The 57,671-nt window shown below is 39.3% G+C and carries 53 protein-coding genes and 1 rRNA gene (2 of these 54 only partly in view); 17 read left to right on the forward strand and 37 right to left on the reverse strand.

Features of this window, described 5'->3' with window-relative positions:
* The 8 genes from M2R48_RS20005 to M2R48_RS20040 all read right to left on the reverse strand — a co-directional run.
* On the reverse strand, positions 1-83 hold the 5' portion of the coding sequence (locus M2R48_RS20005) for a long-chain-fatty-acid--CoA ligase (protein WP_004816532.1). 1,591 nt of this gene lie to the left of the window's left edge; the window shows 83 of its 1,674 coding nt (coding positions 1-83); the start codon lies at positions 81-83; its stop codon lies beyond the left edge, outside the window.
* Positions 84-232: 149 nt separating this feature from the next.
* Positions 233-2,452, reverse strand: coding sequence for a DNA topoisomerase IV subunit A (parC, locus tag M2R48_RS20010; protein ID WP_262087261.1), 2,220 nt, complete (start codon positions 2,450-2,452; stop codon positions 233-235).
* Between the two features lie 243 nt (positions 2,453-2,695).
* Positions 2,696-2,998: a hypothetical protein gene (locus M2R48_RS20015; protein ID WP_262087262.1), complete on the reverse strand. Its 303-nt coding sequence runs from the start codon at positions 2,996-2,998 to the stop codon at positions 2,696-2,698.
* Between the two features lie 184 nt (positions 2,999-3,182).
* Positions 3,183-4,502 (reverse strand): MFS transporter, encoded by a 1,320-nt coding sequence (locus M2R48_RS20020; protein WP_004816527.1) that lies wholly within the window; start codon positions 4,500-4,502, stop codon positions 3,183-3,185.
* Positions 4,503-4,556: 54 nt separating this feature from the next.
* A complete protein-coding gene (locus M2R48_RS20025) occupies positions 4,557-5,060 on the reverse strand; it encodes a GNAT family N-acetyltransferase (protein WP_262087263.1) in 504 nt (167 codons plus the stop codon).
* 61 nt (positions 5,061-5,121) lie between these two features.
* Positions 5,122-5,766: a trimeric intracellular cation channel family protein gene (locus M2R48_RS20030; protein ID WP_004816523.1), complete on the reverse strand. Its 645-nt coding sequence runs from the start codon at positions 5,764-5,766 to the stop codon at positions 5,122-5,124.
* A 61-nt stretch (positions 5,767-5,827) separates the two neighbouring features.
* Positions 5,828-6,295 (reverse strand): YchJ family protein, encoded by a 468-nt coding sequence (locus M2R48_RS20035; protein WP_262087265.1) that lies wholly within the window; start codon positions 6,293-6,295, stop codon positions 5,828-5,830.
* A gap of 182 nt (positions 6,296-6,477) precedes the next feature.
* Entirely contained in the window at positions 6,478-8,061 is a 1,584-nt protein-coding gene (locus tag M2R48_RS20040; protein ID WP_262087266.1) for a TerC family protein, read from the reverse strand.
* A 373-nt stretch (positions 8,062-8,434) separates the two neighbouring features.
* Here M2R48_RS20040 and M2R48_RS20045 point away from each other — a divergent pair, with 373 nt between their 5' ends.
* Positions 8,435-9,064 (forward strand): TIGR00730 family Rossman fold protein, encoded by a 630-nt coding sequence (locus M2R48_RS20045; RefSeq protein ID WP_262087268.1) that lies wholly within the window; start codon positions 8,435-8,437, stop codon positions 9,062-9,064.
* 111 nt (positions 9,065-9,175) lie between these two features.
* Here the strand turns inward: M2R48_RS20045 and M2R48_RS20050 are convergent, their stop codons facing one another.
* Positions 9,176-9,529 (reverse strand): GlpM family protein, encoded by a 354-nt coding sequence (locus tag M2R48_RS20050; protein ID WP_262087269.1) that lies wholly within the window; start codon positions 9,527-9,529, stop codon positions 9,176-9,178.
* 100 nt (positions 9,530-9,629) lie between these two features.
* Positions 9,630-10,394 (reverse strand): hypothetical protein, encoded by a 765-nt coding sequence (locus M2R48_RS20055; protein WP_262087270.1) that lies wholly within the window; start codon positions 10,392-10,394, stop codon positions 9,630-9,632.
* Between the two features lie 478 nt (positions 10,395-10,872).
* On the opposite strand from M2R48_RS20055, the gene uvrA reads away from it, so the two are divergent.
* Positions 10,873-13,704, forward strand: a complete 2,832-nt coding sequence (uvrA, locus tag M2R48_RS20060) for an excinuclease ABC subunit UvrA (protein WP_262087272.1) — start codon at positions 10,873-10,875, stop codon at positions 13,702-13,704.
* Positions 13,705-13,955: 251 nt separating this feature from the next.
* Positions 13,956-14,525, forward strand: coding sequence for a hypothetical protein (locus M2R48_RS20065; protein WP_262087273.1), 570 nt, complete (start codon positions 13,956-13,958; stop codon positions 14,523-14,525).
* Positions 14,526-14,604: 79 nt separating this feature from the next.
* On the opposite strand, the gene M2R48_RS20070 is transcribed toward M2R48_RS20065, so the two are convergent.
* Positions 14,605-16,317, reverse strand: coding sequence for a GGDEF domain-containing protein (locus M2R48_RS20070; protein ID WP_262087275.1), 1,713 nt, complete (start codon positions 16,315-16,317; stop codon positions 14,605-14,607).
* Between the two features lie 287 nt (positions 16,318-16,604).
* Positions 16,605-17,450, reverse strand: a complete 846-nt coding sequence (gene blaOXA / locus M2R48_RS20075) for an OXA-274 family carbapenem-hydrolyzing class D beta-lactamase (protein WP_262087276.1) — start codon at positions 17,448-17,450, stop codon at positions 16,605-16,607.
* An 879-nt stretch (positions 17,451-18,329) separates the two neighbouring features.
* Between blaOXA and omp33-36 the strand changes: the two genes are divergently transcribed.
* Positions 18,330-19,214, forward strand: coding sequence for a porin Omp33-36 (gene omp33-36, locus M2R48_RS20080; protein WP_262087277.1), 885 nt, complete (start codon positions 18,330-18,332; stop codon positions 19,212-19,214).
* Between the two features lie 74 nt (positions 19,215-19,288).
* Here omp33-36 and M2R48_RS20085 read toward each other — a convergent pair whose 3' ends face one another.
* The 4 genes from M2R48_RS20085 to M2R48_RS20100 all read right to left on the reverse strand — a co-directional run bounded on the left by M2R48_RS20085 (position 19,289) and on the right by M2R48_RS20100 (position 24,371).
* Positions 19,289-21,256: a BCCT family transporter gene (locus M2R48_RS20085; protein ID WP_262087278.1), complete on the reverse strand. Its 1,968-nt coding sequence runs from the start codon at positions 21,254-21,256 to the stop codon at positions 19,289-19,291.
* A gap of 167 nt (positions 21,257-21,423) precedes the next feature.
* The gene (locus M2R48_RS20090) at positions 21,424-22,104 is read right to left on the reverse strand and encodes an ion channel (protein ID WP_004725230.1); all 681 of its coding nucleotides are present in this window, start codon (positions 22,102-22,104) and stop codon (positions 21,424-21,426) included.
* Between the two features lie 217 nt (positions 22,105-22,321).
* The gene (locus M2R48_RS20095; RefSeq protein WP_004816490.1) at positions 22,322-24,037 is read right to left on the reverse strand and encodes a cation acetate symporter; all 1,716 of its coding nucleotides are present in this window, start codon (positions 24,035-24,037) and stop codon (positions 22,322-22,324) included.
* A 1-nt stretch (position 24,038) separates the two neighbouring features.
* On the reverse strand, positions 24,039-24,371 hold the full coding sequence (locus M2R48_RS20100; RefSeq protein ID WP_004725226.1) for a DUF485 domain-containing protein: 333 nt from the start codon (positions 24,369-24,371) through the stop codon (positions 24,039-24,041).
* Positions 24,372-24,556: 185 nt separating this feature from the next.
* On the opposite strand from M2R48_RS20100, the gene M2R48_RS20105 reads away from it, so the two are divergent.
* Together M2R48_RS20105 and M2R48_RS20110 are read left to right on the forward strand one after the other, a co-directional pair.
* Positions 24,557-28,048 carry a PAS domain-containing hybrid sensor histidine kinase/response regulator gene (locus M2R48_RS20105; RefSeq protein WP_105713782.1) on the forward strand — a complete coding sequence of 1,164 codons (3,492 nt, stop codon included), beginning with the start codon at positions 24,557-24,559 and terminating at the stop codon, positions 28,046-28,048.
* Between the two features lie 441 nt (positions 28,049-28,489).
* Complete coding sequence (locus tag M2R48_RS20110) at positions 28,490-29,257, forward strand: hypothetical protein (RefSeq protein ID WP_034612732.1); 768 nt, start codon at positions 28,490-28,492, stop codon at positions 29,255-29,257.
* A gap of 278 nt (positions 29,258-29,535) precedes the next feature.
* Here M2R48_RS20110 and M2R48_RS20115 read toward each other — a convergent pair whose 3' ends face one another.
* The 5 genes from M2R48_RS20115 to M2R48_RS20135 form a co-directional block, all read right to left on the reverse strand.
* The gene (locus M2R48_RS20115; protein ID WP_151803310.1) at positions 29,536-30,780 is read right to left on the reverse strand and encodes an esterase-like activity of phytase family protein; all 1,245 of its coding nucleotides are present in this window, start codon (positions 30,778-30,780) and stop codon (positions 29,536-29,538) included.
* A 229-nt stretch (positions 30,781-31,009) separates the two neighbouring features.
* Complete coding sequence (locus M2R48_RS20120) at positions 31,010-31,405, reverse strand: tautomerase family protein (protein WP_004725218.1); 396 nt, start codon at positions 31,403-31,405, stop codon at positions 31,010-31,012.
* 138 nt (positions 31,406-31,543) lie between these two features.
* Positions 31,544-32,686, reverse strand: a complete 1,143-nt coding sequence (locus tag M2R48_RS20125; RefSeq protein ID WP_262087279.1) for a PQQ-dependent sugar dehydrogenase — start codon at positions 32,684-32,686, stop codon at positions 31,544-31,546.
* A 449-nt stretch (positions 32,687-33,135) separates the two neighbouring features.
* Positions 33,136-33,251 (reverse strand): 5S ribosomal RNA (rrf, locus tag M2R48_RS20130).
* Between the two features lie 563 nt (positions 33,252-33,814).
* Positions 33,815-34,429 carry a TetR/AcrR family transcriptional regulator gene (locus M2R48_RS20135; protein WP_056518385.1) on the reverse strand — a complete coding sequence of 205 codons (615 nt, stop codon included), beginning with the start codon at positions 34,427-34,429 and terminating at the stop codon, positions 33,815-33,817.
* Between the two features lie 86 nt (positions 34,430-34,515).
* Between M2R48_RS20135 and M2R48_RS20140 the strand changes: the two genes are divergently transcribed.
* A complete protein-coding gene (locus tag M2R48_RS20140; RefSeq protein WP_262087281.1) occupies positions 34,516-35,724 on the forward strand; it encodes an oxygenase MpaB family protein in 1,209 nt (402 codons plus the stop codon).
* A gap of 116 nt (positions 35,725-35,840) precedes the next feature.
* Here M2R48_RS20140 and M2R48_RS20145 read toward each other — a convergent pair whose 3' ends face one another.
* The 4 genes from M2R48_RS20145 to def all read right to left on the reverse strand — a co-directional run bounded on the left by M2R48_RS20145 (position 35,841) and on the right by def (position 39,375).
* The gene (locus M2R48_RS20145) at positions 35,841-36,083 is read right to left on the reverse strand and encodes a DUF4199 domain-containing protein (protein WP_262087283.1); all 243 of its coding nucleotides are present in this window, start codon (positions 36,081-36,083) and stop codon (positions 35,841-35,843) included.
* 42 nt (positions 36,084-36,125) lie between these two features.
* Positions 36,126-38,198 (reverse strand): TonB-dependent copper receptor, encoded by a 2,073-nt coding sequence (locus M2R48_RS20150; RefSeq protein ID WP_262087296.1) that lies wholly within the window; start codon positions 38,196-38,198, stop codon positions 36,126-36,128.
* A gap of 70 nt (positions 38,199-38,268) precedes the next feature.
* Entirely contained in the window at positions 38,269-38,775 is a 507-nt protein-coding gene (locus M2R48_RS20155) for a DUF2946 family protein (RefSeq protein WP_410004170.1), read from the reverse strand.
* Between the two features lie 69 nt (positions 38,776-38,844).
* Positions 38,845-39,375 (reverse strand): peptide deformylase, encoded by a 531-nt coding sequence (gene def / locus M2R48_RS20160; RefSeq protein ID WP_004723400.1) that lies wholly within the window; start codon positions 39,373-39,375, stop codon positions 38,845-38,847.
* A 123-nt stretch (positions 39,376-39,498) separates the two neighbouring features.
* Between def and M2R48_RS20165 the strand changes: the two genes are divergently transcribed.
* The 3 genes from M2R48_RS20165 to M2R48_RS20175 are packed head-to-tail and all read left to right on the forward strand — an operon-like array spanning position 39,499 to position 42,417.
* Positions 39,499-40,650: a LysM peptidoglycan-binding domain-containing protein gene (locus tag M2R48_RS20165; protein WP_262087298.1), complete on the forward strand. Its 1,152-nt coding sequence runs from the start codon at positions 39,499-39,501 to the stop codon at positions 40,648-40,650.
* A 23-nt stretch (positions 40,651-40,673) separates the two neighbouring features.
* Positions 40,674-41,801 (forward strand): DNA-processing protein DprA, encoded by a 1,128-nt coding sequence (gene dprA / locus M2R48_RS20170; protein ID WP_262087299.1) that lies wholly within the window; start codon positions 40,674-40,676, stop codon positions 41,799-41,801.
* Between the two features lie 46 nt (positions 41,802-41,847).
* Positions 41,848-42,417 carry an L-threonylcarbamoyladenylate synthase gene (locus tag M2R48_RS20175; protein ID WP_096735350.1) on the forward strand — a complete coding sequence of 190 codons (570 nt, stop codon included), beginning with the start codon at positions 41,848-41,850 and terminating at the stop codon, positions 42,415-42,417.
* A gap of 630 nt (positions 42,418-43,047) precedes the next feature.
* Here M2R48_RS20175 and M2R48_RS20180 read toward each other — a convergent pair.
* Together M2R48_RS20180 and M2R48_RS20185 are read right to left on the reverse strand one after the other, a co-directional pair.
* Complete coding sequence (locus tag M2R48_RS20180) at positions 43,048-43,941, reverse strand: DMT family transporter (protein ID WP_004823721.1); 894 nt, start codon at positions 43,939-43,941, stop codon at positions 43,048-43,050.
* A 142-nt stretch (positions 43,942-44,083) separates the two neighbouring features.
* Entirely contained in the window at positions 44,084-44,728 is a 645-nt protein-coding gene (locus M2R48_RS20185; RefSeq protein WP_004823720.1) for a TetR/AcrR family transcriptional regulator, read from the reverse strand.
* A 149-nt stretch (positions 44,729-44,877) separates the two neighbouring features.
* On the opposite strand from M2R48_RS20185, the gene M2R48_RS20190 reads away from it, so the two are divergent.
* The 5 genes from M2R48_RS20190 to M2R48_RS20210 all read left to right on the forward strand — a co-directional run bounded on the left by M2R48_RS20190 (position 44,878) and on the right by M2R48_RS20210 (position 49,183).
* Positions 44,878-46,116: an MFS transporter gene (locus tag M2R48_RS20190; RefSeq protein ID WP_227515188.1), complete on the forward strand. Its 1,239-nt coding sequence runs from the start codon at positions 44,878-44,880 to the stop codon at positions 46,114-46,116.
* A 12-nt stretch (positions 46,117-46,128) separates the two neighbouring features.
* Positions 46,129-46,875: a helix-turn-helix transcriptional regulator gene (locus M2R48_RS20195; RefSeq protein WP_262087301.1), complete on the forward strand. Its 747-nt coding sequence runs from the start codon at positions 46,129-46,131 to the stop codon at positions 46,873-46,875.
* Between the two features lie 188 nt (positions 46,876-47,063).
* The gene (locus M2R48_RS20200; protein ID WP_004823717.1) at positions 47,064-47,588 is read left to right on the forward strand and encodes a hypothetical protein; all 525 of its coding nucleotides are present in this window, start codon (positions 47,064-47,066) and stop codon (positions 47,586-47,588) included.
* 154 nt (positions 47,589-47,742) lie between these two features.
* Positions 47,743-48,288, forward strand: coding sequence for a glutathione peroxidase (locus M2R48_RS20205; RefSeq protein ID WP_004723411.1), 546 nt, complete (start codon positions 47,743-47,745; stop codon positions 48,286-48,288).
* Between the two features lie 280 nt (positions 48,289-48,568).
* The gene (locus M2R48_RS20210; RefSeq protein ID WP_151956318.1) at positions 48,569-49,183 is read left to right on the forward strand and encodes a hypothetical protein; all 615 of its coding nucleotides are present in this window, start codon (positions 48,569-48,571) and stop codon (positions 49,181-49,183) included.
* A gap of 15 nt (positions 49,184-49,198) precedes the next feature.
* Here the strand turns inward: M2R48_RS20210 and M2R48_RS20215 are convergent, their stop codons facing one another.
* The gene (locus tag M2R48_RS20215; RefSeq protein ID WP_004723413.1) at positions 49,199-49,669 is read right to left on the reverse strand and encodes a hypothetical protein; all 471 of its coding nucleotides are present in this window, start codon (positions 49,667-49,669) and stop codon (positions 49,199-49,201) included.
* Positions 49,670-49,764: 95 nt separating this feature from the next.
* Here M2R48_RS20215 and M2R48_RS20220 point away from each other — a divergent pair, with 95 nt between their 5' ends.
* Positions 49,765-50,208 (forward strand): ATP-binding protein, encoded by a 444-nt coding sequence (locus tag M2R48_RS20220; RefSeq protein ID WP_234624188.1) that lies wholly within the window; start codon positions 49,765-49,767, stop codon positions 50,206-50,208.
* Positions 50,209-50,213: 5 nt separating this feature from the next.
* Here the strand turns inward: M2R48_RS20220 and M2R48_RS20225 are convergent, their stop codons facing one another.
* A complete protein-coding gene (locus tag M2R48_RS20225) occupies positions 50,214-50,513 on the reverse strand; it encodes a hypothetical protein (protein WP_262087302.1) in 300 nt (99 codons plus the stop codon).
* Positions 50,514-50,609: 96 nt separating this feature from the next.
* On the opposite strand from M2R48_RS20225, the gene M2R48_RS20230 reads away from it, so the two are divergent.
* Positions 50,610-51,383: a tRNA(His) guanylyltransferase Thg1 family protein gene (locus M2R48_RS20230; protein ID WP_262087303.1), complete on the forward strand. Its 774-nt coding sequence runs from the start codon at positions 50,610-50,612 to the stop codon at positions 51,381-51,383.
* A gap of 99 nt (positions 51,384-51,482) precedes the next feature.
* Here the strand turns inward: M2R48_RS20230 and M2R48_RS20235 are convergent, their stop codons facing one another.
* The 8 genes from M2R48_RS20235 to atpB all read right to left on the reverse strand — a co-directional run.
* Positions 51,483-51,902 carry a F0F1 ATP synthase subunit epsilon gene (locus M2R48_RS20235; RefSeq protein ID WP_004823705.1) on the reverse strand — a complete coding sequence of 140 codons (420 nt, stop codon included), beginning with the start codon at positions 51,900-51,902 and terminating at the stop codon, positions 51,483-51,485.
* A 27-nt stretch (positions 51,903-51,929) separates the two neighbouring features.
* Positions 51,930-53,324: a F0F1 ATP synthase subunit beta gene (gene atpD / locus M2R48_RS20240; protein ID WP_004723420.1), complete on the reverse strand. Its 1,395-nt coding sequence runs from the start codon at positions 53,322-53,324 to the stop codon at positions 51,930-51,932.
* A gap of 26 nt (positions 53,325-53,350) precedes the next feature.
* Positions 53,351-54,220: a F0F1 ATP synthase subunit gamma gene (gene atpG, locus M2R48_RS20245; protein ID WP_004723421.1), complete on the reverse strand. Its 870-nt coding sequence runs from the start codon at positions 54,218-54,220 to the stop codon at positions 53,351-53,353.
* A gap of 88 nt (positions 54,221-54,308) precedes the next feature.
* Positions 54,309-55,853 carry a F0F1 ATP synthase subunit alpha gene (gene atpA, locus M2R48_RS20250; RefSeq protein ID WP_004723422.1) on the reverse strand — a complete coding sequence of 515 codons (1,545 nt, stop codon included), beginning with the start codon at positions 55,851-55,853 and terminating at the stop codon, positions 54,309-54,311.
* 60 nt (positions 55,854-55,913) lie between these two features.
* Positions 55,914-56,450: a F0F1 ATP synthase subunit delta gene (locus M2R48_RS20255; protein WP_004823704.1), complete on the reverse strand. Its 537-nt coding sequence runs from the start codon at positions 56,448-56,450 to the stop codon at positions 55,914-55,916.
* Between the two features lie 11 nt (positions 56,451-56,461).
* Positions 56,462-56,932 (reverse strand): F0F1 ATP synthase subunit B, encoded by a 471-nt coding sequence (locus M2R48_RS20260; protein ID WP_004723424.1) that lies wholly within the window; start codon positions 56,930-56,932, stop codon positions 56,462-56,464.
* 39 nt (positions 56,933-56,971) lie between these two features.
* Positions 56,972-57,217, reverse strand: a complete 246-nt coding sequence (atpE, locus tag M2R48_RS20265; protein ID WP_000424060.1) for a F0F1 ATP synthase subunit C — start codon at positions 57,215-57,217, stop codon at positions 56,972-56,974.
* Positions 57,218-57,300: 83 nt separating this feature from the next.
* A protein-coding gene (atpB, locus tag M2R48_RS20270; RefSeq protein ID WP_004723427.1) for a F0F1 ATP synthase subunit A crosses the window boundary here: on the reverse strand, positions 57,301-57,671 show its 3' end. 505 nt of this gene lie beyond the right edge of the window; the window shows 371 of its 876 coding nt (coding positions 506-876); the start codon falls outside the window, past its right edge; its stop codon occupies positions 57,301-57,303.

Here is a 57,671-nt window from a genome sequence, read left to right on the forward strand (position 1 = left end):
ATAAGAGAGCTATTTTCCTGTGGCAATTCTACTGTTTCTGGAATTCCAGTTTTTTGATATTCAGCGAACCAAACTTTTTCCATAATGCCATAATCTCCAATCAGTAATCCTTAGTTTTAAACTGTTTTTCTCAATATTGAACATAATTTTTTGGCTTCTTTGTGCTCAATATTGCATCCATTTTCACGAACACTTTGCATATATAACGTATTTCAATCCAAGGATGCTAGTTTTATCTTTGAATCAACAGTTTATTTGCTTTTTGATATCCGCGCGGCAACAACTGACCTTTTGATGCGCGTTTACCGATATATTTCTGTAAATCTTCCCCTTTTAATTTTAATTGTTGCTGCCCTGCAAGCACTTGTATTACTTCATCTAAATTCAAAGTTAACATAAACTGAACAGACTCATTAGTTTCAAGTTGTATCAACTTATTTCCTTTACCTTTATTCAGCGTTGGCAAGTCAGATAATTCAATTAAAAGTAGGCGTCCTGCTGAGCTGAGTATAGCCAAATGAGTATGGTTTTCAACGACTTCAATTGGCATTGCTGTCGCATTTTCAGCAACAGTCAGGAATGTTTTACCTGCTTTGGCATTGGTATCCAATTGTTTAGCTTGCGATTTAAAGCCATAACCTTTTGAACTTACAGCAACTATTTCTTTTTCTTCATCTTCAATCAGGACTTGCATAAAGCCCACACCATTGGCTGGAGAAAGTTTTGAACTCAACGGTTCTCCTAAACCACGCGCCGATGGCAAACTATTTATGGCCAAAGCATAACTTCGTCCAGTTTCATCTAAAATATATACTTTCTGATTGGACTTGCCTTGTGCTGAACTCAAGTACTGATCACCAGCACGGAAATTTAATTTTTCAACATCAATATCATGACCTTTGGCTGCACGAACCCAGCCCGCTTCAGAAAGGATCACTGTTACCGCTTCAGCTGGCATTAAATCTTGTTCACTAATGGCTTGTGATTCTTCACGTTGCACAATCGGTGAACGACGATCATCACCAAACTTCTTCGCATCATCTTTAAGTTCTTCGATAATCAAAGATTTTAATGACTCTGGATTTGCAAGTTGTTCACGAATCACCGCTGCTCTGGCCTCAAGTTCTTCTTGCTCACGGCGCATTTCCATTTCTTCAAGTTTTGCCAAATGGCGTAACTTAAGCTCTAAAATTGCTTCTGCCTGAACTTCATCAATATTGAAACGCATCATCAACACTGCTTTAGGTTGATCTTCTTCACGAATAATTTTGATCACTTCATCAATGTTCAAATATGCAATGATCAAACCACCAAGAATATGTAGGCGCTTTTCAATTTTATTCAGATGATATTGCAGACGACGTGTGACAGTACTCTTACGAATTTCAATCCATTCTAATAAAATGCGACGAATTGATTTAACTTGTGGACGACCATCAGCACCGATCATGTTCATATTGACACGATAGCTCGACTCTAAATCGGTTGTCGCAAACAAATGACTCATGACTGCATCGGCATCAATACGGTTTGAACGTAATACAATCACCAAACGTGTTGGATTTTTATGGTCTGATTCATCACGTAAGTCACTGACCAATGGCAGTTTTTTGGCTTGCATTTGATCTGCAATTTGCGTGATGACTTTCGAGCCAGAAACTTGATATGGCAGTTCAGTGATGATAATTTCATTTTTTTCAATGGTATATACGGCACGGGTCCGATAGCTACCACGTCCAGTCATTTGAATTTTTAATAATTCATCACGTGGTGTAATAATTTCTGCTTTGGTCGGTAAGTCAGGCGCAGGAATATATTCTGCAATTTTTTCATCTGTTAAGTTTGGATTACGGATTAAAGCAATCGTACCTTTAACCACTTCACGTAAATTGTGTGGCGGAATATCCGTTGCCATTCCCACTGCAATACCAGTGGTACCATTGAGTAAAATATTTGGTACACGCGCTGGTAAATTGACCGGCTCTTTCATTGAACCATCAAAGTTATCTTGCCAATCACAGGTCCCTTGACCTAATTCAGAAAGTAACAAATCACTATAAGGTGAAAGTTTGGCTTCGGTATAACGCATAGCTGCAAATGATTTAGGATCATCAGGCGAACCCCAGTTCCCTTGCCCTTCAATAAATGGGTAACGGTAACTAAATGGCTGTGCCATCAACACCATGGCCTCATAACAGGCTGAGTCACCATGCGGATGGTATTTACCCAATACATCACCGACTGTACGTGCAGACTTTTTCGGCTTACCGCTTGGTTTTAATCCCAATTCGCTCATCGCATAAACGATACGGCGTTGTACAGGTTTTAAACCATCACTAATGTGTGGCAATGCACGATCCATAATCACGTACATGGCATAGTTGAGGTAAGCTTGTTCAGTAAATTCTGCTACGGAACGATTTTCTGTCGCATGATGCGCAAGGCTTGTCATAACAACCTTTTATCCTAAATAAGTGCGTTCTAAATAAATGTTTTGTATCTACGTTCTTATGCTAAGTCGCAGGGTCTGACTACACAAGTGCAAGTGTACCCTACAACGACAAATTGCGTCTTTAGATCTTTCTAATGACGTAAAATTATCCATTTTTTAAGAAATGAGCAACTTTTATTTAAACTGCTATTTTTAAATTGGGGTATGCGCTTTATTTCAAATGAAATTTATAAATGCTGAAACTTATTGAAGTGGTCCATTTCGCGTTTTTATAGAATGAATGCTCGAACTCAACAACCACCCGATCCCATATAGAAACAGTAAAGTAACAGGAACCACAAAACTGTACGCTTGCATCCAAGACAGCCGATCGAATAAAGCGCCTAAGCCAATTGCATTAGATGCCGACACTTGAAAACCTATCGGTAATTGTAAGAAAACAAAGTTTCCTTTGTTATCCGTCATTGGATCTAACGCGATATAAAGACAAAATGCGGTAAGCAAAAGATAAACAATACAAAAGCTTAATCCTATTTTGCTTTTCATTATTTCGCCCTCAATACTGGTCTGATCTATTTGATAATATCGCTATGAATGGTTGGTTTTTTTAATTTTAACGTTAGAGAAATTAAAATGGCTGAGAGGCAAGATTAACCCTATATCAGCCATTGTATACTTTTTCTTTGTTATCGTTTTTTAGCGCTATGTTTTTATATATTTTAATAAACCACTATAACCCAATCTCTTCTAAGGTCTTACCTTTGGTTTCTTCACCCAAGACCAAAACCACAGCTGCAACAGCGAAAAGTACAATCGTAAACATCATAAAGACTGAACTAAATCCATCACTTGCCACCATCATATGGGTCACCACCAACGGTGCGACAATTCCCCCCATACGACCGATTGCAGATGCCCAACCTGAGCCAAAAGCACGAATATTGGTTGGGTATTGTTCAGGTGTATAAGTATATAGCACCCCCCATGCACCCAAATTAAAGAACGACATTAAGCATCCCCACAACATAATCATATTGACTGAGGTCGCTTGACCAAAGAAGTAAGCAGAAAGCGCACACATAGCAATAAAACCAGCGAGGGTTACTTTACGTCCAAGCTTTTCCACCAACCAAGCCGCAGCCACATAACCGGGTAATTGTGCCAAAATCATCCCGAGTACATATTCAAAAGACTGCACAATGGTATAGCCCTGCTTGACCAGCAAACTTGGTAACCAAGTAAAAATGCCATAATAAGAATAGACAATACCAAACCAAATCAACCACAGCATCAAAGTACGACGGGCAAAAGCACCTGACCAAAGCTGTGAAAATGAAATCGTTTGTTTTGCTGAAACAGGTTTGACTTCAATGGTTTCAATCACTTCTACCCCACACTGCCGTTCCAGTTTCTGTACCAGTGCATGGGCTTCTTCAATTCGTCCACGATTAATCAAATAAGGAACCGATTCAGGCACTTTTTTGAGAATCATAAAAACATAAATTGCAGGTAAACCACCAATCAAAAATGCTATATGCCAACCATAATCAGGAATTACAAAATAAGAAATAAGCGCAGCAACAAGCCAGCCAAGTCCCCAGAAACTTTCTAAAAGTACGATAAATCGACCACGTACTTGAGCGGGGATATATTCACTGACCAAAGTCACAGCCACAGGAAGTTGCCCACCCAGCCCTAATCCGACAATAAAACGGAACAGCAATAACCAAGTCAGATTCGGTGCAAAAGCACATAACGCGGTTGCAATGCTATAGGTCACCAAAGTAATCGCAAAGACTGTTCTACGACCAATTCGATCGGCCAAACCACCGGAAAATACAGCACCAATTGCCATACCCACAAAGCCAATGGAGACCACCCAGCCTTTTTCAGTAGGGGTCATTTGCCATTCTTCCGCCATTTTGGTGAGAATAAAGGAGATCAGTCCTGTATCCATGGCATCAAACATCCAGCCCAACCCGATCACCCAGAGTAAGGTATAGTGAAATTTACCTATGGGTAAGCGTTGTACACGTGATACTAAATCCATAATGCACTCAACAAATATGTAAAAGCAGAAACAACTTTGGCTCGCAGTTTAATTTTAAAGACTGAACAGCAGAATTTCTCCTGCTAGTCCGTCAAAATCTTTAAACTCTTGAGAATGGAAACCATTGTTTATCAATATTTTTCTTGAAGCTATATTTTCGGGATCAATAATAGCCATGAGATCCTTTAAATATGCTTGTTGTTTTGCATGCTCAATTAAAAATGTAACAACCTGACTAGCAATACCTTTTCCCCAATATTCGGGTAAAAGCATATAGCCCAATTCCGCAGTTGTTGCTGTTGGCCGATCCAACTCAAGTTTGGCTAAACCCATAAAGTCATTTGTTTGAGCATCAAGAATTTTATAATTTCCCAATGCCACATCATAGGTATTCTTGGATAAAATCTTGGCAAATTCTGTATGTGCTTCCTCAAGCGTTAATGCTCGCTCGGTAATCATTTGCATGACTTTAATATTTTTGACCAATTCAAAATACACAGCAAAATCTAGCTCAGTAAATTTTTCAAGTTTAATATTTTGCTGAATCAGATATGACATACCAAGCTCAAAGTTAAACGTAGCGATTCACAGTCAATAGCTGCTGTTCAAGCATCCATTCTTAGGACTCATCTTTAGAAGATGCCGATTGTTCATCATGATCTTTATAGATAAATTTCGGCATTTCCAAACCAAAATAAATCGCCACACAACGTAATGCAAAACCAAAAACTAAAGTAGAAACCACAGTAATTTCAAGCGATAAACCAAAATCTATACAGAACCAATAGAAAATCACCGCGACAAAGGAAATCGACGCATACAGTTCACGACGGAAGACCAGCGGAACATCATTACACAGAATATCTCGTAGAATACCACCAGATACCCCTGTTAATACCCCAGCAACCGCGGAAACCACAAAACCATGCCCCATTTGCAAGGCAATTTGACAGCCAATAATGGTAAAACCAATTAAACCTAAAGCATCCAACAATAAGAAAATGGAATGTAAGTGCTTCATCCATTTGGCAATAATAATGGTGACAAAGGCAGCACAGCATGTCAGGACAAGGTATTCAGGATGTTTGACCCAAGTCAGTGGATAATGTCCAAGTAAAACATCTCGCACAGAACCGCCACCGAGTGCAGTGACACAGGCAATCAGTATCACCCCAAACCAGTCCATACTGCGTCGTCCTGCGGACAACGCTCCAGTCATGGCTTCTGCTGTAATGGCTATAATATAAATAATCGTCAGTAACATTGCCCTTCATCCACTGATGGGAAAAGATGCGCGCTATTTTAAGTCAAAAATGAACTAAAAGTTATAAAAATTGTGCACAACATTGCTTAAATTTTTTGGTGGATCCACAAATACATGGCTGTTTCATGGTGATTGGCTGATCTGTGGTTGGATCTAAGAAATACCATACACCATCATGCTGCACAAAGTGTGAAACTTCATGGTGTATTTGAGCCTGCTGACCATCATGAAAATGTGCTTTAAATTCAACTTGAGCATGATTTTTATCGAGCTTTTCTTGGGCTTGCACCACTTCGAGACTGAGCCATTGATTGGCTTTGCTCCAGTCTGAAATCGCTTTAACATCCAAAGCTTGCTGCTGTCCAAGCGCAGTGGTCTGAACAATATAATCAATCTCATGTTTGGCAAAAGCGCTATAACGCGAACGCATCAACTGTGCCGCTGTCTTGGCTTTGTTCTGACCCAAATGCAGCGGCTGACAGCATTCAGCATAAAGTGCTGAACCACATGGGCAGGATAGATTGGACATGAAAATACTCAAAATCTGAATAGGTTCAATGATAATCCAACCCAGCAGGAAATCGAAACCTATTCTTTCTATATGAATGATGTCATTCAGCCATCATTTTAACGATATGGTTTAAGCCATTATTTTCAAAAACAAAATAAAAAGAAGCCAGTCTTTCGACTGGCTTCATTACAACAAATCCATTAGGACTCAGCATCTTTAGATTTTGTTAATGCCATAATATGCACCTTCTCAATCTTATGCCCATCCATCGTTACCACTTCAAACTCATAACCATCGACTTGAAGCTTTTGACCATTTTCAGGCAAACGCCCGAGATGGAACAGAATATAACCTGAGAGGGTTGAGTATTGTTCTGACTCATCGACTAAATCACGACCTAACAGCAAAGAAACATGACGAATATCGGTTGAACCTTCAAGGATCAACGAACCATCTTCAAGACTTTCCGCAGCAGCTTCTAGTTCATCTTCATCAGGGAACTCGCCTGCGATTGCTTCAAGCACATCAATCGGCGTTGCAATCCCTTCAATTGACCCATATTCATTTAATACAATCGCCATTTGTAAGGGTGCCTGACGAAGTTGTTCCATCACCATCAATACTTGCGCATTTTCATGCACAATCACAGGCTCGCGTAAGTGTTTTTCAAAATTTAAAACACCCGTTTCGATATAATCATTCAAAACTTTATGGGTTAAAACAATACCCGCGATATTATCCAATTCACCATGCGCCAAAATTAAACGTGAATGTGACATTGCCATCAAATTTTCTTTAATGCTGGCTTCGTCTTCATCCAAATCTAACCATTCTAGTTCAGGGCGCGGTGTCATGACCGATTTTACTGGACGTTCTGATAGTCCTAAGACCCCTTGAACCATAACACTATGGTAAGCGCCATTTTCATCATCAAAAATTTCATCTGCCAGTGCTTGTGTTGCAATCACATCATCCGCTTTAGCATTTTGACTATCGGCACTTTTTCCGCCTAACATTTTCAATACCGCCGAAGCAGTACGGAAACGTAAGTCGGTCGTTGTCACCATTTTCTCTTGGTTTTTACGCATGGTTTGGTTCATAAACTCGATCAGCACCGAGAAACCAATCGCTGCATATAAGTAACCTTTTGGAATGTGATAACCAAAACCTTCGACGATCAATGAAAAACCAATCATCATCAAAAAGCCAAGACATAGAATCACTACTGTCGGGTGCTTATTGACAAAGTCCATCAAAGCTTTCGATGCCCACAGCATAATAGCTACGGCAATCACCACAGCGATCATCATCACTGAAAGTTCTTTCACCATTCCCACAGCGGTGATCACACTGTCTAGGGAGAATACTGCATCTAAAACAACAATTTGGACAATGACCATCCAAAATACAGCATGTACAGGATTTTCTTCTTTAAGATCCTGACCACCTTCAAGGCGTTCATGTAGTTCCATTGTGCCTTTAAACAATAAGAACACACCACCAAACAGCAGGATCAGATCACGCCCAGAAAAAGCATGCTCAAAGAGATGGAATAATGGTTCGGTTAATGTCACCACCCATGCAATGGATGCCAGTAACACCATTCGCATACAGAGGGCAAGTAAAAGCCCAATAATCCTTGCTTTATCACGTTGTTCAGGCGGAAGTTTTTCTGCCAAAATTGCAATAAATACAAGGTTATCAATACCCAAAACGATTTCTAAAACAACTAAAGTTGCAAGACCAACCCATGCAGAAGGATCAGACATCCACTCAAGTATCATTGATCTTGCTCCATTGAAAATGTGCAATAGCTATTTTCAGCATGTGAGAACTGTAAATTTCGGAATTGAGAAGAAAACTTTAGTGTATTTTGAACTATTATTTTGTCTAAAGATTGTGCATTTTCGGAGCGACTACAACCACTACCCATGATGATTCATTTGTTGATAAATAAGCGTTAATTATAGGCAATCCAGATAGGAATTTCATCTCATTTATCAGGATTTTTACTGATTTATCTAAAATTAAATACAAAATCAAAGTGATACAAATCATTGCAAAAGCGCCGATAACACAACATGTTTTTGTCACATTTCTTACTTAAAGTAGTAGAAATGTATAAGAACATGATAAGTTAAGGTGAAAAAATAAATTATGAATAGTGTATTGCCTGTAATGATGAATAAACCTTTCGAATTAGATCAACAACATAAAGCCACACAATGTTTAATCGCGCTCTATTGTGGCTCCCGACCTGGAAATAACCCCACCTATCGAGAAAAAGCCATCCAACTTGCCCAAGGCATCGCAGAACAAGGTTTTGGGATCGTCTATGGCGGTGCAAGTATTGGCTTAATGGGCCAAGTTGCAGATACGGTCACGGAACATGGCGGTGATGTTGTGGGTGTTATTCCCGAATTTATGCTGGATTATGAAATTGCCCATAACCAATTAACAGAATTACATATTGTACAAAACATGCATGAACGTAAGGCTATGATGGCTGAACGCGCGAGTGCTTTTGTCGCTCTACCAGGTGGCTTTGGTACCTTTGAGGAAATTTTAGAAGTCGCGACATGGGGACAATTGAATCAACATCAAAAACCAATGATGTTATATAACGTCAATGGTTTCTATGACCATTTGATTGCGCAATTAGACCATGCTGTTATTGAAGGTTTTTTACCGCCTCAACATCGGGCAAAACTGATTGTGTGTAATCATGCAGATCAAATTTACAATGCCATTAAGAACCTAGAAAGCCCAAAACAATTTATTGTTTAAACAGCTGATTATTCAACCATATCCCTAAAAAATGAGCCTTAATCAAAGGCTCATGAACGTCACAATCCACTCAAAAGTATTCATTGCAACTCTTTTTATTGATTCAATACATCATAAAACCGATCCATTCTGAAACAATTGCCATGCATAAATCAAAACCGCAGCAGCCACAATCCAGCATAACGTTGCAATCCCTAAACAAGACCACATCGAAAGCTTAGTTGCCAATAAATAGACTATGAACAAATAAATGAAATACGGTATCAACGACCACAGCCCAAATAAGGCTGTTTGCTTTAAGGCTTCAGCACCTTTTTCCTGCGCCACAATCACATGTGCGATCAATGCAAACGTTGGAAAAAGTGGGACTAAACCTGCAATATAAAATGCCTTACTTTTTGAAAGGATTGAAATCAGCAAAACCACTGCTGCACCCAGAATACATTTCAAAAATAAAGACAACATCTAAAATTACTCAAACACATGATCAGTGCAAGAGTTTACGCCAAGCGTGTAAATTTGAAATCTAAAATATTAGAAATTTAATGCGCTATAAGTTAAACCTTTAAAAAGCGCGTTTTAATTTGCCACGGTTAATAAACGCAACCAAACCCATGACAATCGCCATCACAATAAAAAAGATAAATTTTAGCTCACTTCTACTCAAGTGCGTCTCAGATTTATTCACTTCAGCTTGGGTAAAATCAGCTGGTACTGGCGGCAAAGGTGAGACATAAGAGGCTGGAATATTTTTAAAGTTTAATTCACTGAGTTCAGCAGGCTTTTCACCTTTGCCCACTAAAACATAAGCCGCAACAATGTCAAAATCCAAAGGATTTTGAATGCCAAATTTCACTTTGGTGGGTTCATAAGTGTTGTATTCAGGAATCCAGTCATTCACTTGACTATAAATACGAATGCTATCTGTTTTTTCCAATATCGGATCTGTAATCAGCTGTTCTGAAGTATCTTCAATGAATGTGTTTAAACCTTTGAATTGTTTAAATGAATATTGATTGGTTTGCGTCAAATTTTCTGCAATCAGTGTTTGATATACAGCATGCTCACTGGGATTGGCTTTATTTAACAGGCCTTGATTGTCCATGACAAACTCAACTTTTGCAGTAAGTCCCGGATAATTTTGTCGTCCAATCAAATAAACCGCCGTCCAAATTTGATCCCCCGCTTGTACATCTTCTAATTCTAATTCGTACAATTGATTTGGTTTTAAATTTAACACTTGATCAAATAAAACTTGTGAAGTCTCGCCTGCCAAGACATTGCAAGAAAATGCAAAACAAACAATTGATATAATTTTTCGTATATTCATTTTCGAGCCCTCCACAAGTGCGATAGATATCACACATTTTATAATAAAAACAATGATTAATCACAGAACCTTTGTCTAACAATTCTCTTTTTTAGATAAGTGGTTATTGATTGCATCACGGGACCAATCTTAAAGCTGATCTGGTTTATTCGTTCTACCCTATGCAATATCGAAATAAGTACTCAGAAATCAGCACAGCATCTAAAGCTGACTGCATATCTCATTTTTCTTCAATAACTTATTTTAAATAAATTATAGCTTTGATTTTAAATTAGCTGAATGCGACCCTAAAAATTATTGAAAACCATCATAAACATATGAATATTATTATTTTATTGAAAAACTCAAACTCCATCACAGTTTTAAATGGTCAGTTACATGACACAATTTGTCGTTTAAAAACTATTTTTTACAGCTTGAACAAAATTAAATCGCTATCATATACCCCTTTAATTCGCATAATTTCGAGAAAGCTTTTATGAGTCAAAGTCATATCCGTATTCGAGGCGCACGTACCCATAATTTAAAAAATGTGTCACTCGATATTCCACGTGACAAGTTTGTGGTCATCACAGGACTCTCAGGCTCAGGGAAATCATCTCTGGCTTTCGATACCTTATATGCTGAGGGTCAGCGCCGTTATGTCGAATCTTTATCTGCTTATGCACGTCAGTTTCTTTCACAAATGGAAAAGCCTGAAGTTGATTCAATTGAAGGTTTAAGCCCTGCGATTGCGATTGAACAGAAGTCTACCAGCCATAACCCCCGTTCAACCGTGGGAACCATTACTGAAATCTACGACTATTTACGTTTACTCTATGCACGTGTTGGCACACCCTACTGCCCAGAGCACGACTTGCCGATGGTTGCACAGACTGTTTCTGAAATGGTCGATGCAGTGAAAGGACTGGAGGAAGGCACAGCATTGATGCTCCTTGCACCAGTTGTTCGTGAGCGTAAAGGTGAATACAGCAACCTGTTTGAGCAATTACAGAGCCAAGGTTTTGTCCGCGCGCGTGTGGATGGTGAAGTGATTGATATCGATACACCGCCAGAACTCGATAAAAAGAAAAAGCACACCATTGAAGTTGTGGTTGACCGCTTTAAAGTCCGTGATGACTTAGGTAACCGAATTGCCGAAAGCTTTGAAACAGCCTTACGTTTAGGCAGTGATCTGGCGATTTTATCGTGGATGGGTGGTGAACATCCTGACCGTATATTTTCAGCAAAACATTCCTGCCCTGAATGCGACCGTGCTGTTGCTGAATTAGAACCACGCCTGTTCTCGTTCAATAACCCATTTGGTGCCTGCCCTGTCTGCGACGGTTTAGGTACCCGTAGTCATTTCAGTGCTGAAAAACTGATTCCAAGCCCAGATGTTTCTATTAGCCAAGGCGCAATCCGTGGCTGGGACAGACAACGTCCGTACTATTACAGCATGATTCAGAAAGTTGCAGATCATTTTGGGTTTTCGTTAGACACCCCTTGGAATGAACTCGATGCTGATACGAAAAAGAAATTTCTCTACGGTACAGGCAAAGAAAAAGTTGATCTTAGCTATATCGATGAGCGTGGTCGTAAACACAATCGGGTACAACCTTTTGAAGGTATTTTGCCTCATTTAGAGCGTCGTTATCGTGAAACTGAATCTAATTATGTCCGTGATGATCTAGCGCAGTACTTATCCAATGCCGCTTGTGATGCTTGTGGCGGCTCACGTTTAAATGAAATTTCACGTCATGTCCGTGTTAAAGACAAAACCATTGCCCAAATTACCAAAATGTCGATTGGTGATGCTGAAAGCTACTATCAAGATTTAAATCTTGAAGGTGCCAAAGGTGAAATTGCCGATAAAATTTTTAAAGAAATTCGCGAGCGTTTGCACTTCCTTGTATCAGTCGGTTTAAATTATTTAAGCCTATCTCGCTCTGCTGAAACACTTTCAGGTGGTGAAGCACAACGTATCCGCCTAGCCTCACAAATTGGTGCTGGTCTAATGGGGGTGATGTACGTTTTAGATGAGCCATCCATTGGGTTACACCAACGCGATAATGATCGTTTATTGGAAACACTTGTTCGTTTGCGTGATCTGGGCAATACAGTTTTAGTGGTTGAGCATGATGAAGATGCAATCCGTGCAGCCGACCATATTATTGATATTGGTCCGGGTGCTGGTGTGCATGGTGGTCATATCATTGCCGAAGGAACCTATGATGAACTTGCAGCCAATGAGAACTCTCTAACAGGAAAATACCTCTCTGGTAAGTTAAAAATTGCAGTGCCCAAAGAGCGAGTTAAACCGCCTAAGCCTGAAGAACAAATTAAACTGATGGGCGCATCAGGGCATAACTTACAAAATGTTGATTTGACGATTCCTTTAGGTGTAATGACTTGTGTGACAGGTGTTTCAGGTTCAGGTAAATCCACCTTAATTAACCGGACCCTGTTACCACTTGCAGCGACGCAATTAAATGGTGCAACCACCTTAACTGCTGAAAAGTTTGATTCGATTGATGGCTTACAATTCCTTGATAAAGTGGTAGACATTGACCAAAGTCCGATTGGACGTACTCCACGTTCTAACCCAGCGACGTATACTGGTTTATTTACCCCGATTCGTGAATTGTTTGCGCAAACCCCTGAAGCTAAAGCCCGTGGTTATGCTGCAGGTCGTTTCTCATTTAACGTCAAAGGCGGGCGCTGTGAGGTGTGTGAGGGTGATGGTATGATCAAAGTTGCCATGCACTTCTTACCCGATATGTACGTGCCTTGTGATAACTGTCATGGTCAGCGTTATAACCGTGAAACCTTGGAAGTTGGTTATAAAGGCAAGAATATTTCTGACGTATTGGAAATGACCGTCGAAGATGCGATGCATTTCTTTGATGCAATCCCTGTGATTCACCGTCGTTTAGAAACCTTAAACCAAGTCGGATTAGGCTATATTCGCTTAGGTCAGTCTGCAACAACGCTATCTGGTGGTGAAGCGCAACGGGTCAAACTGGCACGTGAGCTGGCAAAACGCGATACAGGTAAAACCTTGTATGTACTGGATGAACCAACCACTGGTTTGCATTTCCATGATATTGCCAAACTGCTCGATATTCTTCATGAACTACGCAATAAGGGCAATACCATTGTGGTGATTGAGCATAATCTCGATGTGATTAAGACTGCGGACTGGGTGATTGATTTAGGCCCTGAAGGTGGCGCAGGTGGTGGTCAGATTATTGCGGAAGGTACCCCAGAACAGGTGGTGAAATCTAAAGTTTCACATACAGCGAAGTTCTTAAAGCCGTTGTTGAAGTAACTCCCTGCATCTTTCACTCCCTCCTTTAAATAAGGAGGGAGTTTCTCTCTTTATCCCATAGGGCTTAGGGGGGAGATTAATCATCTAATCTTGAAATTTAATAGCTCATATAATTTTTATAAAACTCAGATTCGCGCCTTTCTCTTATATATTCCAATAATCATTGGCTTAATTTGAGGATTTGCTGAGCAAATTTTGCATTTCTAATTTAAACAAGGCAAGATCAATGCATAGCACAGGATATTTTCCTTATGAAGCTTCTTTACTTATGCTTTTTAGTCCCAAGTATCTGTTTACTCAGCAGTTGTAGTATAAACATTGCGGGTGGTAATGGCAGACCCGACAATCCTTATTTTATCACCACCCAGCCCTTACTGATTAAAAAAATACAGCTTCCTGTTGGCTCTACTTTGACCTACGAAAAACAGGGCTTTAAAACTGGCAGACAAAGTCAGTTAATGAATGAAAGTCAACTGCAAAGCATTTCAATGCCGAGTGGACAAACCATCACTTGGGGTGGTGTACCAATCAGTGCGATCAACAAATTCACCAACTCAGAAATGCGCGGCTTTAGCCTTAAAGCAGAATTTAAGCAGCTTGCTCCCAATCAAAACTCTGGCTTCTCCAAACAGTGGCAACGTTGCGGTGACGATCTGGGGATTGGTATTAAAAATACAGAGGATTGGTCATTTAATCTCAATAATATTATTGATGTGGAAAGCTGTAGTGTGCTGTATCAACGTCACTTTCAAGACAATGCAGAACAGCAACGATTTTTAAATCAATTGTATGCTGAGTTACGTAAAGTCACTGCAAAATAATTCAGTATTCTTATCATTGAATACTGATGATAAATCAATATTTTCTAACAGGTGAATCATCATCAAGATTCCCAGTCGATCATCCCACGACTTTATTTCGACCTTGTGCTTTGGCCTTAAATAGCGATGCATCTGCCCTATTAAATAAGGCTTCCCAACTTTCAGCCCCTGTTGCCACGCCAATACTGACAGAAACATTGAGCTGTTCGTTAGACATAGAACTGTTAAAATTTAACCGTGAGACATCAGCCAAAATGCTTTCAGAAATTTGCAACGCCCAATCCCATTGAATACGATCAATCAAAATCAAAAATTCATCGCCACCAAAACGTACAATCAAATCAGATTGCGCAATATTTGCTTTTAAACATTGAGCAATTTCAACAATAACCGAATCACCTAAAATATGCCCAAAGCGATCATTCACATATTTAAAATTATCAATATCCACCATGATCAAGGTCAACTCTTGAAACCGCTCGGTTTGTGTCGCAATATTTTTTAAATAAACATCTAAAGCCAATCGATTTGAAACACCGGTTAAACTGTCAGTGTTGGCACTATTTTGTAATTGAAATTCAAAAGCATCGCGTTGCTTGAGCATTTCTTTTAATTTATCAAGCGCATCAGTTAGGGTATGCACCTCTTTGGTTTGTATCGAAGCATCCCCTAGATAATCACGTTCTTGTACTTGTGACAGTTCCAAAATCATATTTCTTGCATATATTAAGGGTTCAAATAACTTTTTACGTGTATATAACATCGTAAAAACTGCGACCGACAATGACAAAAGAGAAATAAAGAGCGTGATAAAAAATTGACGTTGCTCCGATTCCATTCGATGACGTGCACTTAAGGCATGAGTTTCAAGTAGATATTTTTGTAAATTTACCACCGTGGTAAACTTATCCACGATTGCATCTGTCAGTTGGTTTGCCGTTAAAAAATAAGGCTGCTGATTTCTACTCTCTTGCACCAAACGATTTACGATGGGTAAACCTTGGTCAATAAATTGAGTTTTCACCTGACCATATAAATAAAGATACTCTGGCGTTTTTAAAGACTCTATTTGCATGGTATCCATCAAACGCCATAAATATTTAACCTGTTCTTGTGTTTGTAATGAACGTGCTTTGTTATATTCAGGCAGGGGTTCGGAAAAGCTTAGGGGTGCCATAATGTTAGACGCGACTCGTCCAGATTGATCACGTAAATCAGCCAATATCAGCACAATTGAAGCATAATCTGTCACATCGCTATTATTCTTTTTTGAATGGTTAATTAATTGCTGCAACATGGCTCTACAACTGTCCCACGCCCGAAACATTCCCTGAATCACTTGATCCATTTGCACTGAATTACGTTCTTTTAATGGTAAGGCTAAATAAGCATCGACTTGTTTGCGGGCAATGTTCAAATCATGTCTTAACTGAACATCAACTTGATCCGCCAAACTGCTAAACCCCGCCTTGTTTAAGGTCTCAACGGTTAAATTAATCTGCTGATCTACGCCCTTACGATAGTCCTGCAATTCTTTTATTCTGTCTGGAAAATTTGCTGTCGAGCTCGACATTGCTTTATTTGTTGGCGCTCTTTCCCGTGAAATTTTATTGGATGTTTCAGCAAAAACTTGCAAGGCTTGAATATTGACTAAAGCTCGATTTGCTCGACTATACTCTCGATAATTACTGATGATTTGTGGAACAGCAATTAACAAAACAGACAAAATGATGACTGACATGAGGATAAGCAAACGCGTGCTTATTTGTTCTGATCTGAGTTCATGCACCATCACCATGGTCCTGTGGGAAGTTATATCGCAATAAAGCTAAAGAAATTTTGTTTATATTATAGAATATATACACATAAACTACTCCACATAATCAAGTTTAATCTACAGCGTTCAACGCCTTTATATTATCGTTTTTATAGATGAGTAATATTCAAAATTCACATTTTACATATAAATAGAATTTGCATAAAATTAGACTTAGATAGAAATTCTCATGATTTGAAAATATATCTTTTTTTATTGCCCAGTTTCCCCCAATAAACTGGGCATTTTTTTATCTACTGCATTTATCTCAAATAAAAGAATAGGCCTAATTTATCCAAGATACTTAATGTCAGTTGCTTGCGTTCAGCAGGATCATCCCCTGTCTGCATGTGCATATTTAAAGCAAAAGCGGTGATCTGACCATTCGGCTGTTCCACCCATCCTGTGTACCACCCCACTTGTGGCTCCACATCCATTCCCCAACCACTTTTGGCATAAAGCTTGGAATCACCCCGTCTTTCGACATAGAGCATATCTTTAACTTGTTGCTGTACAGCATCATCAAAAGGTAATGTTTTCTTTGCCAATTGATAAGCAAATTTAGCTTCTTGCTCTGGGGTGATTTTCAATGGTCCGACCAGCCAGAAATTATCTACCTGTTGACCAATTTGTGTATTGCCAAAACCAACATGCTTGACTTCTTTACTCATCAAATCCAAGCCAATACGTCGTGCCAGTTCCTGATATACGGGTACAGCTGAAGCCTGCATTGCTTGTGCCAAAGTCATATCTTTTTCCCATGCAGGAAAAGATCTTTTTTCACCATTCCACTTAAATACTTCTGTATTCGTCGCTTTCGCATGTTGCAAACCAATTAAGGCATTCAACATTTTAAAAGTAGAGGCTGGAATATAGGCAGTCTTGGCTCTATTTAAATCATTCCCATAACGTTTAAATTGAGTTCCATCATAAGTCACAAAGACGGCTTGAGTTTGCGCATAATTAAACAACAAAGGGATTTCACTTGTTCTTTGTGATGACGCTGGATCATGCAAATTGGCATTAGAAACACAACCTGAAAATGCCACACTACTCAGAATGATCAATACACTGCTTTTTATTTTAGATTTAAATCGATAATTACTCATAAACTTTACTTAGGCATTGACTCAATCTGAAATAGTGTAGATGAGCTCATGAATTATTTTTTAAATTGAATGTAAGAAAATATTTACAGGTGCAATATATTGGTGCATAATGCACTCCATTAGGGCAATTTATTAATATTCCTCAGCAGAATTTATTGATTTGCTCCAGATTTTGGCGAAAAATCCCAGTTTTCTTTGAAAATTGGGATTTTTTTTGGCAAAAATCATGCCAAGACAATTCACCTTTTGCTTAATTATGCTACATATTGGTGCAATATTTTTATTGTCTGTTTAATACGATTTGCCTTGAATTTTTAAATAAAAAAAAGCCCAACCTTGGGGAAAGCTGGGCATATAAACTCTAAATCTCAAAAAAATTCATTTAAAATGAATGAACTTTATTGACTCATTATCTAAAATATCTTTTACTTTGTAAAACCTATTAAATTGATCGGATATAAATTAATTATCGTTTTTATAAATAATTGAGAATAAAACAACAATATTCACATGAAATGATTATACAATCACAAATTAATTCTAAAAATAAGCAGAATTTAATGACATTTTCTTGACATTGATCGTAAAACAACCATCGGTAATATCGATAAAAAAACACAAATAAACAATAAAATAAATGTATTAATTTAACAATTTGATATCTGTTTTATATGAAATAAAACTTTTGTCTGAATTTAGTCTGTTGTTCTAATTAAGTTTTTTTACAGGTTGACGTAAAGCTGCTCAAATGTACGTTTTTTAAACAATGTAAATTTCATGTATCTACTTTGTAAACAGTGGCCTTAAACGTCATTGACTTAATATCTTGTTACAATACAATGCCGTCTGTTTCACCAATTTCTCCTATTGGAAAAGATTATGAAAAAACTCGGTTTAGCCACTGCTTTATTATTAGCCATGACCGGCGCTCAAGCATACCAATTTGAAATTCAAGGTCAATCAGAGTATATCGATACAACTGAAAATGACAAAGATTTCACTGGTGGTTTGCAAGGTACTTACTACTTCAAAAATGTTGACTCTTCAAAAGGTCCATTGGCTGAAGCAGCGTTCTTAAACCAAGCATCAAATGTTTCTTTAGCATATAACTATGGCGAATTAGACGCTGGTGTAGTTGCACATAACTACGGCGCTAAAGCTGAACTTTATGTTCCTACTCCATATGTACCTGCATACGCAAGTGCTTCTTATAGCCACACAATCCTTGACGGTAAAAATGGCTTGTCAAATGATCAAGGCGATCGTTTTGCATTAGAAGTGGGTGCTCTTCCTACTCAAAACTTCTTAGTCGCTGTTGGTTATACTAATGTTGCTGACCAAGTTGCTTTAGATGCATTCAATGTTATGGGTAACGGCGTTGCTAAAGCGACTGCTGAAGCTGCAACAATTGGTGAAGACCAAGACGCAATCACTGCACGTGCTAAATACGTTGGCGGTATTGACGGTACAAATATGTCTTTAGCGTTTGAATCAGGCATCATCTATGGTGATGCGACTGCATACCAGTTCAAAACTGATTTCTATTTGAACCCACAATTAAGCGTTGGTGCTTCTTACGCAGCGTCTAGCTACGAAGGTACGCCTGATTCAGCTTGGGGTGCAAACGTAAACTACTTCATCACACCTGCGATTGCAGTTGGTGCAAGCTACGTAAATGCAAACTACGAAAACAATAAAGGCCAAGCAATTTCGTATGTTGGTGATACGCAAACTGTTGGCTTAAACGCTAAATTCCGTTTCTAAGTTGCTTAGAAATTGAATCAAAAAAGGACTCATACGAGTCCTTTTTTATTGCCTTTGTTTTTTAAATAAACAACTTAGTTTCTCAGTACATTTAAGAAATGTAGATGGCGTTCATATTGATCAATGATGTCTTGAATCAAGTCTTCTTGCGTCCACTCCATTACATCATAGTTTTGACCACCTTCTCTTAAAAATATTTCTGCTTGATAAAAATCATCGGTTTCCTGATGTTCTTCATTCATCATAAAGCTTGGCGCAACCATTTTGCGTGCAATGACTTTATAGATAAAATTGAACTCATCATGATGATCCACACTCAGTTGAACACCGTCTTCGGTTTCTTTAATCACCACATTTAAATCACGGCGTTTAAACTCAAAACGAATACTTTCAAAAGCCTTAATCACATCAACCTGAATATAATGTTGTACTTCGGCCAACGTATGCGGATAGTGCATGATTAAGCCCAAACGTTGCTGCCAACTACGTGGATTTTGCACAGCTCTCGGCGTTATTCTTGCCACTTGTAAAGCCTGCATTTTGGTGACATCTAAGCGCAATGCTTTGACTAAGCCCCAACACAACAACAGCATAATAAAGGTGAATGGTAAGGCACTCATCATGGTGGCCGATTGTAGTGCGCCTAGCCCACCAACCATTAATAGAATGATCGACAAGATCGCCATTAAAACAGTCCAGAACAAGCGTTGCCATATCGGCGAATTTTCTGTTTTCGCAGTGAGATAATCGGTCACCAATGCACCAGAATCCGCAGAGGTAACAAAGAACAATACCACCAGCAGTGTCGCAATAAGACTAAACACACCTGAGAAAGGCAGGTGGGTTAAAAACTCAAACAATGCAACTGATGAATCTTTTTGTACCGCAGAAATCAGCCCCGTCTGCCCTTGTTCCATAATACTAAACAAGGCAGCATTGCCAATAAATCCCATCCAGATCAAGGTAAAGCCTGTCGGAATAAGCAGTACACCGACAATAAACTCTCGAATGGTTCGACCTTTTGAAACACGCGCAATAAACATACCGACAAATGGTGACCAAGAAATCCACCATGCCCAATACATAATGGTCCACCCCCCAATCCAGCCATTCGATTGATAAGCATATAAATTAAAGGTCATGCTAAACAAATTCGAAATATACTGCCCTGCATTTTGAATGGTTGCTTGTAGGATATAAATACTGGAACTGGCGAGGAACACAAAGCCCAGTAATACCAAGGCTAAAATTAGATTCAGTTCAGAAAGTCGTTTGATTCCCTTATCTAATCCAAGGAAAACCGACAATGAAGCCAGCGTACTCACCACAATAATCAAAAAGATTTGGGTGCTAATATTACTTTCCCAGCCAAATAAATAATTTAAGCCAGAATTAATTTGCGTTACCCCAAATCCTAACGTAGTAGCTACACCAAATACGGTACCAATGGTGGCAAAAGTATCGACCGCATCTCCGATTGGACCATGTATTCGTTGACCAATAATCGGAAATAAACCCGAACGAACTTTGAGTGGCAAGTTATAGCGAAAAGCAAAATAAGCCAGCGTTAAGCCAACAACTGCATAGATAGCCCAAGCATGTAAGCCCCAATGGAAAAAGGTAATTCTCATTGCTTCTTGGGCAGATTCAATGGTTTGTGGATCACCAGCAGGTGGATTGACATAATGCATGACAGGTTCTGCAACACTGAAGAACATTAACCCGATCCCCATACCCGCAGTAAATAGCATGGCAAACCATGACCCATTACTATACTCAGGCTGACTATGATCAGGTCCAAGCTTGATTTTACCCATGTCAGAAAAGGCAATAAAAATCAGCACAATTAAAAATATTGCGACAGATAAAACATAGAACCAACTAAATGAATCGGTGATCCAGCGGTTCATCCTTTGAGTAATCAGTTCAAAGGCATTGGGTGCAAAGACAACAACGGCTAAAAAAAGCGCAATAATTCCAACAGTGCTCAAGAAAACATTTGGATTGACATTGTCAAACCAAGTGATTTTTTTGGAAGGCATATTTCCCCCAGGTTTTTATACTCAATGGACAGACTTTTTAAAGTCAAAAAAAGGCATTCACAGGTGTGAAAAAAGACGAATCCTGTAGAACAGCGATTGGATTCAGGCCACATTATAATTTAAATTAACATTTTCAACAATTTACTAAATGTAACAAGATCATTAGCTCATGATTTTGGTTTATTTTCAATATATTGCAGGGCAATCATCCGTGAGACGATCAAGGCAAAATACATCACACCACAGAACATTTGCAACATTGAAATCACCCGCGCAGCAGGTGCAACAGGAATCAAATCGGACAATCCCGTTGCCGATTGCAGACTAAAACTAATGAACAATAAATCCAGCCAAGATTGGTAGTCCGCAACATGATTTGGGTTTTGAAAACTCTGCGGAACCACCAATTGACAAATACTGTATAAGAAGGCAAATCCCCATGCGATCAGGGTAAATACTGCACCTGCAGCAAACAGCTCATCTTTGGTTAAATAACGATCTGCAAACATATAACGGATTAGACCATATGCTGCACAAAAATAAGCGGCTGCTTCAAATGAATGTGCAAAGATTTGCAAAGTAACAGAATGAAAACCGATCAACATTAGAAAGGACAGTACAAATGCCCCTGTGACAAAGGTTAAGCCCAACAGTGTAAATGTCGGTGTTTGTCGAATCACTTTGGCAATAATCAGTAATGCAGAGACACCGAGTAACCAAGTTAAAATTTGATAACTTCTGCTGGCATTGGTATAGACAGATAAAACTAAAATAAGCAGTTGGACCAACAATAACCATGCTGACGGTAATTGTTTAAAACCTTTCCAAAATTCGATCATTGAACGCATATTTTCTGATTCTGATTGTTCTTTTAAACATTCAAATTAACATATTCATCGGATTTCTTAAATCCTTTCAATTTTTCGTGATCATTCAACTGATCAATCAGCATCAAACAAGCTGTATATCGCTCAAAAGCTGAAACTGGGATGATGGAGTTCTGGCTTTGCATCACCCATAAAAAAACACCTTCGAGAAGGTGTTTTTAAGCTGATCTCAAATCACTTAGTGATCTGAAGCACCAGAAATACCAATACCTGTTTGTGAACGTACAAACTGTGCATCAAATGCTTTACGCTCTGCTTCTGCACGTGCAGATTTATCTGTCACAGAGAACAACCAGCAGCAGATGAATGCTAATGGCATAGCAAAGATTGCAGGACCATTGAATGAGTTGATCGGAGTATCAGAGATTTTTAATGTGTCTACCCAAACTGCTTTAGATAAGATAATTAAAGTCACCGCTGTCACTAGACCGACAACACCACCTACAACAGCACCACGTGTAGTTAAGCCTTTCCAGAACATTGAAAGAACCAATACTGGGAAGTTTGCACACGCCGCGACAGAGAATGCTAAACCTACCATGAAGGCAACGTTTTGCTTCTCGAACAAAATACCTAAAATCATCGCAAAGATCGCAAGACCAAGTGTTGCAATCTTCGACATACGTAATTCAGATTCAGGGGTTGTTTGACCTTTTTTCAGTACGTTTGCGTACAAGTCATGTGAAATTGCTGAAGCACCTGACAGTGTCAAACCCGCAACTACCGCAAGAATCGTTGCGAATGCAACTGCTGAAATAAAGCCCATGAACAGATCGCCACCCACTGCATCTGCAAGGTGTACCGCTGCCATGTTGTTACCGCCAACTAATTCTAGTTTGCCAGTCACAGCCATTTTAGCAACATCAATAAATTGTGGGTTGTTTGATACGAAAAGGATCGCACCGAAACCGATAATGAAAGTTAATAAGTAGAAGTAACCAATGAAGCCTGTTGCAACAACTACAGATTTACGCGCTTCTTTAGCATCTTTAACTGTAAAGAAACGCATAAGGATGTGTGGTAAACCTGCTGTACCAAACATGAGTGCTAAACCAAGTGACAAAGCATCGAGTGGGTTTTTCGCCAAACTGCCTGGTCCCATAATTTTGGTTGCATCATCAAGACTGACATCATGTACTTTTGCAAATACATCAATAGACTGTCTGAACATTTCAGAGAAGCTATAACCGACAGAATGCATCACCATGAACGCCATGAATGTTGCACCTGAAAGTAACATCACTGCTTTAATGATCTGTACCCAAGTTGTCGCCAACATACCACCGAAGATCACGTAAGCCATCATCAGAAGACCAACAATCACAACTGCGATGTTATAGTTCAAACCAAATAACAATTTGATCAACTGACCTGCACCCACCATTTGAGCAATCAAATAGAAAGCCACAACTACAAGCGAACTGATTGCTGCAAGTGTACGTACTGGTTTTTCTTCTAAACGGAACGAAACCACGTCAGACAGGTTATATTTACCTAAGTTACGTAGGCGCTCAGCAACCAAGAACAATACGATTGGCCAGCCAACCATGAAACCCAGTGAATAAAGCAAGCCATCAAAGCCTGAGCTAAACACCAATGCAGAAATACCCAAGAACGATGCAGCAGACATATAGTCACCTGCAATCGCTAAACCATTTTGGAAACCAGAGATACCACCACCAGCGGTGTAGAAGTCTGCAGTATTGGTGGTTTGTTTTGCAGCCCATTTGGTAATAAATAAGGTTAAACCAACAAAAATTGCAAACATAATGATTGCATGCCAGTTGGTCGCTTGCTGCTGAGCTTCACCTAAATCTGGGCCTGCTTGTGCAACAGTAGAAAGCAGTGCAGTAGATGCAAGAGCTGCTTTAGTCTTTAAAGAGTTCCATTTCATCTTAGTGCAGTCCTTTTTCGTGGGCGATTGCTTCGACTTCTTTCATTGCATCTGCATTCAATTGATCCAATTTATTGTTGGCAATGTATGAGTACACACCACACAATACGAAAGATAAAACAATAATTCCTAGACCTAAAGGAATTCCCCAAGTGGTGATGCCACCACTAAATGAACTCATTAAAAATTCTTTGTTATAGCCAACTAAAAGCATAAATCCAACATAAACGAACAACATAATTGCAGTTAATGTCCAGCTTAATTTACTTTTTTTAGCAACCATTTCCTTGAATTTTGGATTTTGTAGAATCGCCTCTACCTGTCTCTCATCCATAACCATGCTCCTTGATAAGCGACCAGAACGCTGGTTGCTTTTTTTAGTCTTTTTTTACATGGTCAAAATTAACAATATTGTGGGGTTCTCGTAACTTAGACTTTGGTCGTTAAATTTTGAGCAAAATAAACGAGACAGTTCATGTATGCGTTATTATAGGCGCAGCTTTTTATACTGTAGTCCTTATGAACAGTTGGTTAATTATAGGGGTTCTGGCCCTTTACATCCTCATTCTATTCGTTTGCGCCTTCTTTGGTGAGAAGCATGCGAGTCGATTAAGCACGCGCGGCAGAATGCTTCTCTTTAGTCTAACATTGGGCGTATATTGCTCCTCTTGGACGTTTTATGGAGCAACAGGTGCTGCAGTACGTGAGGGGATTATTTTCCTGCCGATTTATTTAGGACCTTTATTATTTGTCTGGCTGGGTTATGACATTTGGCGTCGTTTAGGTCGCGTTCGACAACATCATGCCATTTCTTCGATTGCCGACTTTGTCGCAGCACGTTATGGTAAAAGTGGAACATTAGCGTCCTTAGTGACCATCTTGGCTGTAATCGCCATTATTCCTTACTTAGCACTACAATTACGTGCCATTGCGCTTAGCGCTTCCGTCATGCTCGATCACAATACCCAAGTGGTCTCCACCACCACCAATGGTGTGCTTGGTCTTACCGCTGTATTGGCGATCTTGGCCATGATGTTTGGCACAAGACAAATTGCCAATACAGAACAACATGGCGGTTTAATGCTTGCCGTTGCTTTTGAATCATTTGTAAAACTATTTGCCCTGCTCTGCGTGGCCTTTTTCTTTATTTTTGATCATCCACAAAATATTGTACAAATCTCACAGGATGTGCAAAAAACTTTTCATGAAGTACAACTGTTTGGTGTGCCAGACACTTTCTGGGTTCAAACATTACTCGCTTCATTGGCAATTATCTGTTTACCACGTCAGTTCCATGTGGCCGTGGTTGAATTACGCGATGAAAAACATATACGTGGTGCAAGACGGTGGTTTGCGGCATATTTGATTCTGACCATTATTGCCATTATTCCAATCGCCAGTTGGGCACTGCATGCAGCACCTAAGTATCTGACCATTCCTGATGTAGCGGTACTCTCATTACCGATTAGTTATAACCAAGACTGGTTATCTTTACTGGCATTTTTGGGCGGTTTTTCAGCATCAACAGGGATGCTACTAGTCTCTTCTGTGGCACTGTCCATCATGCTCAGTAATGACTTGATTATGCCTTCTCTATGGAAGTTTGGCATTCTTTCTCGTCATGACAAACGCTTACCACAGGTACTTAAATTTACCCGTCGTGTGTGTATTTTAGCGGTGATGCTGCTCGGATTTTTATTCTTCCACTTCTTTAATGATATTGACCAATTATCCACCTTTGGATTATTGGCTTTTAGTGCGGTTGCACAATTTTCGCCGGCTTTAATTGGTGGTTTATACTGGCGTGGCGGAAGTCGCCAAGGGGTTTATGCAGGCTTGGTTGTAGGCTTTATCCTTTGGTCATATACCTTATTATTGCCAACGATTTTACGTAGCTTACCTGTTGAATATAGCCAGTTTGCACATCAATTTTTGATGTTTGGACCTTTAAATATTGAATGGTTAAGACCAGAAGCTTTATTTGGTTTTGAATCTTTTGCCCCGCTTACTCATGGTGTAATCTGGGCACTTGGTTTAAATATTACCTTATATATTTGGGTCTCTCGTATTTATCGTCCTAGTATTGCTGAGCAAATTCAGGCAGAAAGCTTTTTCTATTATGAAACCAAGCCCTTACCTGCACAAAACACCTCTACCGATATTAATTATTTACACCATGATGTCGCTAAACTTAAAGTTGGTGATCTGATTGCACTAGCCAAACGGATTACTGGTGAAGGCCCAGCAACCCATGCCTTTCAGCAATTTTGTACCATGAATAATGTGGTGCTCAATGAGAATAGCAGTGCCAATGGGATGTGGTGGCGGTTCACTGAACAATACCTCGCAGGCACAATCGGGGCAGCCTCTGCACGGACATTACTCACCACGGCTATGGTCAATAATGGCTTGGCGTTGGGCCAAGTGGCAAATATTCTCGACCAAGCGTCACAATGGCAACGCTTTAACCAAAATCTCATCATGACCATGATTGACCACATGACCCAAGGCGTGAGTGTGGTTGATGAAAACATGTGTTTGGTCGCGTGGAACAATCAATATTTAAAGCTGTTTGATTATCCAAAAGATTTAGTCTATGTCGGCTGCCCAATTGCCGATTTGATTCGTTATAACGCAGAGCGTGGCGAATGTGGTCCCGGCTCGGTAGAAGAACATGTACGTAAGCGAATTCATTGGATGAAAGTCGGTAGCGCACATGAGTTTGAACGGATTCGTAAAGATGGCCGTGTGATTCAAATGCGTGGTAATCCCATTGAAGGCGGTGGTTTTGTCACGACCTTTGCAGATATTACCGCATTCCGTGAAAATGAAGCAGTACTTGAAGCACGTGTGTCTGACCGTACTCAACAGCTTGCAAATGCCTTATCTGAACAACAACTGGCACGTGAGCAAGCCGATAAAGCCAATATGTCAAAAAGCCGCTTTATTGCAGCAGCCAGCCACGATTTGCTTCAACCGATGCACGCAGCACGCTTATTCAGTACTGCTTTAGAACAAAGCGTACAATCGGATGAAGACCGCAAAACATTACAACAACTTGATCGTGCCTTACATGGTGCTGAAAGTATGTTGTCTGCCCTTTTGGATATTGCGCGGCTGGAAGGTGGTTCAATCCAACCGAAACGCCAAGCTTATCCACTGCATGATTTATTAAGTGATTTAGAACTGCAATTTAAATCAATCGCCGCACAACGCAATATCCAATTGCGTGTCCATGATGCTCAATTCTGGATTGATACCGACCCACAATGGATCCGTCGTATCATCCAAAACTTTGTCAGTAATGCCTTACGTTATACTGCTCGCGGACGTGTGATTGTTGGTGTGTTACGCGCGTCTAATCGCCCAAATCATATCCGTATCGGTGTCTGGGATACCGGCCCGGGGATTGCAGAAGAACAACGCATTAAGCTATTTCAAGAGTTTGAGCGTTGTGGACATACCTCGCCATGGGGTGAGCAAGGCCTAGGACTTGGTTTGGCAATCGTACAACGTATGACCAGTTTGCTTGATTATCCTGTGCATGTTTACTCTGAACTAGGTAAAGGCTCATGCTTTATGATTGATGTGCCAATGGTAGCAGCACCTAAAGTGGTTTCATCACCTGTACAAGCGGTACCATTAAAAGCCAAAGCTTATAAAATCTTATGTTTGGACAATGATGATACGATTTTGGAGGGTATGGCAACGCTACTGACCAAATGGGGTTATCAAGTCTTTAAAGCCACTGAACCTGAACAAGCGTTGGAAATTATTCAAAAAGAAAATATTCAAGTCTGGTTGGTTGATCAGCATTTAAATCACGGCAAAATTGGCTTAGATTTTATTGTCGAAAACCGTCAGGAAAATGTTCCTTCAGCACTGATTACTGCAGATTCTGATCCTGAATTACCAGAGCGTGTTAAAGACCTCAACGTGGTGTTGTTGAAGAAACCATTGAAGCCTGCTTCTCTACGTGCATGGTTATCTGGCTTGAAGATTTCTAAATAATCTTCCACTACGTTCAATCCTTTTCAGTTTATTGATCACGTTCTTCTTTAATGTTTTGAAACATTTACAACCTCTAGACCATTGCGTTCTAGAGGTTTTGTAACGCAATTTTTTAAGTGGAATAGCAATTTTTTTTAAGCTTTGTGCAAAAGCATTCAAAAAAAAGCAAAACTCGAACCCATTTATTGACTAAAAACTTCAAAGCCCTCTTTTCTATGGCAAATAACATCAAAATAGTAAATATACACTTGTATAGTTGGTTACAATTTTCTATTTATATGATTTTAAAAAATAAAAAACTACTTTTCACCCCATCTACAACTTTAGTCGTATTCCTATTGCATCTCAGATAAATCAAAAATTACTTCAAGACAAAACTACGCTCATGTTTAGGAAAACAAAAACAGCGTTTGAATTCAATTTTAAATAGGATTTTTAACCATGAATATTTCAGAAACTGTTCCACATGGGCTACACCAAGCTCAACAATTTCATCGTCAATATGGTGCAAATGCAATCCTGCCTGAAATTGATTGGCAAGATCTGTTTAAACACAGCAAACTCCACGACACACAAATCCAAGCACTCAACACGATTTATCAAGCAGCTGTGCCTTTAGCACTTCAAGTGTTTGAGGAATTAAAATTTGATGTATTTACCCCTGTTGCTTACCATCCTCAAGGCTTAGGTCTGTTTGATAAATTAGCGCAACAAGAAGAAAAACTGGTTCAACGTCTCGAAGATGAATGCGAATGCTTAAATGATGAAGTTCGTCATCAAGTGTGGAGCATGTTACTGCGTGGCGGTGCGGTACTGGTCTTTAAAGCATGGTTAGGTAAAGTAAAAACCGGCGAAAATATCTTAGATATGACCCAATTCGATGAATTATCAGATTTGCTTTTTATCAAAACCTCACCAACAACATTGGCAGCTCGTTTAAAAATCGATGCACATGCGGATTACGACCATGTTTTCCTAATGTATGGCAATGATGTGTTTCTAGACCGTTTTAATAGCTTAGAAGCAGCTGCTTTATTTGTAGATTTAGGTGTTTATGATGCAGCATTCTTAAGTCTACGTGATGACCGAGTTGCAGATTATCTAAAATCTAAAGGCTATGTCACCCATGAACAAATTGAAGATTTAAAATGTGCTTTAAATCCATTGGGTTGCCCTGATCAAGTTTCGAAACAAGACTGTTTAGCTTAATCCTCATGCTTGAATGATGCATAAATAAAGCCAGTCAATTGACTGGCTTTCTGCGATTTAGCTTAAAGATTACTTCGTACTTTAAAATAAGAATATCTGCTCAGCTAGTTTAAGGTATGTACTGATGCTTTACCCTCAATAAAAAGTCAGGTATTTCACTTAATATTGATCAGTTTAAGTTTTAATCCTCCCCAGCCCTCCTTTTAAAAAGGAGGGCGTTTTCCCTTGCTAAGAATAATTTAGCTTCGGGTCGTGGAGGCTAAGCATTTTATCGCTTATTAATACAATGCTTTAGGCAATTTAATCTGAATAATTTCATTATCATCCGCACGCTTTGCATTTCGTCCTGATGAACCTGGAAAGTTATTGTCATTTAAAACAGTTAAGGTATTTTTATTTTCAATAATCACATCTTCAATGGTTTCAAATGGAAAAGCAAAAGTTGTTGCTGTACCAATATCTCCATCTCGCGCTGTCCCATATAAATTATTCGGGTTGGCGATATTCATAAGATCAACTAAGTCAGAACGTTTTACCGCTTTACCAGAATCCCCTAATTCAATTTGAATCAGCTTCTTATAACCATCTAACTTATTTTGACTCGCATCACGCTCAATGATAATGCCAGACTTATCATCAAACATTTGGAAGTCACCAATATTGGTCGCCTTGGCATTCAAGGTAAAATAATAATATCGACCAGTATACGCTTTCTTCTTCACATCAAATTGTGAGATAAGCAACTGTTGTGTGGTTTCGCCTTTTAACGGTTTTTCTAACAAAGGATATAAATATTGACCATCCTTAGACAATGCCATTCCTTCAAAGCCACCGCTTTGCTGAACCAAAGGCTCTACATAATTTATGTTGGCTTTATTGAATTGATTTTGCGGAGAACGCAATTCCACACCAGCTTTTAATGGATGAGGTAATGCAATCGGCGCATCAAGCAGTATTCCATCTTTATCAAAATGCAGTAAATATGGTCCAAATTCATCCCCAATCCAATAAGTACCATCCGCAGTACGTTGAATCGATTCAGGATCAAAATCCGCCCCAGTGAGTAAACGATCTGTGCTGTTTTGATTGATGATTGAAAATGGTATTAATTTATTGGGATCACGAAGCTGAATAAAGCTCATCACTTGAACTTTTGCAGATCCTGCCGATTTCGTCCGAAAATCAGGTTTTACTTGATAAACACGGAGTAAAAAGTCAGATGAATTGTCTTGTGTACCAAAGCCATTGTCTGCCATGACCATATAAGTGCCATCACCGTTCTTTACAGCACCCGAAAAGCCTTGAACTGGCTGACCTTTAAAAGGTGGAAATATGCCATTGGCGCCCTTTACAAATGCACCTGAGTTTGGACCGGCTGCATAAGTTTCGACATCAAGTTTGGCAAATGAAACCAAGGTCGGTACAGTAACAGATGGTTCAAATGAGAAATCATTGTCATCATCATTACATGCGGTTAAAGCCAATACGCCTAACGCTAAAACAGAGTAAGCAATTTTTTTCATAAAGGTCTTTTTTATTGATTTAAATGAGCTTTATTAGAAACCAATAGCATGACATTTTGAGGTCATTTCAATGACAATATTGCGTCAGTTTGATGATATACGCAGATATGCTTCACTCAGCATATACTCCACCGTATAAGCGCGCACAAGCTGAATTAACATATTGAATTTAAATAATATTAATGACGGAGTAATCTATTCCATCTACTTTGATTCATATTAGGTTGAGCTAGACTTGAATATCGAAACCCAAATCCACATCACAGGCAGCTTGACCACCACGGATTCCCCAATTTTCAGCGGGAATTTCTCTTAATAAAATTTTGATATGATCTTTGGGAATCCCTAATACAGATAGATTCTCTACAATACTGCGATACAAATTTCGCTTGGTATCCAGTGTACGCCCAGCAAAACAATCAATACGAATCAGGGTAAATTTTTCAGGATAAAGCTTATTTGGTGGACATTGAAAGCGATGTGGTTCATGTACCAATAAACGAATATCACGATCATATTCAGGAATTTTAAAAGCGCTCACCAATGCATGATGAACAGCATCGATTAAGCCCACTTCTTGTGCTACAGAATATTGATAGCGAACTTCAATTGTAGTTGCTGGCATTATTGTTCTCGATTTATATTATTGTAAATCGAAAGAATAGCATAATTTCTATACAATTTTAGCAATTAAGCTGATATCAATTCAGCTGCTTCCACATCTTTTCAATAATATAATAATCCATTGATTTAAATTAATTTTTTACTTAGGTAACAGTCTTAATAACCCCGCATTTTTCCCATCTTCCAAAACCCAAATCGAACCATTATGGGCGGGATGGATATCTCGAATGCGTTGCTGCATGTTTAAACGCTGTACCTCACGGACAGGCTTCGATTCAGTATCAACCACAATAATCGCTTCTGAGGATAACCCACCAATCAAGGCTTTATGATTCCATTTCGGGAATAATTCATCTTGATAAAAGACCAAACTGGAGGGTGATATTACTGGTGTCCAACTGATTTCTGGTGCTTTAAATTCAGGACGTGTCGCATGATCGGGAATGGATTTTCCTGAATAATGATCACCATTGGAAACAATCGGATAACCATAATTTTCGCCCTTCTTAATCAGATTTAACTCATCTCCTCCTTTAGGCCCCATTTCAACCACCCACAATTGATCCTTCGCGTCAAAAGCCATACCTAATGGATTACGATGACCCAACGACCATACTTGTTTTGCGATCTCACCTTGTTGAGTAAATGGATGATCTGCAACAACAGTACCATCATCATTCAGTCTTAAAACTTTTCCTAAATTGGAATTCATATCTTGAGCAGGATCAAATTTTTGGCGTTCACCAGAACTAATCCAAAGCTTGTCATCCTTTGCAAAAATCATTCGATGTGCATAATGCCCTTGTCCTGAAACCTTAGGAACTTGTTCCCAGATTCTTTTAATATTGATTATTCGGGGATTTTTTTCTTGTAGATTTAATTCACCACGAATCACAACCGCACCATATCCCCCTTTTCCTGTTTCGGCATAACTTAAATAAATTTGATGATTGTTTGCAAAATCAGGATGTAGAACAATATCGCCCAAGCCCCCTTGCCCACCATAAGCCACTTCGGGAAGCCCTAAAATTTCGATACTTTTCAATGTGGAAGGATCAAACAGTTTTAACGCCCCTCTCCTTTCGGTAATCAGTAAACGGCCATCAGCCAACTCAGCCATTGCCCAAGGCTCATCAAATGTCGCGACTTTTTGGGTCTGATAGGTCTGGTTAATCAAAGAATTAGCCGTAGTGGTTTGATTATTTTGAGCATTACATGCACTTAACAAGCTACAGCTGAGCAATAGGGGTAAATAGATTAAGCACTGTCGAAAAGCCTTCATTTTAGATTCCCTCAGTATTGTTATGACCTATCGATTTATTTTAAACAAAAGTATCCATCTCACCATTTCATATTGGTAACTGAGCGAATTGGGTCTTAATTTTTAATTGAATCATCTTGTAAGCTTTAACCTACAACAATCGTAGTGATTAGCGAATATACTGACTTAGGCATTGCGCTTATCATAGCAAACATAAAGAGACAGGAAGTCTCATTGAGAATAAGAAAACACACAGGACGTGAGATTCGACAGGAGTCAAATCTAACACACCAATACGAAGAAAACCCCATCAGGATGATGGGGTTTTCTTTTTGCATCAAAAAAACTATTTATTTTCAGTTGCTTATGCACTTCAATTCTTCTACAGATTTCTTTTTATTTAGCTAATAAACACTCGGCATAAAAAAACACCCCGCTCTCGCTAGAGATCGGGGTGTTTTAGATTTAAAAGCTGGCGATGACTTACTCTCACATGGGTAACCCCACACTACCATCAGCGCTAAGAGGTTTCACTTCTGAGTTCGGGAAGGGATCAGGTCTCCAATCTCATCTTAAAATCTCAATTCGAAATCTTAACAACTTAATCAAGTGCCTGATTTATCAGAAGTTTTATTTAACATCACCGCCGATGGATGTGCATTCTACAGCATTCACTAACCAACACAACCCCTTTTTTTAATTATTTTTCATTTTATCTATCACTTGCTTATTTATTCTTCTAAAACAGCACTTTTTCTTTAAAAACCTGCTTTTTTGCATAAAAACACAGCAATAAAAAAACCAATACCCCCATCATACATTTGCTAAAAAAAGTAAAACGGCCTCTTGTATACCCTTAGCATTGTTATAAATACAATTTAATAGAGATACGGCGATTAAAATCTATATAAGGAGATAGGGCAGTTTTATCATTGAATAGAAGCATCGAACGATTCCCGAGAAAGAAATCAATATCTTGTCCCAACTCAAACAATACTTAGACTCGCTAAAACCAACGCTATAAAACTCACTCTATAAAACCAACTCTATAAAATCGGGTTCGATAAAACCAAGCTTTATTTGTATTTGGATGTATGTCTATATAAGTCGAGTACAATCTATGGATCCCTACCACCATTAAAGACTATCTTAAAGCGGATTAGGGCTGGCGCCTTGCTCTAGATAAGCCAAGATCATCAAAGTTAATTCTTTTTTTAGCTGCTGTTCTGAAATTAGAAAATTATTATGACTGACATAACGCATCATGGTAAAAAGCGTACTATTGATAATCACAAAGGATTTATTTTTAAGTACTTCAAAACTCCAATGATTAAAAAAACGGCTAAATACATACAATCCCACTTCATAGAAATGCTTTTCTAACACTTTTGCTGCTTCTGAATTGTTATAGCCATGCCAATGTTTAAGCACTTCAATAAAAAAGCCACCATCGGCTTTCATCATGTCAAAACCGAATTGAAGACTAAGTGGAATGATTTCTTCTAAGCTCAATTCTTCTTGGCTAATCGCAATCTGTTTCAACGCAAGCCCCAGCTGCTCACTTTTACGACTTAAAAGCTCCTGAATAATTTCTTCTTTATTTCCAAAATACTGATAGATAGAACCAACACTGACACCTGATTTTTCTGAAATTTTGGGTGTGGTGACGTTGATTAAGCCATATTCAGCAACACATAATTGAGTTGCTTCCAAGATACTATCTACGACATTCCGAGCACGTTGTTGTTGTGGTTGTTTTCTCATCTTGCGGTTCACTCCAAAATGCGAATTGAATGCGAATAATTATTCATATTAGAGTTTGACTAAACAATAATCAGGTCGCGCTCAAAATGCAAACATTAATTAAGCCACAACGCCTTGCCTCATTTGAGACCATGGCACGAACAAATATGAAGTCTAAGCTTTTTTATTATTTTACAGACCAGCAGTTACAACCCAGTTATGACGAATATCTTTCACTCAATCGTGCCTTACAGACTGGTGATATCGCGATGGATAAAGTTATGGATTGGGTGATGACCAATCCGAGACAAAATAGAAAGCTTTTTGAAACAGCCTTGTATCAAGGTTTGGATAAACTTCCCAATGAAATTCCTGAATTAACTGATTTTTTTAAAATGGTTGAACAAGCGCCTACTTGGCTTGATCCAGCTAAAATTGAAACGGCGATCAAATTTACCCATCGTTTAGGGACAAATGGCACTTTTATTTTACGCGATGTGGCTTTAATGACGGGTTATCAATACCCTGGTTTTAATCAACCGTTAATTATGACGGGTGCTTTACATAAATATGCTGGAAAACGCTTAGCTGAAACCCATAAATGGTGGCTTGATGTCAATCAACAAGATAGCTTCTCTCGTTTTAACAATGGTTTTACTTCAACCATTTATGTGCGTTTTATTCATTCGTTGGTACGCCATCAACTCAATAAATCCAAAGACTGGGATAACGATATTTGGGGAGCGCCGATCAATCAATATGATCAAGCCATGACCAATATCGCATTTAGTGCGGTGTTACTTCTCGGTGTCAGAGCCATTGGTATTTTTCCAAGCAAAACCGAATCAGAAGCCATCATGCATTTTTGGAAATATACGGGCTGGTTAATGGGAGTAGATGAAAAATGGCTAGTCAATAAAGAGTCTGACGCATGGAAACTACTGCAATGGATGAATTATGCCCACCCCAAGGCCGATGAAAGTAGCAAAGCTTTAGCCATCAGCTTATCCAAAGAGCCTTTTGAACGACACTACAAACATTTCAATTCCTTTTTGCAAAAAAAGGCCTATCAAAATCATTTGGATATTACTCAGTTTTTTATTGGGCAACGTAAAATGAAAAACCTAGGACTCAAGCCACGTACTTTGGCTTGGTATCCGCTTTATTTAATTGCAAAAAATACCCTGCTCTACCGTAGTGCTAAGCATATCGACAAACTGGATCAATATTTACAACAGAATGGTCGTGCAGAACAAGAATATGCACTCAAACTTTATGAAAATGCAGGGAAACAATTAGCGAGTATGCATCAGTAAGATCTACCCAGCAAACGCACTTCTTCATCAAATAGAAACACTCGAAAAAATAAGGGGAAGCCAATTGGCCTCCCCTTGTTTCACATTACATGACTTCGCGTCACATTACCCATTGATCAATGAGAATGCGTTGCTTCAGAAGCCGAATGATCCATGTTTTGCATACTTTCATGACTCATATTAGACATATCATGTTGCTGAGCTGCATTCTGTTTTTGGCTTGGCATATAGTCAGGCTCGTTGGTAATCGCCAAATAGAAGATTCCCATAAAAATACAGCTTAAAATAATTGCGATAATCAGCAACTTCCATCCCCAAAACGATTTTTCAGGTGACAACTTATTACTGTCATTACTCATAGAACATCCTCATATTTCTGTAAAAATTCAGTTTTAAATCAATTAAAATTTCATGCTAATACGAGCCCAATAATTACGCCCTGTATTATTAAATTGTTGAGTACCGACTTGACCATCCGCACCTACACCCAATTTGTTTAAATGCTCGGTATAGGTTTTATCTAAGACATTGTCGACACCAACAGCAAGATTTAGATCTTTTTGAATGTTATATGACGCATTCAATGCCAAGGTGGTAAAGCTTTTACTTTCACCAGTGTCATAACCGACAATATTACCTTGATTTAAGCTAATACGATCTTGTTTCGCCACAGCACGCCATAATAAGCCTAAAGAATATTTATCTTGAACATAACGTAAATTCAAACGACCTTCTAAAGGTGCAATTTGCGGCAATGGTTTATGCGTATCGGTATTTTCGCCCCATGCATACATTGCACTTAAATCCGCTTGGATCGCATCGGTAAATTGATAACCGATCCCCGCTTCAGCACCCGCGATAGTTGCATCGACATTTTTTGCCCCAGCACTGAATGAAGAACCGTGATCATGCCCACCCATTCCAGCTTTTGGATGATTATGATAACTCAATAAAATAAAGTCATTAATCAGCCCTGCATATGCTGATGTCCATACACTCAATGCATCATGTTGGTATTGATAACCGAGATCCAACTGTAAAGTTTTTTCAGTGTTTAAATCATTAAAAGTCGGTTTAGACATACCAGTATTACCATGTGCAGTACTGAATAGCTCCCAATAATCTGGAACCCGTTCCACATAACCTAAACCAATATAAGATTTGGCATTATGCTCAGGATATTGATTTTCTAAACGAATAAATGCACTTGGCAAAGTTTCTTTACGTTGATCATTCAGTTTTAATGCATCAATTTTAACTTGATCAATTCGTGCACCTGTCACCAATTTATAAGCATCATTAAATTGATAGGTCATTTCTCCGAAAGCACCATAAGATTGGAAGCGCATATCCTCTCTAAATGCAACATTCATGGATGGCATGGTGGGTGATGACATACTGCCGCCATGTTTGTTCAGCTGAGAATCCACCCCAGTAATTAAACTGAGCTTATCCCATTCACTGGTCATAGCTAAACGACTATTTAAAGTACGGCGTGTCACTTGCATTGCCATTGGATTCGACACCATTTGATGTGTATTCATATCATGTGTCATTGGTGGTGTACGTAAACTAAAGTTATCCATAATATGGTCGTTATAACTATAGTTCACTTGCCCTTCGAGCTTTTTAATCACAGGGCTTAAATTCTTCTTTTCAACACGTAAGCCTAGGCTTTCACGTGCAAATTGAGAACCATCCATGGTTCGGCCTGCGTATTCAGCCTCACCATCGGCTTTACCACCCGTCAGTTCAACCCATGTATCTTCATCGGGTGTCCAGCCTAAGGCTAAATCGGTATTCCAGCGTTCCCAAGAAGAAGGCACTTTATTACCATCACCATCCTCATAGCTGTTTGACTCAGAACGATTGGCATTGATACGCATGTATTTTTTACTGTCACCGACAGCAGCTTCAATGTTGTGATCCAAACGTCCAAAAGAACCGACTAAAACACTGGCTTGACCTTGATAATTTTTATCATCTGTTAAGGTCGGTTTCTGACGTTCAAAAATCACCGTGGCTGCTGAACCTGTATTGGCATATTGGACTGTCTGAGGTCCTTTTACCACCGAAATACGGTCAAAACTTTCAGGTTGAATATACGACGTAGGTGCATCCATGCGTGCTGGGCATGCACCTAAATTTTCGGTACCATCTGTTAAAATTTTAATCCGTGAACCAAACATGCCGCGGAATGTGACATCTCCATTGGTTCCACCGCTTTTAATCGAATTAAAGCCTGCAATACTTTGCAAATAATCAGCACCATCTGTGGCAGGTACAGGTTGAATCGGCTGTTTTGGATCAGCATGAATAATCAAACCATTGGCATCATTATTTAACTGTGCTGTAACCACGATTGGAGCAAGTTGAGATGCATGTTCCTGATCGTGTGCAAACGTCGCTGTAGAATAACAAGCAACACAAACCGCAGCCGCTAAAGGCTGTAAAAAGAATTGAGGTTGAGCCATTTTCTTTCTCTTAAATCATAAATTAAACAAGGCTGGAGTCAATGAAGACCCTAAAAATTAAGTTTTTGATTTATGCGAAAAGTGGCGGGGCTCGCCCTTGGGGAAGTAAAAACAAACGTTGCAATACAAAATAGACATGTCGAAATGCTTTTTGAAATGCAACCAGTCGCACTTGAATACGATCTAATATTTCTTTGACTTCAAGTTCAGGAGGTAAAACCAGATTGCCATAGACTGTACAGTATTGGCACTGGTGACCCGCATCATGGTGATGTGAACTTGGTTGCTCTGGCGCTGCATGTTCAGCATGGGCCAACAGATGCTCATGACTGACAGCTTCATGTGCAGAAGATGCAGATTGATGTTGATGATGGGTGCTATGTTGATGCTTTTCGTAGAAATGACTTTGTACTAAAGCTTGAGTAATAGTTTCACAGACCGGCGCAATTTGATATTGCTTCGGTAGCAAAGGCTGTAAAAATACAGCAATCTGTAAAAAAACTGCGGTAAAACCGAGCAGTAAACCTATTCTCAACAAAACGTTCGTCTCAACATTTTTCGAGCCAGAGTATAACAAAGCCCAAACAAAATTGGGCTTTGTATTGCAGGAAAATTTTAAAAGTTTTTAAAATTCAACTGACTCAGATCAACGTTTTGCTGGAACTTTTTGCTTTTCACGCTGACGAACCACTTTTTCCACTTTTTCACGCGCACGTTGACGCTTTAAAGGGGATAAGTAATCCACAAATAATTTACCGTTTAAGTGATCCATTTCATGTTGAATACATACCGCCAATAGATCATCCGCTTCGACTTCAAAAGCTTGACCTTCAAGGTTAATTGCTTCAATTTTAACTCGTGACGGACGCTCAACTTTATCGTATATTTGAGGAACAGAAAGACAGCCTTCCTCATAAGATAAGGTTTCTTCTGTAAGCGGTGTTATTTTGGGGTTAATGAACACCATAGGTTGGTCTTTGTCTTCAGACAGATCCATTACGATAAGCTGAATATGCTGATCGACCTGTGTAGCAGCCAGACCAATACCTGGCGCTTCATACATGGTTTCAAACATGTCTGCTGCTAACTGGCGAATTTCATCAGTTACCACATCGACAGGTTTTGCAATGGTGCGTAAACGGGGATCAGGAAAACTTAAAATAGGTAATAAGGCCATACTGTACCCTCTGTTGCTATGCCATTGATCTTAAAACTAAATGAAGAATATGCTTCATTAAAAAAATGTGTGTAATATGCGTATTATAACGCATATAGAGACATAATTTTAGGAATTATGATAATGAAAAAGGTTTTAACTGGCATAACGAACTTTCATGCCAAGGGGTTCAAGAAACAATTACTTGCTGTGACACTATGTTTAAGTGCAGGATTCACTTACATGGAAATGACACACGCAAGTCCAAATACCAATCCACCTGCACTTAAATCCAGTGCACCCAATGTCTATGTGGTGAAACGTGGTGATACTTTATGGGATATTGCGGGGAAATTTTTAAGCAAGCCTTGGCGCTGGCCTGAAATCTGGGCAAGCAATAAGCATGTTAAAAATCCACATTGGATTTATCCAGGTGATAAATTATTGTTGTGTACTTTAGATGGTCGCCCATTGATTGGTGTAGATGAAGGTGATGGTTGTGATGGAATTATCCGTCGTCATCAAGGTGGGACATCTTTACGCCCTCAAATACGCGTTGAATCCTTAAATAATGCGATTTCAGTGATTCCATTATCAGATATTCAACCGTGGTTAGAACACAGTATTGTGGTCAATCCTGAATCTTTACAGAACATCCCTTATACCATCGGTGCTGCTGATAATCGTGTGATTACAGGTGCAGGACAAACCGTCTATGCCCGTGGAAATGGCTTAGTCGTGGGTCAACGTTATGGGATTTATCGTGAAGGCAAACCCTATACGTTCCTGAATGCTGAAGGCAAAAAGTTTAATGCGGGCATGGAGTTAACTGAGGTTGCTTCTGCAACTGCGGCGGCTGGTGAAAATGATGTCACCACCCTTGAGTTAACCAAAAGTTATAATGCTGAAGTGCGTAAGGGCGACTATGTCCTGCCAAGCTATGATGCCGAATTGCCGAGCTTGTTCTACCCAACCACCACCAATGAAGTCAGCAATGGCGGTAAAGTGGTTCGTGTACAAGGTTCAATTGGTACAGCAGCACAATATAGTGTAGTCACCATTGACCGTGGGAGCTTACAAGGTGCTAAACCTGGACAGGTCTTTAGTATTTACCAACAAGGTGAAACAGTCCGTGACCCAAAAACCAAAGAGTCTGTGAAATTACCAAGTCAAAAAATTGGTACGCTGATGATCTTTAAGAGTTTTGATCACCTCAGCTATGCCTATATTTTGGAAAGTAATTTACCTATTAAAATGGGTGCTGAAATTAAACCACCTGCAATTGCAGATAACTAAGTTTTTCATGATGTGATTTAAATATGTTGAAGCAGATATCCAATGACCAATATGATGCCATCAGACTTTGGTATTTGGTTCAACATTCGCTCAGCGCTTTTCGTAAATTAGAAACACACTTTGGTTCTATCACAAAAGCGCTGCAAGCTGAAAATTTAAACCGCTGGTCTGAAGCCAAAATTCATAAAAACCATCTTGAAAGAGCCAGTGAATTTCTTACTGCGCTTGGGCAATCCAAATTTCAAGGTTGCTTCGATAAAATTCAACAGCATACAGATTTTATTGTTTTAGATACCGACCCTCATTATCCTCAACAACTGCTACCTTATCCTGATCATCCGCCAATTCTATTTGGTAAAGGTGCATTTCAGAATCTAAGTCAACCACAAATCGCTATTGTGGGTAGCCGAAAGCCAAGTCCGCATGGCAAACAAGTGGCTTATGATTTTGCTTACTATTTGAGTGAAAAGGGCTTTTTTATTACCAGTGGCCTAGCACTGGGAATTGATGCCGCTGCACATATGGGTGGACTAAAACACCATCGAACCATTGCGGTGATCGGTACAGGCTTAGATCTGGTTTATCCTAGTCAAAATAGACAGTTACAAGAACAAATTTTGCAGCATTCAGGAACGATTCTGACTGAATACCTGCCAGAAACCCAACCTATTCAGCGCAATTTTCCCTATCGAAATCGAATAGTCAGTGGTTTGAGCTTAGGTGTTGTTGTCGCAGAAGCACAACTGGGTAGTGGTTCACTGATTACGGCGCAAGCTGCCGCAGAACAAGGTAAAGTGATTTTTGCAATTCCAGGGCATATTTATGGAGAGCATCATCAAGGATGTCATCAGCTCATTCGTGAAGGGGCCATTCTGGTTGATCATCCAGAACAGATTGTTGAAGATTTAGCACTTCCCACCCAATGGCATTGTGCACAACAGTCTGAATCACGTTCCCCAATGCCAGAAATTCCCGAGCATTTATTTAAGCTGTATCAATTGCTGGATTGGATTGGGCAAGACTTAGATACGCTTGCTCAAAACGCAAATTTAGACATTGCACAACTCACAAGCGATCTTATGGAATTAGAACTTTTGGGTCACTGTATTCAACAATCTGGGCTGTACTTACGTTGCCGAGTCAGTTATTAAGGTTCACAATAGTAGCTTATTCCACGAAATGGCAAGGTAAACATAGATGATTACAACCTCAGTTGCTGAAGCTGCACAAATTCTTCAACAAGGTAAAGTCTTGGCTTATCCAACAGAGGCAGTATGGGGTTTAGGCTGTGATCCGTTCAATGAACAGGCTTTTTTAGAAATTTTAAGGCTTAAACAACGCCCTATAGAGAAAGGCGTGATTTTATTGGCAGGACAGCTCTCACAAGTTGAGCATCTATTAACAGAAATTGACCCTATTATTCGAGAACAAATCATTCAATCATGGACGCAACGCTCTAGAACAGAACGTGCAACAACTTGGCTACTTCCAGCTGATGATAAAATTCCACAATGGATTAAAGGCCAGCATGCTCAGGTTGCAGTTCGTGTAACCAATCACCCTTTGTGCATTGCCTTATGTAATGCCTTTAATGGTTTTATTGTGTCGACCAGTGCAAATTCGGCAGGTTTAGAACCGGCAAGATCTTTGCAACAAGCCAGTCAATATTTTGGTTCTGAATTGAATTATTTAAATGGTGATCTTGGTTTAAGTCGCGAACCAAGCAAAATCATTGACGCATCTACAGCACAAGTGATTCGGGCTTAAACACGTTAAAATATTCATTCAAACATGAGTTCAGGGCCTGTTGGAATTTCATAAATGGCTTGCGTTGTAGGTTAAAATTGAGCATGAGACCTATACGTCGTAAAGCAGGAAACGAAGAGAATAGCGAGACTATTTTCGAGTTTCATAACGTAGGCTGAGATAATTTTAGCCACAACCCTGAGCAAGAACAAAGCATTGCTTTGTTTGCAGCGCAGTAGACGAATTGTCAACAGACCCTCAATATTACCAATAAAAAGGCAAAAAAAAACTCAGCCACATATAGGGTTGGCTGAGTATAAAAAAGGATGCGTTAAACACATCCAGAGGGTATGAAAAATTCAGTGTAGAACAATTTAATTAAGAAATTCTTAATTCGCTACGATGAAAATATTATCCTATAAATTTTTTTTGAATACAAATATATTCTTCTGAGCAAGATCTATTCATTTGACTGAATTGCAAATAACTGGAATTTCAATAATAAAACTAAGTGTTTAAATTTGTTTTACTATTTGCATTTTCAACAGGTAAATCACTAATTCAAAAACAAATTTTGCTCAGATTTAATACTTTAAAAGGGTAAAAAATAAGTTTCCAAATGAACATTTTTCACCCAAAATACTTTGAATTTTAACTCAATAATGTACTTTTTTTGACACTAAGTGACTTTTTTTGTGCCAATGCAATTCCCACTAAAATGACAATACCACCAATCGTATGCGACATCGTCCAAGCCTCATGCAGCCAGAAGTAGGCAATGATTGCAGTAAATACTGGCATTAAATTCATAAAAATGCTGGTTCGATTTGGACCTAGATATTGTACAGCCATCATCCACAATAAAGGCGCAACAAGAGAAGGTAATATACCCGCATATAAAACGCTGGCGACATTGCCTTGGTTAATCGCATCAATGCCATAATAAAGCACAAATGGTAAATGGTAGACCAAGGTCAGTGCAATTTGCACATAGAGACTCAGCAGTAATGGAACTTTCAATTGCCATTTTTTTAGAAAAACCCCATAAAAGGCATAAAAGAACACAGCCAAGACCATGATCAAATCACCAGAGTGCCCTGCCAATTGAGTCAAGTTGCTAAAATCCCCTCGGCCAATCACATACAGTAAACCGAGAAAAGACAAGATACTGCCGACAACAGCGAAACGATTGGGAATTTCACGTAAAATAAGAATCGAAACAAAAATGGTGAATACTGGAATAAAGGCGTTGATAATGCCCATATTGGTTGCTGTGGTGTAATGCGCTGCACTATAGGCCAAGCCTTGATACAAGAACATACCAAAAGCACTCAGCACCACAAATTGCATAAAATGTTGTTTAACCAAATGACGTTGCTTCCACACTTGAGGCAACATAAATGGAGTCAAAATAATAAATGCCACTAACCAGCGATAAAAGCTAATACTGACAGGTGAAATATAATCCGAAACATAACGTGTAACTGCAATATTCATTGACCAAATCAATACTGCAATGATCGGTAAACTGATTGCCCACCACATGGGTTTTGAATTGCTATACATAATATTGACTGTCGAATAGGATCTGGAAATGATTATCGATGAAGTCGGAATAAATTTAAATATGGCATTTCAGACATCTATAGGGCTTTTCAGACAAATGCTATTTTATGCGTTTTTAAACTTAGAATAATTCCCAAGTTTTGATTGCCAAAGTCACCACACTTTGTAACTGTTCAGCACTAACCCCATCACGGGCTTGCATGGTTAAACCTTGGATCACCGTTGAATAATAATCTGTCATCGCTTGAATATTGGCGTGTGGGTTTAAGTCACCTTCTTTGACACCCTGTTGCAAACGTTGGTAGATATTTTCTTTGACTTGTTGTCTTTTCAGCAAGAGATCATGCTGAATCGGTGCATGTTCTTGTGAACAATTCATGGTTGCGGTCACCAACATACAACCTGTCGGTTTATTCTGTTGAACCAGTTTTTTGAGGTTTTCATACAAATAAATTTCAATGGCGATTTTTGCTGTTTTGGCTTGTTGAAAAATAACTTCCAAAGGACATGCTTCATGCTTTAGGTAGTATTCCAAACAGGCATGAAACAACTGTGATTTATCACCAAAACTACTGTAGATACTGGGTGCAGTAAGATTTAAGGCTTTGGTCAAATCGCTCATCGATGTGGATTCATAGCCATATTCCCAGAACAACAACATGGCTTTTTGTAGCGCTTGTTGTTCATCAAAACATTTAGGACGACCACGCCCACGCTTAGGTGCTTGTTTTTCAGCGACTAAAGCATGTTTTTCAGAATCAGCCATAACTTTCACATATATTTTTATAACGAACATTATTAAATTAATTGACAACACAAAATTAATCAAATATTTTATTTTTATAACGATCGTTAATGAATTAAAAAATACCTCCATATGCTTTCGCTTTACAGCAGGAATATATCTTCATGAATATGATGCAATCAGAAGTTTCAGAACCACAGTCCTCTGAGATTCCCCCCAGTAGCCAAGGGAGCTGGTTGGCGCTATTAACCGTTGCAATTACTGCTTTTGCTTTGGTCACCAGTGAGTTTCTCCCAATTGGTGTCCTCAACGATATTTCCAGTGATTTGCATGTATCTGTCGGTACAGCAGGTTTGATGATCACCCTCCCAGGAATCATGGCCGCCATAGCAGCACCACTCCTTCCGGTTCTAGTCAAAAATTTAGATCGGCGTTACTTACTTCTGGCATTGTCTGCAACGATGGTGTTTGCCAATGCCATCACTGCAATTGCATCAACTTTTGAAATTTTATTGCTGAGCCGTTTTATTCTTGGATTTGCAATTGGTGGATTCTGGGCGACTGCGATTGCCTTAAGTGGCCGTTTAGCACCAAGCCATTTACCTATTGCGAAAGCAACAGCAACTGTCATGGCTGGGGTAACTTTAGCCACTGTTCTTGGTGTACCGATTGGGACATGGCTAAGTGATGCATATGGCTGGCGAACATCATTTGGAATTACCTCCGCCATCGGCTTCGTTGTTTTACTGTTAGGGATTAAATTTATCCCAAGTTTAAAACCAGAATCTGCCATTCATTTTAAAGACTTACCTGCATTGCTAAGAATCAGTAAAGCCAGACAAGGTTTGATTATTATTTTGTTGATTGGTTTAGCTCATTTTTCATCATATAGCTATCTAACACCTTTCTTTAAAAATTCAGCAGGCTTTGACAGCGCCACTATCAGTTCGCTACTGTTATTATTTGGTATCGCAGGTATCTTTGGTAATGCTTTTGCTGGTTATAGCGGTAATTTGAATGTGCGTTATACCTTTGCATTCGTTGCCATCTGTTTTGCGGTTGTATTCTTTGGCTTTCCTCTATTTGCAATTCATCCATCAGGCGCCTTTATTCTTACAGCGCTTTGGGGCTTTGCATTTGGTGCATTTCCAACCACTGCCAATATTTGGATGTTTTTACACGCCCCTCAAGCTGTAGAAAAAGGCATGCCGTTATTTGTTGGTTTCTTCCAAGTGATGATTGCAACAGGTGCATTAATCGGTGGCTATGTTGTTGACCATTTTAATGCCAACATTTTATTGTATAGTGTACTGAGTTTTATCCTTTTGGCCTTTATTTCAATCTTCACGCTGAGTCGTGGATTAAATAACCCCAAAGCTGAAAATACTGCCATTCAATGTGAGAGTTAAGTCTTTTCAACTATGTATTCAGCGCTGATTTCTGTAGAAGAATTTTTCTACCAAAAGCATGATGTAGTGACACCCCATTCAAATTTATGGGGTGATTTTAATTTGAGTTTAAATGGGACTTTAGAACTCAATGTTGCAGAACAATCCTATCTGTCTCCACCAAGTTATGGTTTGTGGATTCCGCCGCAAACCGAACATTGTTGTACAGCTGTGGATGATCAACTGACGCATTACATCTGTATCCGTATTCATCCTCAGCTTTGTCAAAGCTTATCCCAAAGCACAAAGACTTTAAGTATTCGCCCTTTTTTACGTCATACCATTGAAGAAGTTTTAGAGCAGCAGAAACAAGGGATTCCATCATCTCCCTATTATCAACACTTATTAGAACTGTTGGTCGATCAAATCCAAAATAGTGTGTGTTATGAGCATTATTTACCGCAAACCAACCATCCCATACTCAAGCCTATTCTTGAGCATTTGTCTGATACAACACGCTTCCCCCAAAGCCTTCAGGAAATTCTCGATACTTTTCAAATTACTGAACGGCATGCACTCAGACTGAGCCAAGAGCACCTTAAACTTTCGCTGTCTGAATGGCGTAATCGTGCCAAGATTATTTATGCAATTTCATTGATCCAACAAGGCGTTTCAATTAAAAAAATTAGCTTAGATCTCGGCTATCAACACACGTCTAGCTTCATTGAGTTTTTTAAACGCTATACCCATCAAACCCCAGCCCAAATGCGAAATCTTTAAGATTAGGACATTTTTCAAACAATCTATTTCCACTTTATTGATAAGTTTATATACAAAAATACTATAGAAAATTGCCTTAAAATTGTGCATTTTGCATCTTATGCTCTAGATTAAGCATATAACTTTTTGAATTTGTATATATTACCGTCAAATTCATAAGAATTTTTAATAATGAAGGGTTCGAATAAATGAAAAAATTACTACTAGCTACACTATGTGCTTCAGCGTTTGCTTTAACTGCATGTGATAAAAAACCAGCTGATTCAGCTTCAGGAACTGAGAGCAAACCTGCTGCAGCTGCGGTTTCTTTAAGTACCAACAATACTGCTGATATCAAAAGCGATTTAACTGCACTTCAAACAATGTCTACAGCGAAAGCTAAAGAAGCATTGAATTTCCAAACAGAAGTGATGCAAGCGGCACAAAAGGGTGATAAAGATGCACTGAAAGGTGTTGTCGATAAAATGAAAACTTATGTGGACGGTTTCAACAAAGATCTTGATGGTTTAGCGCTTAAAAGTACTGAAGTTGCATCTGTACGTGACAAAATGAAAGAGTCAAATAACCTAGGCGTTGAAATGTCTGAAGCTGGTTTAGCGACTTCACCAGATCCACAAAAAATCATGGAACTACAAAAGAAAGGTACTGAGTTACAACAAAGCCTGTTAACTGAAATGCAAGCACTTCAAGCCAAAGCAAACGCTGCACCATAATCGATTAAATTTGATGCAGTTTTTAAAAGCAGATCCTATGATCTGCTTTTTTATTACACTTATATACAAATGTAACTTGCTGAAATCTTGGAATATCGCTAAAACATTAGACATATTTCTAATCACTGCCTTTTGATTTTTAAGGATACCCCCTATGAGCAATTCCGTTTATGACATTCCAGTCAATACCATCAAAGGTGAAGCGACGACCTTGAATCAATATCAAGGTAAAGTTCTTTTAATCGTTAACGTTGCATCTAAATGTGGCCTTACTCCACAATATGAAGGTTTAGAAAAACTATATACTGAAAAGAAAGATCAAGGTTTAGAAATCCTCGGCTTTCCTGCAAATAACTTTCTTGCGCAAGAGCCTGGAACAAATGATGAAATCGAGCAATTTTGCTCTTTAACTTACAATGTCGACTTCCCGCTTTTTGCTAAAATTTCAGTTGCTGGTGATGATAAACATCCACTTTATGACAGCTTAATTCATGCAATCCCTGAACGTATTGGTGAAGGTCCTTGGTGGAAAGACTTAGTCGATTATGGCTTAACACCAAACCCAAAACCTGAAGTCCTTTGGAACTTTGAAAAATTCTTAATCGGTAAAAATGGCGAAATCGTGGCACGTTTTGCACCAGATATCACTGCTGATGATCCACGAATTACATCTGCGATTGAAGCTGAATTAGCAAAATAAATCGAGCATTAAAAGCTCTATGCTTTAAATAAATTTTTATATTTTGCAGTTTTGATCGAAAATTTTATATTTTCGATCAAAACTGCCTCTAGCTTTATTCACAATTTAAAATTTCGACAACCGTCAATAGCGTGCTAAAAATACATTCTTTTTTGCTTTTGTTTGAGTAGAAATGAATCTCTAAAGTTACAGACTGTATGTCCTTTGCAACAATCCTCAATCTCTACACTTTTGCAAATTATAGTGAATTCATAACCGATTAAATTACTTTTGGACAACGATGAAAAAGCTTTTACAAGGTGCGGTTTTGCCTTTTGTTATTTTTATTTCTGGCATGTTACTACTAGGCTGTAATCAAGCAGCTGAACAATCACGTCAACAAGATGACGCTCAAGCGATTGAAACTGCGCAAATGAGTGAGAATACATCCGACTCAAATAATAATAATCAATCAACAGCAAAAAGTACTGAAGATTTAAAACAAGGCAATATGTTTTATATCGCACGTGATGTTGCCAACGTACAGCTGAAAACTGGTGACTATGTTGAAAAATTACAACAAAGCCAATCTAATTTACAACAAGCGATACAATCACAAAATCAAGCTGAGCTGCAACAATCTGTCAAAACATTGACTCGTGAACTACAAGGCTTTAATACAGCATTGATTTCATTAGATTTAAAAAGCCAAGAGATTGATGGTATCCGCCAACAAGTGCTACAAGCCAATAAGCAAGTGCTTAACTCAGCACTGTTAAACGGTGATTTAGACATTTCAAAAGTTGATTTTAAGAAAATCGAACAACAAATGAATACCATCCAACTAGATATGCTTAAACTGGCAGGCATGATGATTCCTGGATCAAATACAGAGCAAGCCACTGAACAGAGTTAATTAGATTTGAACAGATCAGCCTTGGCTTGGCTTTGCGACATTACATGATCGATCTTGTCCTAGCGCGCGTTTAGCATCTAACTTAAAACGAGCTTGAGCAGACTTATAACTTGCGGGTAAAAATAGCGTTAAACGGGTTTTATTCTTTCCAATGGATTCCACCAAGGTTTTTGATAAATACGCCCCACCCTCTGTACGGGTAAACAAGGTTCCCATTTCTAAATCTCGTTCTAGTCGATTGTCGGTAAAGACAAAATCTTTTTCGCCAGTAAACGCAACACATTGCCCATAGGCCATTTTCAAATTTTTAAATGCGACAACATAATCGATATCTAACTCTGTTTCTAAACCATTTCCCACTGAATTTGCCACCAAACTTGCTTCAGTGGGTGCATTTGGTGTGGTGACAAATTGGCTTTGGCATGCTGAAACAGCACTCAGTAGAAGTACAGAAAATAAATACCGACATTGCACTAATTTTTTCATTTTAAGTTTATTGGTTTTCTACAACAATGAAGGGATTGTAGCAAAGTTCATGAACATGATTTAATAGCAGATTAAGCGTATTTTTGTAGTGTTTCATGCAACTGATTTTATTCACAGGCGTACAAGCTTCGGGTAAATCTACTTTTTATCAACAGTATTTTTACCATACACATCTACGTATCAATCTCGATATGCTAAAAACACGCCATCGCGAAAAGATACTGTTTGAAGCAGCTATAGCCTCTAAAACCAAAATCGTGATAGATAACACCAACATAAGCAAAGCCGATCGAGCCCGTTATATTCAACTTGCCAAAACTGCTGGCTTCGAGATCATTTCATATTATTTTGAAACGGATCTAGACAGCACTTTACAGCGTAATGCACAACGTGAGGGTAAAGCCAATATTGCTGAAAAAGGCGTTAAAGCCACCTTTTATAAATTAGAAGTCCCGAATCGTTCAGAAGGTTTTGATTCGCTGTTTAAAGTAAACATGATAGAAAATAATGACTTTTCAATTACGGTCATAACTGAATAAAAAATTTAATCTTGAGCCAACCGCCATGTTTTAAATGCGGTTTGCATCTGTTGTTGTATTTCTCTAGGTACTTTACGAGCTGCTAAATTGGAAAAATCTCCACGATAGGTTTCAGCCACAATTGAACTTGCCAAATCTTCGATCGCAATTCGACCTTTGTTGTGATACGCCTGAATTTCTACTTCGGTTAAATAAATATCCCAACATGAAACAACAGAACTCATATCTACGGCTATACTAAGATAGTAGTCATCTTGCGTTTGATAAAGTTCCCAAAAGTGCGCTTGCTGTTCGATGAGGTACATTGTCTTCTATATCTCCTTTTTTATTATTTAGATTATGCTAAAACTAGTCAGTGATGAAATATAACTTTAGCATGAGAATAACGAAGAAGTTTAACCATGAGATTTGATGATCTAGATACACGATTACGTGTTTATGAAACAGCTTATGATTTCTGTGTACCGCCAGAACAATATATCGTTGTGCGTTTGGATGGACGTGGCTTTACCAAACTCACCAAAGATATTTGGAAATTTGAAGCGCCCTTTGACCTTCGTTTTAGGGACTTGATGGTCGAAACAACAGCTCACTTAATGCAATGTGGCTTTAATATTATTTATGGCTATACACAAAGCGATGAAATCTCCTTACTGTTTCATTTAAAAGATGACAGCTTTAATCGTAAAACACGAAAAATTATTTCTATTTTAGCCGCAGAAGCCAGTGCAAAATTCAGTGTATTACATGGTGAGATGGCAACTTTTGATGCTCGAATTTGTATACTGCCCAATGCAAAAACCGTTGAAGATTATTTTCGTTGGCGTCATGAAGATGCTCATCGCAACGCACTCAATGCACATTGCTATTGGATGTTACGCAAGGAAGGAAAAAATGTAAAAAATGCAACCAACCAAGTAAAAGGATTATCTCGCCAAGAAAAGCATGATTTACTCTTTAGCCGTGACATTAACTTCAATGAATTGCCATCATGGCAAAAGCGTGGCACAGGTTTATATTGGACAGAAATTGAAAAAAGTGGTTTTAATCCGAAAACTAAACAGCCGACAGTATCAACTCGTCGTCACATTTTTAAAGACTATGAATTACCTTTGGGAGAGGATTATAGTCAATTTATACAAACACAATTTTTATTGGACACTCCCCAAGCATAAGTTTATAGCATGTTGAACCAATATAAATTTGAACCATCCATAAATTAATTGCATAAAAAAACCACCCTCGCGGGTGGTTTTTCAATCTCAAACTGCGTCTTATAGCGCGCGGTTTTTGATTTTGCGGATGGTTTCCAACTGAGCAGCAGTTTCTGCAAGAGCAGCCAAAGCAGCAGCAGAGTCCAAATCGCTTTTTTGATTTGCAAGCAATTGTTCAGCATTTTTACGTGCTTCAAGAATTGCAGCTTCATCTAAGTTGTCAGCACGAACAGCAGTATCTGCAAGCACAGTAACAACATGCGGTTGAACTTCTAGAACACCACCAGATACATAGATTAACTCTTCTGTACCGTTTTCAAGCAGAACGCGAATTGCGCCCGGCTTGAGCAAAGTGACTAACGGAGCGTGACCAGGCATGATACCCAATTCACCGCCAGCACCTTTTGCGATAAGCATTGTCACAGTGCCTGAGTACAAAGACTCTTTAACACTTACAACATCACATTGCATAGTCGACATGTGAATCTCCTAAATTAGAGTTGCTAATTAAAGCTTCTCGGCTTTAGCGATCACTTCGTCAATACCACCAACCATATAGAACGCTTGTTCTGGGATGTGATCGTATTCACCAGCTAGAAGACCTTTAAAGCCACGAATTGTTTCTTTAAGTGGTACAAGTTTACCAGGAGCACCAGTAAACACTTCAGCTACGTGGAACGGTTGAGAGAAGAAACGTTGAATTTTACGCGCACGGTAAACAATCAACTTATCTTCTTCTGCTAACTCGTCCATACCCAAGATTGCGATGATGTCTTTAAGCTCTTTATAACGTTGCAATACGTTCTGTACAGAACGTGCAATTTCATAATGCTCAGCACCAACAACAAGTGGATCTAACTGACGTGAAGTAGAGTCAAGTGGATCGATCGCTGGGTAAATACCAGAAGATGCGATGTCACGGCTCAATACTACAGTTGCATCTAAGTGCGCAAATGTAGTTGCAGGCGATGGATCTGTTAAGTCATCGGCAGGTACATATACCGCTTGGATAGATGTAATCGAACCAGACTTAGTCGATGTAATACGTTCTTGAAGAACACCCATCTCTTCTGCAAGCGTCGGTTGGTAACCTACTGCAGATGGCATACGACCTAAAAGAGCAGATACTTCAGTACCAGCCAATGTGTAACGGTAAATGTTGTCAACGAACAACAATACGTCACGGCCTTTACCGTTTTCATCTTTCTCATCACGGAAGTATTCAGCCATGGTCAAACCAGTTAACGCTACGCGTAAACGGTTACCCGGTGGCTCATTCATCTGACCGTAGACCATTGCTACTTTGTCAAGAACGTTAGAATCTTTCATCTCGTGGTAGAAGTCATTACCTTCACGAGTACGCTCACCAACACCAGCAAACACAGATAAACCTGAGTGAGCTTTCGCGATGTTGTTGATCAATTCCATCATGTTTACAGTTTTACCAACACCGGCACCACCGAATAAACCAACTTTACCACCTTTAGCAAACGGGCAAAGTAAGTCAATGACTTTAATACCAGTTTCTAAAAGGTCAGTTGAAGCAGCTTGTTCAGCATAAGAAGGTGCTTGACGGTGAATCGGCAAACGCGCTTCAGTCGCAACTGGACCAGCTTCGTCGATTGGGCGACCAAGAACGTCCATGATACGACCTAAACATGCAGTACCTACAGGTACAGAAATAGGTGCACCAGTATTAGATACGTTTAGACCACGTTTAAGACCTTCTGTAGATCCCATTGCGATGGTACGAACTACACCATCACCAAGTTGTTGCTGAACTTCTAAAGTAGTTTCAGTACCGTCAACTTGGAGAGCGTCATAGATCTTAGGAACGCTATTGCGTTCAAACTCGACGTCGATAACCGCGCCGATGATCTGAATGATACGACCGCTACTCATTGCTGTCTCCTCAATTCAAAATAATGTTAAACGGCAGCGGCACCACCAACGATCTCAGAAATTTCCTGAGTAATCGCGGCTTGACGCAGCTTGTTATAAATGAGTTGTAGGCTCTTGATAAGATCACCTGCGTTGTCAGTTGCAGCTTTCATTGCAACCATACGAGCAGACTGCTCACATGCGATGTTTTCAATCACACCTTGATAAACCATAGACTCAATGTAACGAACCAATAAACCATTTAAAAGCTCTTCAGCTTCTGGTTCATATAGATAATCCCAACCATATTGGCGGTTAAGATCCTCGTCCGTATCAGCCGCAGCTAATGGAACAAGTTGTTCGATTTTTTGGTTTTGAGTCATGGCATTGACAAAGCCGTTTGACACAAGATAAATACGATCTAACTCGCCTTTATCAAATGCATCTAACATCACCTGTACAGAACCAGTTAACTGTTCAAGACTTGGAGCATCACCTACTTGCGTAGTTGCGCCAAGTACTTTACCGCCGTAGTTTTTAAAAAACGAAACCGCTTTTTGACCAATTAAAGCAAATTGAACTTCAATTGACTGCTCTTGTTGCTGTTGTACGTGTTTTACCACTTTTTTGAACAAGTTAATGTTCAAACCACCAGCAAGACCACGATCTGAAGAAACAATGATATAGCCAACGCGTTTTACAGGGCGTTCAACCATATAGCGATGTTTGTATTCAGGATTCGCTTGGACCAAATGAGCAATTACACGGTGCATATTTTCGGCATACGGACGGCCCTGAGCCATGCGCTCTTGCGCACGACGCATCTTAGAAGCTGCTACCATTTGCATCGCGCGAGTAATCTTTTGCGTGCTCTTGATACTAGCTACTTTGGCGCGAATTTCTTTTAAATTTGCCATACGCTTAACCTAGTATTCGAAAGCCCTTTCGAGCTTCCGAAGGTTGATCCGTGAACCAAACCATAACTAACAACAACATACATTGAAATTAGTAAGTTTGAGTCGCTTTAAAGCTTTCAATACCTGCTTTGATTGCAGCTTCGATGTCTTTGTCGTAGTTACCAGTTTCATCGATGTTTTGCATTAACGCAGCATGTTCTGAACGGAAGTAAGAAATTAACGCAGTATCAAAGTCTACGATTTTCTTCACTTCAACGTCAGCCATATAGCCTTCGTTAGATGCATAAATTGAAACAGCTTGGTCAGCAATTGAATATGGAGCATATTGTTTTTGCTTCATTAATTCAGTTACACGTTGACCATGTTCAAGTTGCTTACGAGTTGCTTCATCAAGGTCAGAAGCGAACTGAGCAAATGCTGCCAATTCACGGTATTGCGCCAAAGCAGTACGGATACCACCAGACAATTTTTTGATGATCTTCGTTTGAGCAGAACCACCAACACGCGATACAGAGATACCCGCGTTCACAGCAGGACGAATACCTGCGTTGAATAATGATGTTTCTAAGAAGATCTGACCATCAGTAATCGAAATTACGTTTGTCGGTACGAATGCAGATACGTCACCCGCTTGAGTTTCAATAATTGGCAATGCAGTTAATGAACCAGTTTGGCCTTTAACTTCACCATTAGTGAATTTCTCAACATAGTCAGCAGATACACGAGAAGCACGTTCAAGTAGACGTGAATGAAGATAGAACACGTCACCTGGGTAAGCTTCACGACCTGGTGGACGACGAAGAAGCAATGAAATTTGACGGTAAGCAACAGCTTGTTTAGACAAGTCATCATAAATGATAAGTGCGTCTTCACCGCGGTCACGGAAGTACTCGCCCATTGTACAACCAGCATATGGAGCAAGATACTGCATTGCTGCAGGATCAGCTGCAGCAGCTGCTACAACAGTTGTGTACGCCATAGCGCCAGTTTCTTCAAGCTTACGTACTACGTTTGCAATTGTTGATTGTTTTTGACCAATCGCAACGTATACACACTTAATGCCTGATTGTTTTTGAGCAATGATCGCATCGATCGCCATTGCTGTTTTACCAGTTTGACGGTCACCGATGATCAACTCACGCTGACCACGACCAACAGGGATCATTGTATCTACTGATTTATAACCAGTTTGTACAGGTTGATCCACTGATTGACGCCAAATTACACCTGGTGCTACTTTTTCAACAGCATCAGTAAGTTTTGCATCAATAGGGCCTTTACCATCAATAGGGTTACCCAAAGCATCTACTACACGGCCTAAAAGTTCTGGACCAACCGGAACTTCTAATACACGACCTGTGCAACGAGCTTTTTGACCTTCTTGAAGGCTTAAGTAGTTACCTAAGACAACGGCACCCACTGAATCCTGTTCTAGGTTCAGTGCCATACCAAATAAGCCGCCGTCGAATTCGATCATTTCACCGTACATTGCATCAGCAAGGCCGTGAATACGCACAATACCGTCGGAAACCATAACAATGGTCCCTTCGTTCTTAGCGGTCGCGCTGGTGTCCAGATCGCCGATACGCTGTTTAATGAGCGCACTGATCTCGGATGGATTCAGTTGTTGCATTGCGCTATACCTCAATCTTTTTAAAGTTCAGTCTTCTTTAGACGTAGTTATTTTTAACAATTACGCTAGAAGACGAGTCCGCATTTTTTCAAGCTTGCTAAGCGCAGAATCATCTATCACTTGGTCGCCTGCACGAATAACAACACCAGCAATCAATGCTGGATTTACTTCAACTGTAACTTTCACAGCGCTGTTCAAACGTTTTTCTAACGCATGAGCCAACTTCTGTTCTTGTACTGAATCCAATGGAAAAGCGGATTCAATCACAACATCTACAGTGTTGTTATTTTGCGATTTGAGTTGCTCAAATTCTGTGTCAATTTCAGGTAACAATGCTAAACGGCCATTGTCTGCAAGAAGTGTCAAAAAGTTTGACACAGCCGCAGTTTGTTCATTACCTAAAACTTTCGCAAAAAGATCAACCTGCTCTGCAGGTGTCAACTCAGGGCGATTTAAATAAGCGGAGAATGCTTCATCTTGCACCGCAGCACTGAGCAGTTGTAATGCATTTGACCAAGCGTCAGTTGCATTTTGCTCAGATGCATAAGCAAATGCTGCTTTAGCGTATGGGCGTGCCAACGTCAAGAATTCAGCCATATTCGCCTCTCTTAAAGTTTAGCAGCCAGCTGATTCAGCATGGCATTATGAGCTTCTGCGTCAACTTGTTGGTTCAGAATTTTCTCTGCACCAGCAACTGCAAGAGCAGCAACTTGTTGACGTAATTCTTCACGAGCAGAATTGATGTCTTGGTCAACAGCATCTTTCGCTTGTTGACGAATACGCTCACCTTCAGCAGATGCTTGAGTACGCGCTTCTTCGACCAATTGTGCCGCACGACGGTTCGCTTGTTCGATCAATTGAGCCGCTTGTGCTTTCGCCGCATCAATTTCTTGCTTAACTTGTGCTTGTGCATCAGCAAGATCAGCTTTCGCTTTCTCTGCAGCATTTAAGCCATCAGCGATTTTACGCTGACGCTCACTAATCGCATTGATTAGTGGTGGCCATACAAACTTCATGCAGAATGCGACAAATATCGCAAATGCAATCGCTTGGCCAAACAATGTGAGGTTGATATTCATTGCAAATTCCTCAAATAGTGAATTTCGGAATTAAGCTGATTAACCTACAAATGGATTAGCGAAGATGAAGAACAAGCCAATACCAACACCGATCATAGGCACAGCATCAAGAAGACCTGCGATTAAGAACATACGAGTTTGAAGTTGTGGAGCCAATTCTGGTTGACGAGCAACAGCTTCAAGGAAACGGCCGCCTAAAAGACCAAAACCAATCGCAGTACCTAAAGCACCAAAAGCGATCAAGATAGCAGATGCAATTGCAACTAGACCTAAAGTGAGTTCCATGATAATTCCTCAGAGGTTAGGTTTATACCAAATTAAAGTAAAAAAATTATACCTAACCACCGGATGACAGTTAGGCAATACCATTAATGTTTTTCGCTTGCCATGCTCAAGTATACGATTGTTAGCATCATGAAAATGAAGGCTTGCAATGTAATAACAAGAATGTGGAAGATAGCCCAAGGCACAGACAACGCCCACTGGATCCAGAAAGGTAACAACGCGATAAGAATGAAGATTAACTCACCCGCATACATGTTACCGAATAATCGGAGTGCCAATGAAATTGGACGTGCAAGGAATGTTACTAATTCTAGAATTAAGTTCACTGGAATCAATAACGCTTTTGCAACTGGGTTACTTGGATTAAATGGGTTAAGTGCCAATTCACCAACGAAACCGCCGATGCCTTTTTCACGAATACTATAGAACAAGATCAACGCAAATACAGACAAAG

The organism is Acinetobacter sp. I-MWF (assembly GCF_025433935.1).
GTDB lineage: Bacteria > Pseudomonadota > Gammaproteobacteria > Pseudomonadales > Moraxellaceae > Acinetobacter > Acinetobacter guillouiae.

What these genes read in the sequence shown, in the direction of transcription:
- parC (WP_262087261.1), bottom strand. Translation starts at nt 2,452, where the DNA reads ATGACAAGCCTTGCGCATCATGCGACAGAAAATCGTTCCGTAGCAGAA.
- M2R48_RS20015 (WP_262087262.1), bottom strand. Translation starts at nt 2,998, where the DNA reads ATGAAAAGCAAAATAGGATTAAGCTTTTGTATTGTTTATCTTTTGCTT.
- M2R48_RS20020 (WP_004816527.1), bottom strand. Translation starts at nt 4,502, where the DNA reads ATGGATTTAGTATCACGTGTACAACGCTTACCCATAGGTAAATTTCAC.
- M2R48_RS20025 (WP_262087263.1), bottom strand. Translation starts at nt 5,060, where the DNA reads ATGTCATATCTGATTCAGCAAAATATTAAACTTGAAAAATTTACTGAG.
- M2R48_RS20030 (WP_004816523.1), bottom strand. Translation starts at nt 5,766, where the DNA reads ATGTTACTGACGATTATTTATATTATAGCCATTACAGCAGAAGCCATG.
- M2R48_RS20035 (WP_262087265.1), bottom strand. Translation starts at nt 6,295, where the DNA reads ATGTCCAATCTATCCTGCCCATGTGGTTCAGCACTTTATGCTGAATGC.
- M2R48_RS20040 (WP_262087266.1), bottom strand. Translation starts at nt 8,061, where the DNA reads ATGATACTTGAGTGGATGTCTGATCCTTCTGCATGGGTTGGTCTTGCA.
- M2R48_RS20045 (WP_262087268.1), top strand. Translation starts at nt 8,435, where the DNA reads ATGAATAGTGTATTGCCTGTAATGATGAATAAACCTTTCGAATTAGAT.
- M2R48_RS20050 (WP_262087269.1), bottom strand. Translation starts at nt 9,529, where the DNA reads ATGTTGTCTTTATTTTTGAAATGTATTCTGGGTGCAGCAGTGGTTTTG.
- M2R48_RS20055 (WP_262087270.1), bottom strand. Translation starts at nt 10,394, where the DNA reads ATGAATATACGAAAAATTATATCAATTGTTTGTTTTGCATTTTCTTGC.
- uvrA (WP_262087272.1), top strand. Translation starts at nt 10,873, where the DNA reads ATGAGTCAAAGTCATATCCGTATTCGAGGCGCACGTACCCATAATTTA.
- M2R48_RS20065 (WP_262087273.1), top strand. Translation starts at nt 13,956, where the DNA reads ATGAAGCTTCTTTACTTATGCTTTTTAGTCCCAAGTATCTGTTTACTC.
- M2R48_RS20070 (WP_262087275.1), bottom strand. Translation starts at nt 16,317, where the DNA reads ATGGTGCATGAACTCAGATCAGAACAAATAAGCACGCGTTTGCTTATC.
- blaOXA (WP_262087276.1), bottom strand. Translation starts at nt 17,450, where the DNA reads ATGAGTAATTATCGATTTAAATCTAAAATAAAAAGCAGTGTATTGATC.
- omp33-36 (WP_262087277.1), top strand. Translation starts at nt 18,330, where the DNA reads ATGAAAAAACTCGGTTTAGCCACTGCTTTATTATTAGCCATGACCGGC.
- M2R48_RS20085 (WP_262087278.1), bottom strand. Translation starts at nt 21,256, where the DNA reads ATGCCTTCCAAAAAAATCACTTGGTTTGACAATGTCAATCCAAATGTT.
- M2R48_RS20090 (WP_004725230.1), bottom strand. Translation starts at nt 22,104, where the DNA reads ATGCGTTCAATGATCGAATTTTGGAAAGGTTTTAAACAATTACCGTCA.
- M2R48_RS20095 (WP_004816490.1), bottom strand. Translation starts at nt 24,037, where the DNA reads ATGAAATGGAACTCTTTAAAGACTAAAGCAGCTCTTGCATCTACTGCA.
- M2R48_RS20100 (WP_004725226.1), bottom strand. Translation starts at nt 24,371, where the DNA reads ATGGATGAGAGACAGGTAGAGGCGATTCTACAAAATCCAAAATTCAAG.
- M2R48_RS20105 (WP_105713782.1), top strand. Translation starts at nt 24,557, where the DNA reads ATGAACAGTTGGTTAATTATAGGGGTTCTGGCCCTTTACATCCTCATT.
- M2R48_RS20110 (WP_034612732.1), top strand. Translation starts at nt 28,490, where the DNA reads ATGAATATTTCAGAAACTGTTCCACATGGGCTACACCAAGCTCAACAA.
- M2R48_RS20115 (WP_151803310.1), bottom strand. Translation starts at nt 30,780, where the DNA reads ATGAAAAAAATTGCTTACTCTGTTTTAGCGTTAGGCGTATTGGCTTTA.
- M2R48_RS20120 (WP_004725218.1), bottom strand. Translation starts at nt 31,405, where the DNA reads ATGCCAGCAACTACAATTGAAGTTCGCTATCAATATTCTGTAGCACAA.
- M2R48_RS20125 (WP_262087279.1), bottom strand. Translation starts at nt 32,686, where the DNA reads ATGAAGGCTTTTCGACAGTGCTTAATCTATTTACCCCTATTGCTCAGC.
- M2R48_RS20135 (WP_056518385.1), bottom strand. Translation starts at nt 34,429, where the DNA reads ATGAGAAAACAACCACAACAACAACGTGCTCGGAATGTCGTAGATAGT.
- M2R48_RS20140 (WP_262087281.1), top strand. Translation starts at nt 34,516, where the DNA reads ATGCAAACATTAATTAAGCCACAACGCCTTGCCTCATTTGAGACCATG.
- M2R48_RS20145 (WP_262087283.1), bottom strand. Translation starts at nt 36,083, where the DNA reads ATGAGTAATGACAGTAATAAGTTGTCACCTGAAAAATCGTTTTGGGGA.
- M2R48_RS20150 (WP_262087296.1), bottom strand. Translation starts at nt 38,198, where the DNA reads ATGGCTCAACCTCAATTCTTTTTACAGCCTTTAGCGGCTGCGGTTTGT.
- def (WP_004723400.1), bottom strand. Translation starts at nt 39,375, where the DNA reads ATGGCCTTATTACCTATTTTAAGTTTTCCTGATCCCCGTTTACGCACC.
- M2R48_RS20165 (WP_262087298.1), top strand. Translation starts at nt 39,499, where the DNA reads ATGAAAAAGGTTTTAACTGGCATAACGAACTTTCATGCCAAGGGGTTC.
- dprA (WP_262087299.1), top strand. Translation starts at nt 40,674, where the DNA reads ATGTTGAAGCAGATATCCAATGACCAATATGATGCCATCAGACTTTGG.
- M2R48_RS20175 (WP_096735350.1), top strand. Translation starts at nt 41,848, where the DNA reads ATGATTACAACCTCAGTTGCTGAAGCTGCACAAATTCTTCAACAAGGT.
- M2R48_RS20180 (WP_004823721.1), bottom strand. Translation starts at nt 43,941, where the DNA reads ATGTGGTGGGCAATCAGTTTACCGATCATTGCAGTATTGATTTGGTCA.
- M2R48_RS20185 (WP_004823720.1), bottom strand. Translation starts at nt 44,728, where the DNA reads ATGGCTGATTCTGAAAAACATGCTTTAGTCGCTGAAAAACAAGCACCT.
- M2R48_RS20190 (WP_227515188.1), top strand. Translation starts at nt 44,878, where the DNA reads ATGATGCAATCAGAAGTTTCAGAACCACAGTCCTCTGAGATTCCCCCC.
- M2R48_RS20195 (WP_262087301.1), top strand. Translation starts at nt 46,129, where the DNA reads ATGTATTCAGCGCTGATTTCTGTAGAAGAATTTTTCTACCAAAAGCAT.
- M2R48_RS20200 (WP_004823717.1), top strand. Translation starts at nt 47,064, where the DNA reads ATGAAAAAATTACTACTAGCTACACTATGTGCTTCAGCGTTTGCTTTA.
- M2R48_RS20205 (WP_004723411.1), top strand. Translation starts at nt 47,743, where the DNA reads ATGAGCAATTCCGTTTATGACATTCCAGTCAATACCATCAAAGGTGAA.
- M2R48_RS20210 (WP_151956318.1), top strand. Translation starts at nt 48,569, where the DNA reads ATGAAAAAGCTTTTACAAGGTGCGGTTTTGCCTTTTGTTATTTTTATT.
- M2R48_RS20215 (WP_004723413.1), bottom strand. Translation starts at nt 49,669, where the DNA reads ATGAAAAAATTAGTGCAATGTCGGTATTTATTTTCTGTACTTCTACTG.
- M2R48_RS20220 (WP_234624188.1), top strand. Translation starts at nt 49,765, where the DNA reads ATGCAACTGATTTTATTCACAGGCGTACAAGCTTCGGGTAAATCTACT.
- M2R48_RS20225 (WP_262087302.1), bottom strand. Translation starts at nt 50,513, where the DNA reads ATGTACCTCATCGAACAGCAAGCGCACTTTTGGGAACTTTATCAAACG.
- M2R48_RS20230 (WP_262087303.1), top strand. Translation starts at nt 50,610, where the DNA reads ATGAGATTTGATGATCTAGATACACGATTACGTGTTTATGAAACAGCT.
- M2R48_RS20235 (WP_004823705.1), bottom strand. Translation starts at nt 51,902, where the DNA reads ATGTCGACTATGCAATGTGATGTTGTAAGTGTTAAAGAGTCTTTGTAC.
- atpD (WP_004723420.1), bottom strand. Translation starts at nt 53,324, where the DNA reads ATGAGTAGCGGTCGTATCATTCAGATCATCGGCGCGGTTATCGACGTC.
- atpG (WP_004723421.1), bottom strand. Translation starts at nt 54,220, where the DNA reads ATGGCAAATTTAAAAGAAATTCGCGCCAAAGTAGCTAGTATCAAGAGC.
- atpA (WP_004723422.1), bottom strand. Translation starts at nt 55,853, where the DNA reads ATGCAACAACTGAATCCATCCGAGATCAGTGCGCTCATTAAACAGCGT.
- M2R48_RS20255 (WP_004823704.1), bottom strand. Translation starts at nt 56,450, where the DNA reads ATGGCTGAATTCTTGACGTTGGCACGCCCATACGCTAAAGCAGCATTT.
- M2R48_RS20260 (WP_004723424.1), bottom strand. Translation starts at nt 56,932, where the DNA reads ATGAATATCAACCTCACATTGTTTGGCCAAGCGATTGCATTTGCGATA.
- atpE (WP_000424060.1), bottom strand. Translation starts at nt 57,217, where the DNA reads ATGGAACTCACTTTAGGTCTAGTTGCAATTGCATCTGCTATCTTGATC.